General features: G+C 29.8%; 47 protein-coding genes (1 of these 47 running past the window's edge). 23 read left to right on the forward strand and 24 right to left on the reverse strand.

Going from position 1 to position 57,671, the window contains the following annotated elements:
• Nucleotides 1-204 precede the first annotated feature (204 nt).
• Complete coding sequence (locus tag AQ1689_RS02260) at nucleotides 205-870, forward strand: carboxypeptidase-like regulatory domain-containing protein (RefSeq protein ID WP_159459659.1); 666 nt, start codon at nucleotides 205-207, stop codon at nucleotides 868-870.
• A 12-nt stretch (nucleotides 871-882) separates the two neighbouring features.
• Nucleotides 883-1,887, forward strand: coding sequence for a transglutaminase domain-containing protein (locus tag AQ1689_RS02265; protein WP_101955052.1), 1,005 nt, complete (start codon nucleotides 883-885; stop codon nucleotides 1,885-1,887).
• A 216-nt stretch (nucleotides 1,888-2,103) separates the two neighbouring features.
• On the opposite strand, the gene AQ1689_RS02270 is transcribed toward AQ1689_RS02265, so the two are convergent.
• Genes AQ1689_RS02270 through AQ1689_RS02300 form a run of 7 tightly spaced genes read right to left on the reverse strand, consistent with a single transcriptional unit; the run spans nucleotide 2,104 to nucleotide 10,452 of the window.
• Entirely contained in the window at nucleotides 2,104-3,612 is a 1,509-nt protein-coding gene (locus AQ1689_RS02270; RefSeq protein WP_101955053.1) for a lipopolysaccharide biosynthesis protein, read from the reverse strand.
• A gap of 1 nt (nucleotide 3,613) precedes the next feature.
• Nucleotides 3,614-4,699 carry a non-hydrolyzing UDP-N-acetylglucosamine 2-epimerase gene (gene wecB, locus AQ1689_RS02275; protein WP_101955054.1) on the reverse strand — a complete coding sequence of 362 codons (1,086 nt, stop codon included), beginning with the start codon at nucleotides 4,697-4,699 and terminating at the stop codon, nucleotides 3,614-3,616.
• The gene (locus AQ1689_RS02280; protein WP_101955055.1) at nucleotides 4,696-5,976 is read right to left on the reverse strand and encodes a glycosyltransferase family 4 protein; all 1,281 of its coding nucleotides are present in this window, start codon (nucleotides 5,974-5,976) and stop codon (nucleotides 4,696-4,698) included. The genes wecB and AQ1689_RS02280 overlap by 4 nt, the downstream gene beginning before the upstream one ends.
• 1 nt (nucleotide 5,977) lies before the next feature.
• Nucleotides 5,978-7,165, reverse strand: coding sequence for a glycosyltransferase family 4 protein (locus AQ1689_RS02285; RefSeq protein ID WP_101955056.1), 1,188 nt, complete (start codon nucleotides 7,163-7,165; stop codon nucleotides 5,978-5,980).
• 4 nt (nucleotides 7,166-7,169) lie between these two features.
• Nucleotides 7,170-7,691 carry a methyltransferase gene (locus tag AQ1689_RS02290; protein ID WP_101955057.1) on the reverse strand — a complete coding sequence of 174 codons (522 nt, stop codon included), beginning with the start codon at nucleotides 7,689-7,691 and terminating at the stop codon, nucleotides 7,170-7,172.
• A 28-nt stretch (nucleotides 7,692-7,719) separates the two neighbouring features.
• A complete protein-coding gene (locus AQ1689_RS02295) occupies nucleotides 7,720-10,116 on the reverse strand; it encodes a YfhO family protein (protein ID WP_101955058.1) in 2,397 nt (798 codons plus the stop codon).
• 24 nt (nucleotides 10,117-10,140) lie between these two features.
• Entirely contained in the window at nucleotides 10,141-10,452 is a 312-nt protein-coding gene (locus AQ1689_RS02300; protein WP_101915104.1) for a DUF4834 family protein, read from the reverse strand.
• A 138-nt stretch (nucleotides 10,453-10,590) separates the two neighbouring features.
• Between AQ1689_RS02300 and AQ1689_RS02305 the strand changes: the two genes are divergently transcribed.
• The 5 genes from AQ1689_RS02305 to AQ1689_RS02325 all read left to right on the forward strand — a co-directional run bounded on the left by AQ1689_RS02305 (nucleotide 10,591) and on the right by AQ1689_RS02325 (nucleotide 15,948).
• Nucleotides 10,591-11,985, forward strand: coding sequence for a transporter (locus tag AQ1689_RS02305; protein ID WP_101955059.1), 1,395 nt, complete (start codon nucleotides 10,591-10,593; stop codon nucleotides 11,983-11,985).
• A gap of 18 nt (nucleotides 11,986-12,003) precedes the next feature.
• Nucleotides 12,004-13,122, forward strand: coding sequence for a GTP cyclohydrolase (locus tag AQ1689_RS02310; RefSeq protein ID WP_101955060.1), 1,119 nt, complete (start codon nucleotides 12,004-12,006; stop codon nucleotides 13,120-13,122).
• Between the two features lie 2 nt (nucleotides 13,123-13,124).
• The gene (locus AQ1689_RS02315; RefSeq protein ID WP_058885509.1) at nucleotides 13,125-13,835 is read left to right on the forward strand and encodes a 16S rRNA (uracil(1498)-N(3))-methyltransferase; all 711 of its coding nucleotides are present in this window, start codon (nucleotides 13,125-13,127) and stop codon (nucleotides 13,833-13,835) included.
• A gap of 342 nt (nucleotides 13,836-14,177) precedes the next feature.
• On the forward strand, nucleotides 14,178-15,062 hold the full coding sequence (locus AQ1689_RS02320) for a helix-turn-helix domain-containing protein (RefSeq protein ID WP_180947518.1): 885 nt from the start codon (nucleotides 14,178-14,180) through the stop codon (nucleotides 15,060-15,062).
• A 244-nt stretch (nucleotides 15,063-15,306) separates the two neighbouring features.
• Nucleotides 15,307-15,948: a DUF4159 domain-containing protein gene (locus AQ1689_RS02325; RefSeq protein WP_101955062.1), complete on the forward strand. Its 642-nt coding sequence runs from the start codon at nucleotides 15,307-15,309 to the stop codon at nucleotides 15,946-15,948.
• A 37-nt stretch (nucleotides 15,949-15,985) separates the two neighbouring features.
• Here AQ1689_RS02325 and AQ1689_RS02330 read toward each other — a convergent pair whose 3' ends face one another.
• From AQ1689_RS02330 to AQ1689_RS02340, 3 genes are all read right to left on the reverse strand, one after another.
• The gene (locus tag AQ1689_RS02330; RefSeq protein ID WP_101955063.1) at nucleotides 15,986-18,922 is read right to left on the reverse strand and encodes a glycoside hydrolase family 3 N-terminal domain-containing protein; all 2,937 of its coding nucleotides are present in this window, start codon (nucleotides 18,920-18,922) and stop codon (nucleotides 15,986-15,988) included.
• 104 nt (nucleotides 18,923-19,026) lie between these two features.
• On the reverse strand, nucleotides 19,027-19,512 hold the full coding sequence (locus tag AQ1689_RS02335; RefSeq protein ID WP_101955064.1) for an ABC transporter ATPase: 486 nt from the start codon (nucleotides 19,510-19,512) through the stop codon (nucleotides 19,027-19,029).
• An 88-nt stretch (nucleotides 19,513-19,600) separates the two neighbouring features.
• Nucleotides 19,601-20,428, reverse strand: a complete 828-nt coding sequence (locus AQ1689_RS02340; RefSeq protein ID WP_101915112.1) for a 3'-5' exonuclease — start codon at nucleotides 20,426-20,428, stop codon at nucleotides 19,601-19,603.
• A gap of 275 nt (nucleotides 20,429-20,703) precedes the next feature.
• Between AQ1689_RS02340 and AQ1689_RS02345 the strand changes: the two genes are divergently transcribed.
• Nucleotides 20,704-21,420 (forward strand): AAA family ATPase, encoded by a 717-nt coding sequence (locus AQ1689_RS02345; protein ID WP_101955065.1) that lies wholly within the window; start codon nucleotides 20,704-20,706, stop codon nucleotides 21,418-21,420.
• Nucleotides 21,421-21,567: 147 nt separating this feature from the next.
• Here the strand turns inward: AQ1689_RS02345 and AQ1689_RS02350 are convergent, their stop codons facing one another.
• Together AQ1689_RS02350 and AQ1689_RS02355 are read right to left on the reverse strand one after the other, a co-directional pair.
• On the reverse strand, nucleotides 21,568-21,927 hold the full coding sequence (locus tag AQ1689_RS02350) for a hypothetical protein (protein WP_101955066.1): 360 nt from the start codon (nucleotides 21,925-21,927) through the stop codon (nucleotides 21,568-21,570).
• A gap of 1 nt (nucleotide 21,928) precedes the next feature.
• Nucleotides 21,929-22,237 (reverse strand): hypothetical protein, encoded by a 309-nt coding sequence (locus tag AQ1689_RS02355; RefSeq protein ID WP_058885517.1) that lies wholly within the window; start codon nucleotides 22,235-22,237, stop codon nucleotides 21,929-21,931.
• A 130-nt stretch (nucleotides 22,238-22,367) separates the two neighbouring features.
• Here AQ1689_RS02355 and AQ1689_RS02360 point away from each other — a divergent pair, with 130 nt between their 5' ends.
• Nucleotides 22,368-22,817 (forward strand): DUF7738 domain-containing protein, encoded by a 450-nt coding sequence (locus AQ1689_RS02360; protein WP_101915116.1) that lies wholly within the window; start codon nucleotides 22,368-22,370, stop codon nucleotides 22,815-22,817.
• Nucleotides 22,818-22,828: 11 nt separating this feature from the next.
• On the opposite strand, the gene AQ1689_RS02365 is transcribed toward AQ1689_RS02360, so the two are convergent.
• From AQ1689_RS02365 to dnaK, 5 genes are all read right to left on the reverse strand, one after another.
• On the reverse strand, nucleotides 22,829-23,365 hold the full coding sequence (locus AQ1689_RS02365; protein WP_101955067.1) for a hypothetical protein: 537 nt from the start codon (nucleotides 23,363-23,365) through the stop codon (nucleotides 22,829-22,831).
• Nucleotides 23,366-23,472: 107 nt separating this feature from the next.
• Nucleotides 23,473-26,580, reverse strand: a complete 3,108-nt coding sequence (locus AQ1689_RS02370) for a type I restriction endonuclease subunit R (protein WP_101955068.1) — start codon at nucleotides 26,578-26,580, stop codon at nucleotides 23,473-23,475.
• Between the two features lie 21 nt (nucleotides 26,581-26,601).
• Nucleotides 26,602-27,771, reverse strand: a complete 1,170-nt coding sequence (locus tag AQ1689_RS02375) for a restriction endonuclease subunit S (RefSeq protein ID WP_101955069.1) — start codon at nucleotides 27,769-27,771, stop codon at nucleotides 26,602-26,604.
• Between the two features lie 3 nt (nucleotides 27,772-27,774).
• Nucleotides 27,775-29,325 (reverse strand): type I restriction-modification system subunit M, encoded by a 1,551-nt coding sequence (locus AQ1689_RS02380; protein ID WP_101955070.1) that lies wholly within the window; start codon nucleotides 29,323-29,325, stop codon nucleotides 27,775-27,777.
• Between the two features lie 257 nt (nucleotides 29,326-29,582).
• On the reverse strand, nucleotides 29,583-31,469 hold the full coding sequence (gene dnaK, locus AQ1689_RS02385; protein WP_101955071.1) for a molecular chaperone DnaK: 1,887 nt from the start codon (nucleotides 31,467-31,469) through the stop codon (nucleotides 29,583-29,585).
• Between the two features lie 389 nt (nucleotides 31,470-31,858).
• On the opposite strand from dnaK, the gene pyrE reads away from it, so the two are divergent.
• Both pyrE and AQ1689_RS02395 read left to right on the forward strand, forming a co-directional pair.
• Nucleotides 31,859-32,509 (forward strand): orotate phosphoribosyltransferase, encoded by a 651-nt coding sequence (gene pyrE, locus AQ1689_RS02390; protein WP_101914698.1) that lies wholly within the window; start codon nucleotides 31,859-31,861, stop codon nucleotides 32,507-32,509.
• Between the two features lie 17 nt (nucleotides 32,510-32,526).
• The gene (locus tag AQ1689_RS02395) at nucleotides 32,527-32,916 is read left to right on the forward strand and encodes a hypothetical protein (RefSeq protein ID WP_058885525.1); all 390 of its coding nucleotides are present in this window, start codon (nucleotides 32,527-32,529) and stop codon (nucleotides 32,914-32,916) included.
• 11 nt (nucleotides 32,917-32,927) lie between these two features.
• On the opposite strand, the gene AQ1689_RS02400 is transcribed toward AQ1689_RS02395, so the two are convergent.
• Nucleotides 32,928-33,665 carry a biotin--[acetyl-CoA-carboxylase] ligase gene (locus AQ1689_RS02400; protein WP_101955072.1) on the reverse strand — a complete coding sequence of 246 codons (738 nt, stop codon included), beginning with the start codon at nucleotides 33,663-33,665 and terminating at the stop codon, nucleotides 32,928-32,930.
• Nucleotides 33,666-33,751: 86 nt separating this feature from the next.
• Between AQ1689_RS02400 and rsfS the strand changes: the two genes are divergently transcribed.
• Genes rsfS through AQ1689_RS02430 form a run of 6 tightly spaced genes read left to right on the forward strand, consistent with a single transcriptional unit; the run spans nucleotide 33,752 to nucleotide 38,436 of the window.
• Nucleotides 33,752-34,120: a ribosome silencing factor gene (rsfS, locus tag AQ1689_RS02405; RefSeq protein WP_058885527.1), complete on the forward strand. Its 369-nt coding sequence runs from the start codon at nucleotides 33,752-33,754 to the stop codon at nucleotides 34,118-34,120.
• Nucleotides 34,121-34,147: 27 nt separating this feature from the next.
• Complete coding sequence (gene ftsH, locus AQ1689_RS02410) at nucleotides 34,148-36,076, forward strand: ATP-dependent zinc metalloprotease FtsH (RefSeq protein WP_101914700.1); 1,929 nt, start codon at nucleotides 34,148-34,150, stop codon at nucleotides 36,074-36,076.
• An 11-nt stretch (nucleotides 36,077-36,087) separates the two neighbouring features.
• Entirely contained in the window at nucleotides 36,088-36,678 is a 591-nt protein-coding gene (locus AQ1689_RS02415) for a hypothetical protein (RefSeq protein WP_058885529.1), read from the forward strand.
• Nucleotides 36,679-36,681: 3 nt separating this feature from the next.
• Nucleotides 36,682-37,500 carry a phosphatidate cytidylyltransferase gene (locus AQ1689_RS02420; RefSeq protein ID WP_101914701.1) on the forward strand — a complete coding sequence of 273 codons (819 nt, stop codon included), beginning with the start codon at nucleotides 36,682-36,684 and terminating at the stop codon, nucleotides 37,498-37,500.
• Between the two features lie 19 nt (nucleotides 37,501-37,519).
• Entirely contained in the window at nucleotides 37,520-37,789 is a 270-nt protein-coding gene (locus AQ1689_RS02425; RefSeq protein WP_101955073.1) for an acyl-CoA-binding protein, read from the forward strand.
• Between the two features lie 5 nt (nucleotides 37,790-37,794).
• Nucleotides 37,795-38,436 (forward strand): YceI family protein, encoded by a 642-nt coding sequence (locus tag AQ1689_RS02430; protein ID WP_058885532.1) that lies wholly within the window; start codon nucleotides 37,795-37,797, stop codon nucleotides 38,434-38,436.
• Between the two features lie 76 nt (nucleotides 38,437-38,512).
• On the opposite strand, the gene AQ1689_RS02435 is transcribed toward AQ1689_RS02430, so the two are convergent.
• The 3 genes from AQ1689_RS02435 to AQ1689_RS02445 all read right to left on the reverse strand — a co-directional run bounded on the left by AQ1689_RS02435 (nucleotide 38,513) and on the right by AQ1689_RS02445 (nucleotide 40,206).
• Nucleotides 38,513-38,719, reverse strand: a complete 207-nt coding sequence (locus AQ1689_RS02435) for a helix-turn-helix transcriptional regulator (RefSeq protein WP_101914703.1) — start codon at nucleotides 38,717-38,719, stop codon at nucleotides 38,513-38,515.
• 13 nt (nucleotides 38,720-38,732) lie between these two features.
• Nucleotides 38,733-39,173 (reverse strand): hypothetical protein, encoded by a 441-nt coding sequence (locus AQ1689_RS02440; protein ID WP_058885534.1) that lies wholly within the window; start codon nucleotides 39,171-39,173, stop codon nucleotides 38,733-38,735.
• Between the two features lie 229 nt (nucleotides 39,174-39,402).
• On the reverse strand, nucleotides 39,403-40,206 hold the full coding sequence (locus AQ1689_RS02445; protein WP_101914704.1) for a DUF1338 domain-containing protein: 804 nt from the start codon (nucleotides 40,204-40,206) through the stop codon (nucleotides 39,403-39,405).
• 155 nt (nucleotides 40,207-40,361) lie between these two features.
• On the opposite strand from AQ1689_RS02445, the gene AQ1689_RS02450 reads away from it, so the two are divergent.
• From AQ1689_RS02450 to AQ1689_RS02470, 5 genes are all read left to right on the forward strand, one after another.
• On the forward strand, nucleotides 40,362-40,820 hold the full coding sequence (locus AQ1689_RS02450) for an Lrp/AsnC family transcriptional regulator (protein ID WP_058885536.1): 459 nt from the start codon (nucleotides 40,362-40,364) through the stop codon (nucleotides 40,818-40,820).
• A gap of 22 nt (nucleotides 40,821-40,842) precedes the next feature.
• Nucleotides 40,843-43,767, forward strand: coding sequence for an FAD-binding and (Fe-S)-binding domain-containing protein (locus AQ1689_RS02455; protein ID WP_101955189.1), 2,925 nt, complete (start codon nucleotides 40,843-40,845; stop codon nucleotides 43,765-43,767).
• Between the two features lie 277 nt (nucleotides 43,768-44,044).
• A complete protein-coding gene (locus AQ1689_RS02460; RefSeq protein ID WP_101955074.1) occupies nucleotides 44,045-46,072 on the forward strand; it encodes a T9SS type A sorting domain-containing protein in 2,028 nt (675 codons plus the stop codon).
• A 126-nt stretch (nucleotides 46,073-46,198) separates the two neighbouring features.
• A complete protein-coding gene (locus AQ1689_RS02465; protein ID WP_101955075.1) occupies nucleotides 46,199-47,326 on the forward strand; it encodes a hypothetical protein in 1,128 nt (375 codons plus the stop codon).
• A 13-nt stretch (nucleotides 47,327-47,339) separates the two neighbouring features.
• On the forward strand, nucleotides 47,340-48,428 hold the full coding sequence (locus tag AQ1689_RS02470; protein ID WP_101955076.1) for a nucleotidyltransferase family protein: 1,089 nt from the start codon (nucleotides 47,340-47,342) through the stop codon (nucleotides 48,426-48,428).
• Here AQ1689_RS02470 and AQ1689_RS02475 read toward each other — a convergent pair.
• From AQ1689_RS02475 to AQ1689_RS02485, 3 genes are all read right to left on the reverse strand, one after another.
• Nucleotides 48,412-49,764, reverse strand: coding sequence for a UDP-N-acetylmuramate--L-alanine ligase (locus AQ1689_RS02475; protein WP_101955077.1), 1,353 nt, complete (start codon nucleotides 49,762-49,764; stop codon nucleotides 48,412-48,414). The two genes, AQ1689_RS02470 and AQ1689_RS02475, sit on opposite strands and share 17 nt — an antisense overlap.
• Before the next feature lie 168 nt (nucleotides 49,765-49,932).
• A complete protein-coding gene (locus tag AQ1689_RS02480) occupies nucleotides 49,933-51,084 on the reverse strand; it encodes an iron-containing alcohol dehydrogenase (RefSeq protein ID WP_101914710.1) in 1,152 nt (383 codons plus the stop codon).
• A gap of 116 nt (nucleotides 51,085-51,200) precedes the next feature.
• A complete protein-coding gene (locus tag AQ1689_RS02485) occupies nucleotides 51,201-52,037 on the reverse strand; it encodes a helix-turn-helix domain-containing protein (protein WP_101955190.1) in 837 nt (278 codons plus the stop codon).
• 175 nt (nucleotides 52,038-52,212) lie between these two features.
• Between AQ1689_RS02485 and AQ1689_RS02490 the strand changes: the two genes are divergently transcribed.
• Nucleotides 52,213-57,671, forward strand: partial view of an alpha-2-macroglobulin family protein gene (locus AQ1689_RS02490; protein WP_101955078.1) — the 5' portion only. The gene runs 751 nt beyond the window's last position; 5,459 of the gene's 6,210 nt are visible here — the first part of the coding sequence; the start codon lies at nucleotides 52,213-52,215; its stop codon lies beyond the right edge, outside the window.

Below are 57,671 nucleotides of genomic sequence, written 5' to 3' on the forward strand. Positions count from 1 at the left end.
GTCGAAACTATGAATTATTAATGGAATCTTCCGAAAATATAACCAAATTATCCGCCATAAAACTTTTATTGAATAAAATTTAAACAGGCTCTAAATAATATTTTTATTTTTAAAACCTTCTAAAAAAGAACGTTTACTTATTAATATTTTGATAATACGCTATTAATGTATAGCTTTGGTATAATTCAACTAAAAAAATGCATCATGAAAAATCAATTTAAGTTAGAAATTAACACACCCTGTTCAGAAAAATTTAATGAATTTAAACCTACAAAATTAGGTGGTTTTTGTAATTCTTGTGATAAAGAAGTAATTGATTTCACAAAAATGACAGCACAAGAAATTAGTTATTATTTTAATAATAATACATCAAAAAATACTTGCGGACAGTTTAATAAAAAACAATTAACTACTTATAACGAAAAACCTATCCGAAGAAAAAAATATGGTTTTTTAGCAACTTTAGGACTTGCTGTATTGTCTTTGTTTTCTTTTAATACAACTCAAGCACAAGAAGGAAATACGCCTATTGATAAAAATAATATCGACCTAAATAATCAAGAAAAAGATATTCTTGTAAAAGGAGTTGTTTCTGATGAATCAGGACCTTTTCCAGGTGTAAGTGTTCTTTTAAAAGGAACTACTTCTAGCACAGAAACAAATTTTGATGGTCACTTTACATTTCCGAAATCACTAAAAAAAGGAGATGTTTTAATTTTTAGTTTTATAGGTATGGAAAATAAAAAAGTAATAATTCAAAATAAAAAATCTGCTAAAAATATCGAATTAAAAATAAATATGAAAGAGGATTCATGTATGTTATTAGGTAAAGTCGCTGTTAAAAAAGTGTACCGTTCTAAAAAATCTTAAAAATAAATTAGAATGAAAAATAGTATCGGCTTGTTTTTTATTATTTACGTCAATTTAATAAATGCCCAAATATCAGATTTTAAAGATAGTAATTTTACTAAAGCCGATAATATTGCAAAACTAAATCGTAACGAAAACTTAAAAAACGTACCGCTACTCTGTTATAAATTAACACATAAACTAAGTACCGATGTTGAAAAATTTAGAGCTATTTATACATGGGTTGCTACAAATATTAAAGGAGATGCTAAAACGCATAATAAAGTAACTAGAATGCGTGAAAAGTTTAAAAATGATAGCGTCTCTTTATCTAATTGGAATACTACTTATAAAAAAATAGTATTTAAAAAATTGGTGAAACATAAAAAAACAATGTGTACTGGTTATGCCTACTTAATTAAAGAAATGGCTAGTATTGTAAATATTGAATCTAAAATTATTAATGGTTACGGCAGAACGGTATCTTCTAATATTGATACGCTAGAAAACATAAATCATTCTTGGAATTCTGTTAAACTAAACAATAAATGGTATTTATGTGACCCTACATGGTCTAGTGGGTATATCGATGAAAATGGCATTTTTATTACAGATTATAATACTGGTTATTTTTTAACAGACCCTGTATTATTCTCTAAAAATCATTCTCCTTTACAGCAAAAATGGTTGCTAAACACGACACAAACCGTTTCAAACTTTACAGAAGCTCCTTTAGTTTATGGTGAAATTTTTAAACATAAAATAGTACCATTATTTCCTAAAAGAATGAACATAATAACAAAAAAACAACAGGTTGTTCATTTCAGTTTAAAATCATTAAAAGACAATTCATCTAAAAAAATTACATTGGTTTATTTTTCAGGTGATGATTTACGGCAATTAAAAATATACGATCTTAAAAAAAATAACACGCTGCTTTCTTTTAAATACAAATTTAAAAGAAAGGGTAATTATGATATTCATTTAAAAATTGACACTAATATTATAGTTACCTATGTTGTAAAAGTTACTGATTAATACTTCAAAAAAATAGCATCAAAAATCTTGCTAATAAACAATAATTATCGATACTATTTTATTTATTTAGCATATTAGAATACCCTTGAAAGAACTCGATATAAACTTGAAAAACGTAAAACCCCTAGCCCCGATTGACGCTTTATTTGAGCTCTTTTTTTGATTTTTCTTCAAAAAAAAGCGAGTGCGGAAAGCGGGAAATTGCTTCAAAAAAAATTATATTTTAATAAATCTACGTACTAAATTATTTATCTGATCGGAAATTGAAAACTTAATCACTATAAATAAATACGCAGGAATAATTAAAATACTTTTTAAAATGATGTTAATTAACGGATCTATTCTAAAGTTTTTTACAGAGAATTCTGGCACTGAAAAATTCCAGAAATAAAAGGCTAAAAACACTCCTAAAATTATAAAAACCATTTGCAAGGTTTTTAAGGTATATGGAAACATATTCAATTTATGACGCACAAACCAAAGCTTAAAAGCATTAAAAATTAAAACCGTTAATAAAGTTGCCAAAGCTAAACCCTCTGTTCCCATTCCGATATCATTATAGAAAAATATATTCAAATAATACACCATAAATGCCATTCCAACGCCAATAGGCATCGTGATTCTATAAAATTTTGAATTTTGAATAATTGCACCATTATTTCCTAAAGACATCATAAATAATTTTGCTCCAGAAATTAATAAAACAACCAATCCGCCACCTACTGCATAGTTTTTATTCGGCATTATTTTAAATAATTCATCAACATTACAGTTCACCAATATAAAAAATAAACCTCCAACTAATAATAAATTAATAGCGCTTTTATGATATAAACTATTAGTTTCTTTATCATTATTTTCATTGATAGATTTTGAGGTTAATGGCTGTAAAATTTGCCCCATTGCCCTGCTTGGCGCTTCAATAAAACTACCAATAAATAAAGCAACTCCGTAATATGCGGCTGTTGCAAAACCATCTTTACCAGGTATCATTACTTTATCAATATCCAACACAATAGCCCCTGCACTACCAGCTAAAACAATGTAAAAAGTGTATCGTAAAACTTCTTTAAAATTGGCGGGTAAGCCAAAACTTAATTTAGGAGTGTATAATTTAAAAGCATAAATCAACATCAATAAAGTTCGTATTATATAGGCTAATGCCATATAATATAAAAATTCTTGTTTGGTTATAAAATCGAAATTTACAGCAAATAATAACAGCATAATGGCAACTCTGTTGTAAAGTTCTTTTAAAATATTACCAAAAACCGACTGCATTTGTACTTTTGCCCACGAATAAAAAACCTCAAAATAAGCACAACAAACAGCAATAATATAAATATAAATAGTATAATTTTCGATAATTAAATTACCTTCAACATTACTTTTTGCGATATAACTCATAATTAAATTATGAAAAATATCCCAACAAAAACCGATAGGTAACGCTATTAATAAAGGTAAAAAGAGTACGGAACTTAAAAAACTATCTTTTTCTTGTTTTGTTTTATAAGCTACAAAAAATTTGATAATTGTAAATTGAATTCCCAATGCCATAATAGGCATTAATAAATTAGACGCTGAAAACACATACATTGCCAAACCGTAATATTCAGCTTTCAAAAATCTTGAATATAAAACGATGGTATTTACCCCACCAATTAAAAATCCTAAATAGATAATTATGGTGTTTTTAATTGATTGCCTTAATACGATTCCCAATTTATGAATTTATTAATTTGATGATTGATTGATATATTTTTTCGCCAACATTATTACCGTATAATGCTTCTTTAAAACTCTTTTTAGTGTTCAAAAACTCCTGAAATGCCTTGTTTATTTTCTGCGGATTTGTTGCTGTAATTTTAGCATAACCATTGCTTACAAGCTCTGTCCATTCGGTTTCTTCTCTAGCAATAATGCAATATTTTTCATTAAAAAAGGCTTCTTTTTGAAGTCCGCCGCTATCGGTAACCACTAAAGCACAATTTTTTAAAAGCTCGAGCATATCAAAATAACCAACAGGATTTATAAATGTGATATTCGGTTTTAATCCGTATAAATCCAACATTTTTTTTGTCCGAGGATGCAACGGCATGACCACTTTTTTTGATTTATTGATTTCTTCTAATCCTAAAAAAACATTGGTCAATTTTTGTTTATCATCCGTATTTTCTTGACGATGAATCGTAGCTAATACAAACTCATTTTTTGTCAAGTTTAAATCGGCAATAACGGTTGATTTTTCTTCGGAAAAAGCGCCGTAAAACTCCACAGCATCTTTCATAATATCGCCATGTTGCTCAATTTTAATCGCTAAATTATCAAAACCTTCTTGCTTTAAATTATCCACAGCAACTTGTGTCGGACAACTTAATAAATCGGCAATTCTATCAGTTATAATTCGGTTTATTTCTTCGGGCATTTGCATATTATACGAACGTAATCCCGCCTCGACATGCACTACTTTTATATGTAATTTCTTTGCTGATAAAGCGCCTGCAACCGTAGAATTTGTATCGCCATAAACCACAATTGCATCGGGTTTTTCAGCGATTAAAATTTCTTCAATTTTCTCCAGCATTTGCCCTGTCATCGCACCATGATTTAAACCGTTGATGTTTAAATTATATTTTGGCTTGGGAATTTGCATTTCATCAAAAAAAACAGCGCTCATATTGGCATCAAAATGTTGCCCTGTATGCACAATTATTTCTTCAATTTCTTGATGATTTTTTATGACTCTGCTTAACACCGCACCTTTTACAAACTGAGGCCTGGCTCCTAATATAGTGACTATTTTTTTCAAGAATTTACTACTTGTTTAAGTATTACTGATAATTTTTTGGTTAACTCCTTTCGATGGTATTGTTCAATGTTTTTTGAAGAAACTTGCAAGCTATTTTCTTTGTAGCTTTTATACAAATTTAAAACTGATTTTTTAATTGCTTCTTTATCATCAAAATCAACAATAATTCCTGAATTGGTGTTTTTTAAGATTTCTGCTAAATCGCCATCTTCAGGACCGATTGCTAAGATAGGGCGTTTTGCTTGTAAATATTCAAAAATTTTACCTGTTATAATTCCTTTAGCACTAGGGACTTTATTTACAGCGAGTAATAAAACTTGTGAATTACGTTGATATTTTTGTACTTCTTTGTGTGGAACGTAATTTATTTTTTCAACATTTTTAAATTGATGTTTTTCTAAATCAGCAACTACATCATCCGATAATTTTCCGATTAATTTTATTTCTAAATCATTTTTAAAAGCGTTATTTTCTTCAGATAATTCAGCTAAAGCTTTCCATAAAATAGTCGGATTTCTATCTGAATTCATTAATCCGATATGTGTTATTGAAAATTTTTCATCTAAAATAACCTTGTTTTTTTCATTTTCTGATGAATCATATCCATTAGTAATCACATGAATATTTTTTGAAAATTTTTTATAATTTTCTTTCATAGTTTCACCAACTACGAGTGTTGCATCAGCATTTTCTAAAACTTTTTTTTCTAATTGATGATGTTTTTTAATGGCTTTTTTAGTTAATGGTAACTGATGAAAATAATCAATATCTGTCCACGGGTCACGAAAATCAGCAATCCATTTTATGTTTAATTTTTTCTTTAATTTTAAACCGATTAAATGCAAACTATGCGGAGGGCCCGTAGTAATAATGGCATCAATTTTATTTTCTGATAAATATTTTTCTAAATATTTTACTGATGGTTTAATCCAAAATTTACGAGCATCAGGAATAAAATAATTTGCTCTAATATATTGTAATATTCCCCCCAAAAAAGTTGGATTCGGATTTAAAAAACCTGCACTTGTTTTGGTTTCTTTCTTTTTAAATATCGATAAAAAATCATTTGGTTCATAAATTCCTTTTTTGATAACTTCTAAATTATCAGGAACATCACTTTTCAAAGATGCATCAATAATTGGGTATTTCGCTTCATCAACAGTATAAACAACAGGTTCGATATTAAAATCTCGCAAATATTTTACAAATTTCAACCAACGTTGTACTCCCGAACCTCCTGCGGGAATCCAATAATAAGTAATAATTAGTACTTTCAAATTATAAATTAGCGTATAAATTAATTAATTCTTCTGATGTTTTATCCCAAGTAAAACGATTGTTTACAAACTCTTTTCCGTTAATTGCTAACGTTGTTCTTAAAGAAGTATTATTATATAGTTCTAAAACTTTTGCTGTAAAATCGGCTACATTTTTGGCTTCATGTACCAAACCTGAATTTACACGTTTCACTAAATTTTCTTGAGCAGTTGCATTACTAACCAACAAAGGTATGCCTAAACTCATATATTGAAACAATTTATTTGCGTACGTTGTATCGTGATGAATATTTCTGTGTAATGGCGATAAACAAACGTCACTATCAATAATATATTTTTGAAAAGTACTTTCATTTTGCCATCCTTCAAAAATAACTACATTATTTAACGCTAACTGATTTACACTATTTTTAAGTTCTGAACTTACTTTTCCAACAATTACAAATCGTATATTTTTAATATTTTTTTGTAATTCTGGTAAACTTTCTATAACTGTTTTCAAACCTCTTCTTTCGCCTGTATCACCGATATATAATAAATTGAAAGTTGTATCTTTTTTAGCTGATATTTCAATATTCTGATAAAAAGATTTTCGAACCGTATTAGGAACAACCGCTATATTTTGAGCTTTTATTTGAGTTCTGCTTAAAATTTCTTGTTTAGCTTCTTCGGTTACAACAATCAGTTTTGATGCTTTATTGATTAATTCAGTTTCTTTACGTTGCCATTTTTTTACTGATATTAAAATATTCGCAGGAAACTTTTTTAAATGCGGATAAAACTTCATTATCTGCGGACGATTTTCATGTAAATCTAAAACCACTGGAAGTTGCTTTTTATTCGCTAAAAAAACAGCTTCAGCAACAACCATATCGTGGATATGAATAATTTCGATTTTATAAACGGCTAAAAAATCAGCAATTTTATTTTTCATCAAATAAGAATAAAACGGAATTGTATAGGCTAAAGCCGATAATTTATATTCTATTTTATTTGATGAATATCTGACTACTTCAATGCCACTTATAAGCTCATTTTTTTTTTGATTTCCGTAAGTTAAGCAAAACAAAAACACTTGATGTCCTTGTTTTAGTAACTCAATTGCTTCGTTTTCAACTCTAGGATCAGGCGGAAATGTTTTGTCTAAAATCATTCCTATCCTCTTCCCTATTTTGATGGCTTTTTTCATATTTTTACGACTGTTTTTCTGCGTAAACAGCGTAATATCTAGGCGTAAATTTTCTTAACAAAGGTCTAATTCCTATTTGATTTATAGGGCTTGTCCATTTATTAGTATCTAAAATTTTCCAGCCCGATTTTTCTAATAACCAATCGTATTGCCAATCTTCAAATTCATGATAATGTCTATCCCACATATCAGTTTTACTTCTGTATGCATCCACAAACCACAATTTTAAAGGTACAGTTGTTACAATTTTAGTAGTTTCAATAGCTCTTAAAACATTAAAAGGAGCTAGTAAATGTTCAAAAATCTCAAAAGCTGTTACAGCATCTACTTTATAATTTTTAACTATTTCTGGTAATAAATCTAAATCATCGCCTTCGGTATTATACACCGTATATCCGTTAGCTTCCATAATTTCAGAAAAAGGATTTCGAACACCTAAATCTAAAATAACTGCGGGTGCAGGCACATTTTTCTTTAAAAATTCTAGTGTATGATGATATCTTTTCTTTGGAAGTTTTTTATACATTTTTAATATTTAAACAACATTTTTAAGTTTACTTTTTATTTTTTTTCTTTCGGATAAAAAACCAACCCATCGGAATTAGTAATAATAAAGCGTATGAAAATAACGTAATTTTATTTCCTGTTTCTATTATTTTCGGTTCGTATTTAAAGATAATTTCATGGTTTCCTTTTGGTATTTCCATACCTCGAAGTACATAATTAACTTGATAATGTTGAGTTTTAACGCCATCTAAATAAGCATTCCAACCATCTTTATAATAAATTTCTGAAAATACAGCAAACTGATTTTCTTGCGTATCAGTTTTATAAACTAAGGTTGTAACATCATTTTTAATTAATGATATTGTAGCCGTTGAATCTCTTTTAAATTGATTCGCTTTCGTATAATTTTTAGCATTAATTACAGCTGATGTTTTAGTATTTAAACTATCTAAAACAACTATTTCTTCATCTGCCGATGTAACAATTTTTAAATTATTTACAAACCATGCATTTCCGTTTGCGTCCGTATTTTCTTGTAATTTATCATCACCAACAATAAAGTATTTTGCATTTAGCATATTTAATACTTCCATATTATTTTTTGAAATTTGATACTCAAATAATTCTTGATATCGCTTCATTTTGGCTGCATGATATCCTCCTATCGAATTATGAAAATACGATGTTCTTCCATCTTGCATAGGATTTACGCTAAAATTTGCTACACGATAATGGCTCTTATCTTTTAAAATTTCTTTATCAGTTTTGGTTGCTGTAAATGGTTTTAATACTTTTCTAGCCGTTTTAAAATCTTCTTTATTTACGTATTTAATATCAACAGAAACTAAATCGAAAATAATTAAAGCTCCTAAAATTAGTATAACAGGCACTTGTTTTAATTTTCCTTTCAGATAAAACCACAACAATACAGCTGATGCTAAAATCAATAAAAAAGAACGAACACTATCTTTAAATAACATGGCTTTTCTGTCAGTAATTAAGGCATCAATTAAAGTTGGTAATTCTTGATATTGCGCATCTCTTAATCCTTCAAAAGCAAATAAACTTGAACCAAAAAGTGCAAATAATAAAGTAATTCCTCCTAAAACATAAAAAGCATTTTTTAAAGCATTTTCTTTTTCTTCGGATGCTATTTTTGAACAAAATAAATCACGTAAAGCAATAATACCTAATAAAGGAACGCATAATTCTGCAATTACTTGAATTGATGAAACTGCTCTAAACTTATTATACAACGGAACATAATCAATAAAAAAGTTAGTGATTCCAGCAAAATTTTTCCCCCAACTTAATACTATTGAAAAAATAGTCGCTGATACTAACCAATATTTTAAACGTCCTTTTACCAAGAAAACACCTAAAAAGAACAAGAAAAATAAAATTGCTCCAATATATGCGGGTGCTTCTACAATTGGTTGTGTTCCCCAATAGGTTAAAACTTGTTTCGAATATTCTTTAGCAACATTTCTACCTGCATTTTTTTCTAAAGTTTGATAAAACTCAGAATTTTCGCCTAATTCTTCAACAGTTCCACCGCCCATAAAACGAGGAATTATCAAATTAAAAGTTTCCGCAATTCCGTAACTATATTCTGTGATATACGATTTATCTAAACCTGTTGATTTTTCTTTTGGAGAACCGTCTGGATTAATAGTTAATGCCGATTTTCCTCGAGTACTAAAATCGCCATATTGTTTCATCGATAATAATCGAGTTGAATTTACACCCAAACCAATCGACATCGCTGCAACTAAAACAACTGCTTGTTTTGCAAATACAGGCAAACTTTTAGTTTTAAATGCCTCAATAAATTCAACAATTCCTAAAATCAACAAACAAAAACCTAAATAATAGGTCATCTGCGGGTGATTTGTATAAACTTCTAACGCCATTGCTAAGGCAGTTAGCACAAATCCTAGTAAATATTTTTTCCTAAAAACATATAAAACTCCTGCAATTACCACGGGCATATAACCGATTGCATGGGCTTTTGCATTGTGTCCTGCTCCAAAAATAATAATTAAATAGGTAGAAAACCCAAAGGATAAACTTCCTAAAATGGCTAATTTCCAATCGACTTTTAAAGCCGTTAATAAGATAAAAAATCCGAAGAAATATAAAAACAAATAATCGGCCGGACGTGGTAAAAAACGAATCGCTTTATCAATATAACGTACAAAATCATTCGGATAATACGCGCTAACCTGATATGCTGGCATTCCGCTAAAGGCATTTCCTAGCCAATATGGTTCTTCTCCTTTATCAATTCGATACTCTTTTACTTCTTTTGACATCCCTATAAACTGAGTAATGTCATTCTGTTTTATTTGTTTACCGCTTAAAACTGGGTTAAAATACAACAACGATATAATTGCAAAAACAACAAGTGCAATTGCAAAGGGCATCATTTTTTTATAATTCATAATTACTCTAAAAGTATGTAAACGTTAATCTATTTCTTCAAAATCAACATATTCTCCTACTGAATTGTTGGTTTTATTTATGTTTTTTGAACTAGTTGCTGGGTTTTTATCAACCACAGTTTTTCCTATTTCAACATCGTTTTGTTGTTTATTCTGATGCTGATTTTGCTGATTATTAAACTGCTGTTCCGCTTTTTTCTGAACTTTATTTACTGCCTTTTTTAATAAGTAAGGACCAAATAATTTCATTAGAAATTTAGAAATATAATAAAACGCCAGAATGTATAGTATCATTTTAAAAAGACCTGCTATTCCTGCTTCATTGATGTGTGTCATATTCACTTTTTAATAAAAAATTAATCAAAAATAACAATTTGAAGCAAAACAAACCGTTAAGACTTTACAAAACTTATATTAAATAGTAATTTCTATTTTATGTATGTTTGTAGTAATTGTATAAATTGATGTTATAACATGATTAAGAAACTCCTTTTGCTTTTTATTTTTTGCTCTTGCCTAGCTGTAAACGCTCAGTATACAACGGTTATAAATTCCAATCGTCCAGGGTTTTCTGAAAGCCCTTATAGTGTTGGTTTAGGTATTTATCAATTTGAAACAGGAGTGTTTTTTAGAAAAGCAAAAGCAACGCCTACCTTTAGTAATCCAGAGGCCTTCGGATTGAATCTTTTATTTAGAACAAGTTTTTTTACTGAAAAATTAGAATTTAACGTAAACACAAGCCTTCAAAAAGATAAAATTACCTTTAAAAATGTCTTTGAATCATCTACTAATAAAACAGGATTAAGTGAGCTTACTTTGGCGGCTAAATATTTAGTGTACGCGCCTAAATATGATGATAAAAAAAAAGAAATTAGAAGTTGGAAAAAAAGACATTCTTTTGATTATAAAAGACTAATTCCGCATGTTGGTGTTTATGTAGGTGCTAATTTTGGAAGTGTTTTAATGGAACATCATCAAAAAGGAGGTATCAATGCAAAGGCAGGGATTTTACTTCAACATGAACTTTCAGACAAATTATACGTTATTACAAACGTTTTTTATAATTATATTGGTAGTGATTTTAAAGAAATGTCATACATCGTTACCGCTACTAAAAACTTAAACGATTATTGGTCTGCTTTTGCAGAAATACAAGGAACTTCTGATCAATACCAAGACAAAACAAATATTGGCGTTGGCGCAGCGTATTTATATAGTGAAAACTTACAATTTAACGCAACTCTTAGAGGAACTTTACAACAAAAAGAACTTGGAATGTATGCCGGTTTAGGAGCTTCTTACCGATTAAATAAACACCACGATAAATTTTTAGAAGTAGATGAGTTTGGAAATAAAATTGAAGAACAAGAGGAAGAAGGTTATGACGAAAACAAAGGCTTTTTTGGTCGTTTAATCGCTAAAGTTAAAGGATTATTCAAAAATAAAAACAAACAAACTATTACCGTTAAAAATGGTGAAAAAGAAGAAAAAATAACCATTGATAAACCTAGAAGAACTCGTTCTAAATCATTAATTGAAATGATAACGAAAGAGGATAAAAAAGAGAAGAAAAAAACAACAAAAGAAGCAAAGAAAGCAGCTAAAAAAGCGAAAAAGAAAGCGAAAAAAGAGCTTAAAAACATAGAGAAAGAGCGTTTAAAAGCTGAAAAAGACAGTAATAAAGAGGCGGAACGTAAAGAAAAAGAACGCTTAAAACTTGAAAAAAGCATTCAGAAAGAAGCCGAAAAAGAAGCTAAAAAGAAAGAAAAAGAGCGATTAAAACTCGAAAAGGAAATAAAAGAACTCGAAGAGGACTTAAAAGAAGAAGAAAAGGATAAAGAAAAGGATGAAGAAAAAGAGGACGATTAAAAATAGTACATTTGCTCTATGATTAAAATTAAAGAAGTATTTTCTAAGAAGGAAATGAAACAATTTGTAAAGTTTCCTTTTTCTCTTTATAAAGACAATAAAAACTGGGTTCCTCCTATTATTAATGACGAACTTGATAATTTTGACAAAGATAAAAACCCTGTTTTTGAATATGCAAAAGCACATTTTTTTATCGCCCTAGAAAACAATAAAATTGTAGGAAGAGTTGCAGCAATTATCAATACCTATGAAATTGAAAAACAAGGCATCAAAAAAATGCGTTTCGGTTGGTTTGACGCTATTGATAATATAAAAGTTACCCAAGCTTTGCTCAACAAGGTCAAAGAAGTTGGGCGAGATAATAACCTAGAATTTATTGAAGGACCGGTTGGTTTTAATAACTTAGATAAAACAGGTGTTTTAGTCGATGGTTTTGACCATATCGGAACGATGATTACTTGGTATAATCACCCGTATTATGCACATCATTTTGAGCAATTAGGCTTTCAAAAAGAAAAAGAATACTTAGAAAACAAATTCCTTTTCAAAAATGTAGATGAAGTAAAATATGGTAAAGCAAGCAGCTTAATTCAAAGAAGATACGGCTTAAAACCCTTAGATTTTACTTCCACAAAAAAAATAATGCCCTATGTTGATGAAATGTTTGAATTGTTTAGTAAATCATATTCAAAATTATCAACATACGTGCCTATTTCTGATGCACAAATAACCCATTTTAAAGAAAAATATATTAGTTTTATCAATCCTGAGTATATCAAATTCGTAGTTGATAAAAATGATAAATTAGTTGCCTTTGCCATTGTAATGCCCTCTTTTTCAGAAGCACTTCAAAAAGCTAACGGTAAACTTTTACCCTTCGGATTATTTCATTTATTAAATGCTCGTAAAAATTCAAAAGACGTTACTTTTTACTTAATCGGTGTGGCTCCTGAGTATCAAAACAAAGGTGTTATTGCTATTATTTTTAAACAATATTGTGAAACTTTTGCTAAAAAAGGCATTGTAAATTGCATTAGAACTCCCGAGTTAGAAGACAATACAGCAATTCATCAAATTTGGAAAGATTTTAATCCGACAACTCACAAAAGAAGAAGAACTTATAAACTTAATTTATAATAATGCAGTTATTTTTTAATCCTGATATTACCACAGAAACAACACAAATTACTTTTGACAAAGAAGAAAGTAGGCATATTGTACGTGTTTTAAGAAAAAAAGAAGGCGATATTTTACAAATAACCAACGGTGCTGGTTTTTTATTTTCGGTATCAATAACCATCGCTAATGATAAAAGATGTCTTACAACCGTTGTAAAATATGAAGAAAAACCAAACAATAGAGATTATTACCTACACGTTGCCATTGCGCCAACTAAAAATAACGATCGGTTAGAATGGTTTTTAGAAAAGGCCACCGAAATTGGTATTGATGAAATTACACCTATTATTTGTGATAATTCTGAAAGAAAAATCGTTAAAATTGATCGATTAAATAAAATTGTACAGGCGGCAATGAAGCAATCCTTACAATTTACCTTGCCTAAACTAAACGATCCTATTAAATTATCAGAATTTTTAAAAAAAGATGTTACTTCTAAATTATTTATAGCACACTGTGAAGAAAATATTGAAAAAAAATTATTAAAAAACATTGCTGATAAAAATGAAAACTACACAATTTTAATAGGGCCTGAAGGAGATTTCTCATCAAAAGAGATTGATTACGCTTTAAATCATAATTTTAAGCCGATTTCGCTAGGCGATAATAGGTTAAGAACCGAAACCGCTGGTTTAAATGTAGTACAAAGTATTGCTTTTATTCATCAGTAACTGTATATTTGATACCAAAAATTTATAGTGAATATTAAAGATATATTTGATCTCTTTTTAATTGTTAGCGCTTTACATGGTTTTGCGTTTAACATCATATTGCTTTGTTCTAAAAACGGAAGAGAAAAAAGTATGCGGTATTTAAATTTATTAATTTTTGTTATCTCTTTGAATAATATTCAATCCTGGGGATTAGAACGAAATTTAATACAGCATCAATTTTCCTTAAATTACCTGCAAATTCCTTGGCACTTTTTAGCGATGCCCTTTTTGTATATGTTTTTAATTCACTATTTAAAGATAGCTAAAAAATCGTACAATTTATTAAAAATAATACTCCCAATGTTTTTAATAATCGTAATCACGCAGGTTACCTTTATGTATAATTACAATATTCCTGATTCGCCTGAAAAATTAAACCGTATATACGAACAATACAGTTCATTTGAAGAGGGGCTTAGTTTATTGGTGTCATTAATTATTTTTGTTTATTCTTTTTTTGTACTTAATAGAAAAGAAAAAATTAAATCTAAAATTATTACTTTTGATAGCTTAAAATGGTTGCATACTTTTTTTAAACTAACTGCTATTGGCTATGTATTGTGGTTATTTGCGCTCGCTATTAAAATAAAATTAAACTTTACCAGTTTTATTTTTTCTTATTATCCGCTTAGGGTTTATACAACATTACTTATTTATTGGCTAGGCTACCAAGGACTAAGACAGGTGCGAATATCGAAAGAACGTAAGCAAATAAGAAGAACATTATTAATAGATTCAGATACCGATTTTAAGACAGACCTAAATACTGATTTTAAAACAGCTACTGATAAAAAACCAACGACTAATACAAGCCCAAACATAGAAAACACTATTCTTGACAAATACAAAGAACAGTTTTTAGAAATAGATACTTTTATTACTGATAATAAAAAATTTTTAGTTCCTAAATACACTTTGCAACATCTTTCAAAAGATACAAAACTAAGTTCTAGTACACTTTCTTTAATTATAAATAAAGTTTCTGGTAAATCTTTTACCGATTATTTGAATGAAAAAAAGGTAAAACAAGCGAAAGTACTTTTACTAGATCCTAATTATTCAAACTATACAATTACCTCGATTGGTTTAGAATCGGGCTTTAATTCAAAATCAACTTTTTTTACTGTTTTTAAAAAACAATCAGGATATACCCCTGTTCAGTTTAAAAAAGCATCGATTAATTAAAAAATAGTTAAAATTACGTAAAAATAGTTCGAAATCGTCCAAAATGGATGATTTCGAACCATACCTATATTTTTAAAGTTAAATTTGTAGCCCACAAGAAAAAAGTCTTGTAAACAACATATTTACGAAATTATTAAGTTCATTAATAATGAAAAAGAAGAGTATTCTATTAAAAACACCAATCGCTATATTGGTGTTTTTTATTGCCTAATTCTTTGTTTACTTTTGTGTAAAGATTTTTTAGATGAAAAACATATTATTTTTTATACTATTTATTAACTACAGTTTTATTAATGCCCAACAACTTGCTATTTTAAAATATAAAGGTGGTGGTGATTGGTATGCAAACCCAACGGCGTTACCTAACTTAATAAAATTTAGCAATACCAATGCCAATACTTTTATTGATAAAAAAATTAAGACCGTTACCCTTAATGATGATACTATTAATAATTACCCTATTGTTTTTATAACAGGGCATGGTAATATTTTTTTTTCTGAAGAAGAAATAATTATACTAAGAAACTACTTAACCGCTGGTGGATTTTTACATATATCGGACAATTATGGTTTAGATACCTACATCCGAAGAGAGATTAAAAAAGTGTTTCCGACACTTGATTTTCAAGAAATCCCTAACCAACACCCTATTTATCACCAAACATTTTCTTTTGATAAAGGACTGCCTAAAATTCATGAGCATAATAAAAAACCAGCGCAAGGGTTTGGGCTTTTTTACAAAGGTAGATTGGTTGCGTTTTATGACTACGAAACAGATTTAAGTGATGGTTGGGAGAATTATGAAATTCATAATAATCCTGAAAAAACAAGAATAAAAGCTTTAAAAATGGGTGCCAATATCATAGAATATGCCTTTAAACATTAATTTTAAGCATCAAAAATAGCCCTATTTTATAAAAAATTTACTCTACCATTAAAATAGCATCCTGAATATCTTTTTGAATTTTAGTTCGGATATTACTTTTAATTAACTTCCTATTTCTCATGGTAGGATATACCCTGTTTGATAAAAAAACATACACAACATCTGTTGCCGGATCAACCCAAGTATAGGTTCCTGTAAAACCGCTATGCCCAAAACTTTTATCAGAAACACAACCACAAGTTGCCTTTACTCGAGGGTTTAATTGTGGCTTATCAAAACCTAAGCCCCTACGTACTTTTCTGTTCTCATAATGACGTTTATTAAACTTATCAATAGTTTCTGATGCTAAATATTGGGTATCGCCATAATTTCCACCTTGTAAAAAAAGTTGCATTATTTTACCAATATCATTGGCATTTGAAAACAAACCTGCATGACCTCCTACCCCGCCAATCATGGCTGCTCCCATATCATGCACATAACCATGCACTAATTGATTTCGGTAATAATTATCGCGTTCTGTTGGTATAATATCCGATTTTTTAAACTTTTCAAGAGGCAAATAAGTTGTTCTATTGGCTCCTAATGGACTGTAAAAAAATTCTTCTACCAATTTATTTAAAGGTTGTTTGTATTTTAATTCTAAAATTTCTTTAAACATATAATATCCTAGATCACTATATTTATATCCTGGCTTTTTTCGTTGTTTTGCATCGACAATATGCTTATATATTGAATCTTTATAAGTGTTTTTTAAATACAGATTTTTAGCTACTTTAATATTAAAATCTGCTGTTCTTTTTTTTCGGTAATACTTTGCTGAATTTTTACCTGTTTCGCTGTCTTTTGTTTGCAAATAAAACGGAATCCAAGAACGTAAACGACCATAATGCGACAGTATTTCTTTTAGTAAAATAGTGTCTTTATTTGAATTTTTATACCGAGGTAAAACATCGCCTAAATTAGAATATAAACTTATTTTTTGTTCCTCTTCAGCCTTCATTATCATTGGTAAAGAAGCCAGTATTTTTGTTAAAGAAGCTACATCGTAAATATCTGAACTTTTTACGGGCATTCTTTTTAAAGAAGTATGATGCCCGAAGCTTTTATTATAAATTACTTTTCCATTTTTAGCTACAAATATTTGACCACCTGGCGCCATTCTTTTCATTAAAATAGTATCTATTCTTTTATCTATTATTGATAATTTTTCTGATGAAACCCCTGCTTCTTCAGGTATTGTGTATTGTAAAACATTAATTCCTTTTACAAAAACACCCGTACCTTCTTTAATATTTTCATTAATAGATACCGGTAATTTTCCTTTCAAATCAAAAGCACCAAACAATGCTTGTGCCGATAATTCTTGTGATAAAACACTGTTTTGATACGAAACTACAACGCCTTCTATATTTTCAAAAGAAGGTATTTTAAGTAAACTATACGGACTGGTAAATACCTCTAAAATAACTTTTTTATTTTTTGCTATTTCCTGTAACCAAACCATATTTTTATTTGAAAACTGATAGCCTTTCCAAGGGTTTTTATTCGATTTATGAAAACCAACAACAACTAAGTTATATTTTTGTAATTTCTGTAATAAAACAGTTATATTTTTTGCAGAAACCACCTCAACATTTGTATAATTTTTTAACATTGATACAAATGAATCTCCTTTAGCATCGCCTAAAGATACATAGGCTATTTTTTTATCTTTTAAATTTTTAATAGGTAAAACAGCCTCGTTATTTTTTACGACAGTAATGGCATTTTTTATCAATTTCCTGTGTAAAACCTCATCGTAAGGCGAATTTATATCTGAAGCAATATTTTCTGTATCAACAGATTTGTATTTATGTAAACCTACTAAATACTTTGCTTTTAATATTTTTTCAACTGATTTATGTAAACGTGCTTGGCTTAAATTTCCTGCTACTAAGGCGTCTTTTATCAAGCGTATTGTACCTGGAACATCTTGAGGAATCAGTAACATATCATTACCTGCTAAAATTGCAGCTATATTAATGTCGGCTGCTGTTGCATAATTCGCAGCTCCTTTCATGTTTAAACCATCAGTAATTACCAAACCTTTAAAACCAAGTTCTTCTTGTAGTAAAGTAGTCACCACTTTTTTTGATAATGAGGTTGGTAATTTTTCGTTCGGCTCTAATGCTGGAATACTTAAATGTGCCGTCATAACACTTGCCAGTCCTTGTCGAAACATTTTTTTATACGGATATAACTCTACCGAATCTAAACGAAATTTATCAAAATTAACCGTTGGCAATGTTAAATGCGAATCGGTAGCGGTATCGCCATGCCCAGGAAAATGTTTGGCATTTGCCAATACGCCAACGCTTTGCATTCCTTTGGTAAAAGCGATTGCTTTTCTAGTAACATTTTGTTTATTTTCACCAAAAGAACGGTTTCCAATAATCGGGTTTTTGGGGTTTGTATTAATATCTACTACGGGCGCAAAATTAATATGAATACCAAGTCTTTTACAATGCTGCCCTATTCTTTTACCTGTTGCTGTTAACAATTCATCATTATCAATAGCACCTAAAGTCATGTTCCAAGGAAATCGATAGGTGTTTTTTAAACGCATATCTAAGCCCCATTCACCATCAAAACCGATTAGCAATGGCACTTTTGATATTGCCTGATATTCATTATTTAAGCGGACTTGTTTTTCAGGAGTTCCTTGCATAAAAATTAAATTTCCGACATGATATTTACGAATCATGTTATTGATAAAATCTTGATGCTTTTTACCTTTATTCGAATAGGCTTGTATCATAAATAACTGCCCTATTTTTTGATCAATAGACATATTTTGTAAAATACTATCTACCCATTTTTTTTGATTTTCAACATTTTTAGCCACTAACGGATCCGTTGGTGCTTGTATTAATCGTTGAGCTGTTAGCGTTTGTACAAGTGCAATTGTTAGTAGTATCAGTATCTTTTTCATAATCTTTCTGCGTAGGTTTATTGACTTTAATTATCATGATCTATAATAATTAAAGTCAATTTCAAATCAATTTAAAAATCAATTGAGGAATTAAAATAGCTAAATTATACTAAAAATTGTTTGTGCCAGCTTTTATCAGCTGTTACCTCCCAATTTGTTTCAAAACCTTCTTTGGTATTTACCATATTGTTAAATACTACGGTTTGTGAGGTAATTTTTTTAGCCTTAGCTAACTGCTGAAATTCTGGTAATTTAACAATATTAATACGATCTTCATCTTTGAATGAAACATTCATTTTATCCATTAAATCAATCCTTAATTCTTTTTCTAACTCTTTGATAAAACGAACAGATGCATCAATAGAACAACCAGATACACTGTTTACACTTTCATCAACACCTAACACAAAAAATTGATTGTGCTTTAAGGTAAATGATCCTTTTAAATCAGCTCCATGACGGGTCCAACTATCGATAAAAAGGATTGCTTTTGCACAAATATATTCTACTTCTTCAATATTAAACTCTCTATCTGCCTGATACACCCAAACTCTTGAACTACTTGGTAAATTGTTATATTCTGTAAACATTTTTCTTGATTTTAATACCTTCTAAAACAGACATTATAATGATTATTAATCATACTTTATCTTAAATAAAAAGGCATACTTATTAAAACTATCTTAAATTAAATTTTTGTTGCAATGCTTGTAATTTTTCGGTGTCGCTCAGTGGTTTTTTTGGCACTACCATACGGGCTTTAATTTCACGCAATACTTTTTTGGTGTACAATGGAAAATCAGCATTTTGAATCCATGAATTATACCCTGGGTTTTCTTTAAAAACTTCTTCAACGGTGCGTCCTTTATATTTCCCGAAAGAAAAAATTTCTTGATCTTTATCGTTTATCAAAATAAAACCAGCAAAATCGGCACGTTTACCATGTGTTGAATATTCACTTAACGCATCCACAGTATTTTCAATATCGTCATATTTGTCTAACTGCGCTAATAAAATTTCGTAAGTCGCATTAGTATCAGCCTCTGCTCCATGTGCACCAACTAATTCTTGACCACAATAAAATTGATACCCAGCACTTAAAGTACGTTGTTCTTTTTTATGAAAAATTACTTGCACATCTACTGCCTTACGGTCAGTCATATCAAAATCAATGCCAGCACGCATTAATTCTTCGGCTAAGACAGGAATATCAAACCTATTTGAATTAAAACCTGCCAAATCACATCCTTCAATCATTTGGTTAATACCTACAGATAACGCTTTAAAAGTAGGCTCATTTGCTACTTTTTCATTGGTAATTCCATGAATTTCTGTTGATGCTTCGGGTATTGGCATTTCAGGATTTACCAACCATGTTTTACTTTCTTTGTTTCCATTTGGAAACACTTTTAAGATGGCTATTTCTACCACTCTATCTTTTGCAATATTGATTCCGGTGGTTTCTAAATCAAAAAATATAATTGGTTTTGTTAAGTTTAATTCCATTTGTTTTTGGGAAATTATTCGTTATTTAACGGTGCTATTTTATCGTTTATCTACGTAAAAACGTATTGTAATTTATAGTGTTTTATCTTACTTAATTACAGGCTAAAAATACAAAAATTATGCTTTTAGCATTCATTTTTTTACAGAGAATCATCAATTTTTATAATCGGCAATTTAATTTGTTTTTCAGCTAGTTTTTTCGGTGGATAAAACCGCATTTTTTTAAGTTAATTTGATTTTGATAAATTAATATTTACCTTTACCAAAAAGTAAAAATGACCTACCATAAAACAACTTTAAAAGCTAAAAAAGAAGTCTTATCGCTCGATGAACTTCATTTAAGTAAAAAAGTAAAAAATAGCATACATCAATTAATTGAGGAGTTTAGCTATATGGAGGCGCTTGATAAATATAATATTCCTGTTGATAATAAAATAATTTTACACGGGCATACAGGTTGCGGAAAAACAGCTACGGCAAATGCCATTGGTAAGGCGTTAAATAAAAAAGTAATTACCCTTAATTTAGGTGGTTTTGTATCGTCTAAACTAGGAGAAACAGGTAAAAATATTTCTGAAATATTTAGGGAAGCCTCTTATGAAGATGCCATTTTATTTATCGATGAATTTGATTTTATCGGTAAAATGAGAGATTACGACGCAAAAGATTCTGGCGAAATGAAACGCTTGGTAAACACTTTAATTCAGCAAATTGATAATTTAGCCGATACCGCCATGCTTATTGCCGCAACAAATCATATTGCTATTATTGACAGTGCTTTATTAAGACGGTTTCAGTTAAAACTAAAATACAAATTGCCTAAAAATAAAAAAATTGACGCCTATTACGATGCTATTTTAGCGCAATTCCCTACAAATATAAACACAATAAAACGAAGCTATAATATATCATACGCCGAGGTAAAAGATATTGTTTATCAGCAAGTAAAAAACAATATTATTCAATTTGAAAAACAAAAAAAAGATTCTTAGCGCCTGTTTAAAAATTAAATAAAGACTAAATTCTCGTCATGCTGAATTTATTTCAGCATCGCATCAACAGGAGAACTATGGCAAATCAGGATGCGAACGGGAACTGAATTCAGGTTGACGGATGTGATTCCTTCTTTTTCTGTCATATTATTTTTTATCTCCAATTTTCTGAAGGATAAAAAAGATAAAACCGCCTATAAAATATAAAAGAACATCTATGCGATCGGCGGTATATCTTTGGTAAAATTTCGGCAATATATATTCGTACAAAAAAGCGTAAAAACTACAGCTATACAAAATAATCCAAAGTGGAATTTGATAGTTTTTGTTGTTTTTACTCCATCTTAAAACGACCAAACTAATGGTTAATACTATTGGCATAATTAAAAAATCATTCACATAAAATTGAACAATTTGAGGAAGTTTAAAGCTCATTTTTTGAGCAACATAAATTGCTGTTCCTAAAAAAAATGAAAAGACAGCGTAGATATAGCTAATTTTTTTCATGTTAACCAGCCGCAAGCATTGCTATAAACCAAGCCAGTCCTGCACCTATAATACTCACTAATAAAAAAGCCGAATACAAAACCCAACCGAGTATTTTATATAAAAAAAAAGGATGCTTTTTTAAACGTTCTGCCAAGTTCGGATTCGCTATTTTTTGTTTCGCTTCTGCTACCTGTATTTTTTTTAAGGCTTCTTTTTTTAAGGCACGCTTTTTTTTATCAGAAATTAAGGTATTACAGTTTTCGCAATACTCTTTATCGGTATTAAACAACCCACATTTTGGGCATTTAATATTTCTTGTAACACTCATTTTTTTTATTTAATACGGTTAAAATATTTTCTTTGATTAGATGCCACACAAACTTACTTAAAAGTTAAATTTTATTCTTTAAATTCGCCATTTACTTCTTAAAAAATATTTGCTAAACTAAAAACAGCCTATGAAATTTAACTTTTTTAAAAAGAAAAAAGCTGAAAAAATAATTATTAAATGTGATATTGATTTTATTACCATCAATGAAACACCTATTACTTTTCCTACAAATTACACCACTTTAGTTGCTATTTTAGGCAAGCCCGAAAGAGAGCTACAAACAACAAATCACTATCTTTTTTGGGATATTCACGGCATTTATTGTAGCTACACCAACAGCAATCATATTTTGTCTATAAATGCCTATCAATACACTAATAACAATATTAAAACTAAGAATATTTATACGACTAAAAAATTATTTAAAGGCGAGTTATATTTAAACAATCAGCCTATTACTTATAGTGAATTTAGTAAAATTCCCTTAGGAAAAGTTGCCATTCATAGGCTTGGAACAGACAATGATTTTCGATTAGGTTTTAATTTAGGGGTTAATAAAATTTATGCAAAAAAATAATTTTTAAAATTTTAAAGTGCTTTTAACTCCCTTTTTAATTCTTGAATTGTTTTAGTGCTTGTTATTAATTTATTGATCATTATCTTTCTTAAAACATCAATATCTTGCTCAAAATAAGCCGCCCATTTATATTCTTTAAATAAAGTTTGTATTTGTTTTAAACGCTGATGTGCAAATTCAGAAGTCATTAAAAAGTAATCACTTTTATCTTGGGTTTTTAAACGCTGAATATTAGCTTGTTTACTTGTATAATTTACCTGTAAATAATACACTTTATCGGAATTATTTAACGAATAAAAATCGTTCCAAGTAGCAAAACCTACATAATAATCTTGACTTTTATACACTTCTATTCCTTGAATTTTCCAACGACAATTTGCCACTCTTCCCCAATGATTTGAGTATCGATACACGCCGTTATCGGCATAAAAATACAAACTGCCTGATTTACTTTTATAATGTGCTGATTTATCATCAAAAAAAGTCATTTCTTTTGATTCAAATTCGCAATAAGTATGTTTAAAAAAATTAAATTTATGATATTTCATTTGTCAAAAATAAGTAAAGAGTTTCGATTTTTATAAAAACAGAAACAAAAAAACGCAATCAAATTAATGATTGCGTTTTTAGTATAAAACATACTTAAAAGTTTAATTTAAAGCGGACCTCCTACACCTTTAAACTTCTCAATAAAAGAAGCTATCTTTTGAAAAACACTTTGCTTTTTAGTTAGATATTGTGGATTTAACGGACTCATTTTAGGTAAAATAGCATTTAATTCTGTACCATTTTCACTTGCATATTCACGTTTTAAAGAAGATTTTATATAACGTTTAGCCGCATCTTTATTAAGATTTTCATCTTCTATTAAAGTTGTTACTTCTGCTTTTTGTTTTTTCTGTGCATAACTAAAGAAAGCGTCTATAATAGATGCTTTTTCTTTAATCTCATCTAAGTCAGTTTCATTAATAAAATCTACTACTAAACCTTCTTTTGCTCTATTACCAATACTTGCTCTAATTACACGCCTTATTTCTTCTACTAATTCTGATTTATCTTTAATTTTCTTATTACTATCGAATATTAATTCTAAAATATAATCTAAGTTTATTTCTTGTGATTTTAATAAATCTACTTCAAAAACTACATCATCCCAATCAATGCCTGATTCTTCTGCTTCATTTCCTTGTTTTTCTCGTCTTAACCAATCACGAATATCATTATAAGTAGAGCGATAATCTTGAATGATTCTTTCTGCTGGAACTTCAATGGTTTGCATACTTAGAATATCGTCATCTGTTAAAAAGTTAGCCTCTTTAAATTCTTCTATTGCCTTTTCATCTGTTTTATCTATGTTTTGAAGTTCTTTTAAATTATTAAACTCATCATAGTTTTGCAATATGTTTTCTACTCGTAAATATTCACCAAATAGTTTTGAAAATTCTTTTTTATCCTTTTCTGTTTCTATTTCATCAGGGTTTGGAAATTTTTCATTTAATTCTTCTACTACCTCAACATAACCACGACGTGCTTTACCTGTTGCTATATCTGTAAAACCTTCTAAGTATTCTTTATAACTTTTTTCAAGCACTACATTTTTAGTACTACTATCACCAAAAAGCGTAATAGCATCAATCGTTGCTTTTTCTAAATCTCTAAATGTTACAATGTTTCCAAAGGTTTTTGTTGCATTATAAATACGGTTGGTTCGTGAAAAAGCTTGCATTAATCCGTGATAACGTAAATTTTTATCTACAAATAAAGTGTTTAATGTAGGCGCATCAAAACCTGTTAAAAACATCCCTACTACAATTAGTAAATCTACTTCTTTGTTTTTTACTCGTTTTGCCAAATCACGGTAATAGTCTTGAAAGCCTTTGCTATCAATACCATAATTCATTTTAAATGCTACGTTATAATCATCAATAGCTTTTGATAAAAACTCTTTAGCACTTACATCCATTGCGGTAGGCTCAAAGGTTTCATCTTCTATTTCTCCTATAGCTCCTTGTGCTTCATTTGCTGCAAAAGAAAAAATAGTTGCAATTTTTAAAGGCTTATCATTATCTTTTTGAAGCTTGTTTAATTCTTCATAATAACATTTTGCTGCATCGACACTACTTACTGCAAACATGGCATTAAAACCGTTGTTAGTCCCTTTTGTACGGTGTGTTTTTTGTCTGAAATGTTTTAAAACGTATTGCGAAATCTCTTTAATACGAACTGGATGCAATAAAGCTTTTTTATTTTCTGCTCCTGTTAACTTTTTTAAATCTTGTTCTGATTCTATGCCTTTAAACTTTGGGCGAACATCATTATAATCTACTTTAAATTTTAATACTTTTTCATCTCTAATAGCATCGGTAATAACGTAAGAATGTAGCTCCCTACCAAATACGCTTGCTGTAGTTTCTGAACCTAAAGCGTTTTCTGGAAATATTGGCGTTCCTGTAAAACCAAACTGATAGTATTTTTTAAACTTCTTTTTTAAATTCTTTTGTGCTTCTCCAAATTGTGAGCGATGTGCTTCATCAAAAATAAAAACTACTTGCTTTTGATAAATAGCCAAGTCCTTTTCACCTTTCATTAAGTTATTAAGCTTCTGAATGGTGGTTACAATAATCTTATTATCGGTTTTATCTATATTTCTTTTTAATCCTGCTGTACTCTCTGAACCGTTTACACTATCTGGCGAAAAACGTTGATATTCTTTCATCGTTTGAAAATCCAAATCTTTTCTATCTACCACAAAAAACACCTTATCTATAAAATCTAGTTTTGTTGCTAAACGTGCTGCCTTAAAACTTGTTAATGTTTTTCCTGACCCTGTGGTGTGCCATATAAAACCACCGCTTTCTGTGGTTGCCCAATTTTTAGTATTAAAAGAACTTTCTATTTTCCATAAAATACGTTCTGTTGCTGCTATTTGATACGGTCGCATTACCAATAACACATTACTTACATCAAAAACAGCATAGGTAAGCAATACGTTTAATAATGTGCGTTTATCAAAAAAAGTAGTTGTAAAGTCTTTTAAATCTTTAATTAATGAATTATCGGACTTTGCCCAATTCATCGTAAAATCGAAACTATTTTTAGTACGCTCTACTGTATTTGCAAAATATCGACTGTCTGTACCGTTAGATATTACAAATATTTGTAGGTATTTGAATAATGAGTTTTCTGTATTAAAACTCTCTTTGGTATAGCGATGTACTTGATTAAATGCTTCACGAATAGCTACTCCACGTTTTTTTAATTCTACCTGTACTAAAGGCAAACCGTTTACTAAAATGGTAACATCATAGCGATTGGCATTTGTTCCTTTTTGCTCAAATTGAGAAATAACCTGTAGTTTATTACGTACTACATTTTTTTTATCTACTAAATAAATATTTTGAATATGCCCATCATCAAAAACAAAATCATAAATATAATTATCGTGTAATTTTCTTGTTTTATCTACTAAATTATCACTTGGTTTGTCTAAATATTCGGCTACAAAACGCTCCCATTCTTTGTCTGTAAATTGCATATTGTTTAAATTTTGCAATTGCACACGCACATTGGCAAGCATGGTTTTTTGACTCCTAATCTTTGGAAGATACTCATAACCCTGATTTTTTAAATCTTGTATGAGTTCTTTCTCTAAATCTGCCTCTGTTTGATAACTTAATGGAGTTTCATTTAATTCTGAAAATTTTTGGTATTTATCTAAAACAATAAAATTGTTTGATTCTGCAATGGTTTTATATTCTAGCATTTTTCTTTTTCTTTAGATATTTTATTTAGGAAAACTTAGCAATTTTTCTCTATAATATTCATACTGTTTTTTACGTAGGTCTATTTCTTTTGGTAATCCTTCGCTTATAGAAGTGGTAAGCGTATCGAATTTATCTAAGATAGTTACGATGCGTTCTTGTTCTTCAATAGAAGGATTTGGAATTTTTATAGTATTAAGATTCCTTTTATTTAGTTTAGGTTGAGCTGCACCCGAAATATAAGGCGTTAAATCTATACTATTTAAATAATATTCTACAAATCTACGTTCAGCATATGTATTAAATTTTAATACATGAGCGTGATTATTAACCCAATTTTTACCACTAATACTAAATGCAATGGGAGTTTTTCTTGCTGTTAAATTTGCACCATCCTCCGATATTAGTAAAAAATCTCCGTCAAAAATATAACCCTTAACATAATCTACAATGCCAGATGCTCCATAATAAGGAATATCTCCAGATTCTCTTAATCCACTTGCAATTGGTTTTCTCTTTGAATTAAGATTTTCTGCTAAATTTTCAAGATTTTCAAACTTATTATTCTCAAAAGTCAATAATTGTTCACGATAATAGCTGTACTGTTTTTTACGTGCTGTAAGTTCTGTGGTAAGTTCTGTGGTAAGTTCTGTAAAGCTATCTAAAATACGAACTATTTCTTTTTGGATTTTTAGGGGTGGAATTGGGATTAAGAGTTTTTTAAATCTTTTTTTAGACACATTAAAACGTGTAACACCACTTGCTGTTTTAGATATTTCTTTACGCATAAAGTGGCTTCTAAATAGATATTTTGAAAATTCTGGTAATAATTCTATATCTGAATTAAATCTAAGTCCAAAAGAAAAACTATTCAAATATACTTTTACATCTGATTTATTAGTAACAGCACAAGACATCCCTGCTTCATTCGCTATTTCTGAAGAACCCGTGAAAAGAATATCACCATATTTTACTTCATATTGATTCTCGCCTGATGCAACTTTTACTTCATCAAGTTTATTAAAATCAACTTCGATATTATAAAATATGTTTTTATATGATACATATTTTGCATTTCCTTCTGAAAAATCCTCTTTACTTTTACCTTTTAAACCTCCATAAATTTCACAAACTTCACTTAAAGCTTTCCATTCCACTTCAACGCCTTCCAATAATTTTTCTAACTTGCTCATATCTTAATTTTCTATTTCAGCAACAATATTATCAATATCAGCACGTAGTTTGTCTATTTTTTTAACTGTGGTGGCTACTTCTTTGTTAAGTTCTTCAATGTTAATTTTTTCACGTGTATCTTTCGCTTCCACATAAGAGCTAACAGAAAGGTTGTAATCGTTTTCGGCTATTTTAGTATTGTCTATGGTAGTGGTTATGTGTGCAACTTCTTGTTTTTTATCGAACATTTGCATAATGTGTTCAATATGTTCATCTTTTAAAACATTGTTATTGGTTTCTTTTTTAAAGAAATCTTCACCCGTAGCATCTATAAATTGGGTTTTGGTATCGGTTTTACTTTTAGAAAGCACTAAAATAGTAACCGCTATAGTTGTACCATAAAACAGGTTAGGCGCTAAAGCGATGATAGTTTCAACATAATTATTATCAACTAAATACTTTCTAATTTTTTGTTCAGCACCACCACGATAAAAAATACCTGGGAAACATACTAATGCTGCTCTACCTTTACTAGATAAATAACTTAAAGAATGTAATACAAAGGCAAAATCTGCTTTCGATTTTGGCGCTAAGACACCAGCAGGCGCAAAACGGTCATCGTTAATTAATGTAGGGTCATCGCTACCTTTCCATTTAATAGAATACGGCGGATTAGATACAATGGCATCAAAAGGTTTATCATCTCCTAACTCAGGATTCATTAAAGTATTACCAAGCACTATGTTAAACTTATCGTAGTTTACGTTGTGTAAAAACATATTCATACGCGCTAAATTGTAGGTAGTATGGTTTATTTCTTGCCCATAAAAACCATCTTCTATAATATGATTATCGAAGTGTTTTTTTGCTTGTAAAAGTAACGAGCCAGAACCCGCAGCAGGGTCGTAAATTTTATTTACTTTTTCTTGCTTGTGCATGGCAAGTTGGGCAATTAATTGCGATACGTTTGTTGGTGTAAAAAATTCACCTCCAGACTTACCAGCATTTGCCGCATATTTATGAATTAGAAATTCATAGGCATCACCAAAAAAGTCAATTTGACTATCTTTAAAATCTCCTTCAAGTTTTAAACCTTCTACACCTTTTAAAACTGCTGCTAAACGACTATTTTTATTACCTACCGTGTTACCTAGTCGGTTACTGGTGGTATCAAAATCTGCGAACAAGCCTTTTATATCTTCTTCTGAAGGATAGCCATTTGCAGAACTTTCAATAGCTGTGAATATTGCCGCTAAATCTGTATTTAGGTTTTCGTTATCGTTAGCATTTTCAACTAAATTGACAAAAAGTTGACTAGGATATATAAAATAACCTTTAGTTTTAATCGCATCTTCTTTTATTTCAGGAGTAATTATATCATCTGATAATTTTGCATAATTGATACTTTGATCACCAGCCTCAATATATTCTGTAAAATTTTCGCTTATAAAGCGATAAAAAAGTGTTCCTAATACGAAGTGTTTAAAATCCCATCCATCTACAGAACCACGAACGTCATTAGCTATTTTCCAGATTTGACCTTGTAATTCTGCTCTTTGATTGTTACTTGTCATTTTATTTTTTTATCTTTTTTTTATTAATACTATTCTAAAATAGCCATTAATCAATAATTAAAGTATCGGTTTTATTACCCTAGTGTTTTAGGTGTATTTCTATTGAATTTAATAAGGGTAAATATATCTAAAAACACCCCTTTATCCTACTTTAAAGCTATGTTGTTTGTGGTATAGCGTAAAAACGAAAAAACGCAATCAAATTAATGATTGCGTTTTAATATATATAAAGTATAAAATATACTTAAAAGTTAAAATTACTTAACTTCTTCGAATTCTACATCTTCTACATTATCAGCTTGATCATCAGCTTTTGGCTGTGCCGCTTGCTGAGCTCCTGCACCTTTATCAGCATACATCTCTTCAGAAGCAGCTTTCCATGCGTCATTAACAATAGTTAAAGCACCTTCAATTCTTGCAACATCTCCAGCTTCGTGAGCAGCTTTTAATTCAACTAAACCAGCTTCGATTGGCGCTTTTTTATCCGCAGATAATTTTTCACCAAATTCTTTTAATTGCTTTTCAGTTTGAAAAATCATAGAATCAGCTTCGTTGATTTTTTCAGCAGTTTCTTTTGCTTTCGCATCAGCATCAGCATTTGCTTCAGCATCCGCTTTCATTTTCTTGATTTCATCTTCAGATAATCCAGAAGAAGCTTCAATTTTAATGTCCTGAGTTTTACCAGTAGCTTTATCAGAAGCAGAAACTTTGATAATTCCGTTTGCATCAATATCGAAAGTTACTTCAATTTGAGGAACACCTCTTTGTGCTGGTGGAATATCAGTTAATAAGAAACGACCGATAGTATTGTTATCAGCAGCCATTGCTCTTTCACCTTGTAATACGTGAATATCTACAGAAGGCTGGTTATCAGCAGCAGTAGAAAATACTTGAGATTTCTTTGTAGGAATCGTAGTATTTGCATCAATTAACTTCGTAAATACGTTACCCATAGTTTCAATTCCTAAAGATAAAGGCGTAACATCTAATAATAATACGTCTTTTACATCTCCAGATAAAACTCCACCTTGAATAGCAGCTCCTAAAGAAACAACTTCATCAGGATTTACTCCTTTACTTGGTGATTTTTTAAAGAAATTCTGAACAGCTTCCTGAATAGCAGGAATACGAGTAGAACCACCTACTAATACAACTTCGTCAATTTCGTCGATCGTTAAATCAGCATTTTTTAAAGCAGTAGCACAAGGCTCAATAGTTCTTTTGATTAAATCATCAATTAAAGCTTCAAATTTAGCTCTAGTTAACGTTCTAACTAAATGCTTAGGTCCTGAAGCAGTAGCAGTAATATAAGGTAAGTTAATTTCTGATGAAGTTGTGCTAGATAATTCAATCTTCGCTTTTTCAGCAGCTTCTTTTAAACGTTGTAAAGACATTGGATCTTTACGTAAATCCATTGACTCTTCCGCTTGAAATTCTTCAGCTAACCAGTTGATAATTCTTTCATCAACATCATCTCCACCTAAATGCGTATCACCATCAGTAGCTAATACTTCGAAAACACCGTCTCCTAATTCTAAGATAGAAACATCATGTGTTCCACCACCAAAATCAAAAACAACTATTTTTTTATCGTCATGAGATTTATCTAAACCATACGCTAAAGCAGCTGCAGTTGGTTCGTTAATAATTCTTCTAACTGTTAAACCTGCAATTTCACCAGCTTCTTTAGTTGCTTGACGTTGTGCATCGTTAAAATATGCTGGTACAGTAATTACTGCTTCAGAAACATCAGTTCCTAAGTAGTCCTCAGCTGTTTTTTTCATTTTCTGTAAAACCATTGCAGAAATTTCTTGTGGCGTATATAAACGACCATCAATATCTACACGTGGAGTATCATTATCACCTTTTACAACGCTATAAGGTACTCTTGCAGCTTCTTTTGAAGAATCAGAGAACTTATTACCCATAAAACGTTTAATAGAATAAACTGTTTTTGTAGGGTTCGTTACCGCTTGTCTTTTTGCTGGATCACCAACTTTACGCTCTCCACCTTCAATAAATGCTACGATAGATGGCGTAGTTCTTTTTCCTTCTGCATTAGGGATAACAACTGGCTCATTTCCTTCCATTACAGAAACACATGAATTTGTGGTTCCTAAATCAATTCCTATAATTTTACTCATAATACTATGTCTTAAATTTTAATTCAATTTTACAAGTTGTAATAGTCAAACTGTGTGCCAACAGGTAATTACTTTTGTTTTGGCATAAAAATAGCTGTTTTTTTTTACCAAAGATGACAAAATGACACTATTTCTTTTTTTTTGAAGCTACTTCCCGCTTTCCGCACTCGCTCTTTTTTTGAAAAAAATCAAAAAAAGGAGCTCAAACAATTGCTTCAATCGGGGCTAAAAATTTGTGCACTCTATTTTATAAGAGTACTAAGCGAGTACTACTAAGTTTCTTTAATAATTGTATTTTTGCAAACAAAACCACTAAAATCAGCATCGTTTTAACCGAAATTGTACTAATTATTGGTTTATCATTAACAAAAACTTTATACATTTGCGTTATGGACTTCAACAAAGACACAGCAAAAAAAACAGCAGCGCATCTGCTACAAATTAAAGCAATTAAACTAAGCCCTCAAGAACCATTTACTTGGGCTTCAGGTTGGAAATCTCCAATTTATTGTGACAACAGAGTTACCTTATCTTATGTACCTGTTAGAAACTTCTTAAAAGAAGAAATTGCAAAATTAGTCATTGCAAAACACGGTAAACCAGATGTCATTGCAGGTGTAGCCACCGGAGCAATTGCAATTGGAATGTTAGTCGCGCAAGAATTAGGTGTTCCTTTTATATATGTACGTCCTGAAGCTAAAAAGCACGGGCGTAAAAACCAAATAGAAGGTCATTTAGAAAGCGGGCAAAATGTAGTGGTTATTGAAGATTTAATCAGCACAGGAACCAGTAGTTTAAATGCCGTAAAAGCCTTGAAAGAAGCAAACGCAACTGTAAAAGGAATGATTGCTATTTTTTCTTACGGATTTCAAATTGCTTCCGATAATTTCAAAAAAGATAATATTGAACTTACCACACTAAGCAATTACGAACATTTACTTGAACAAGCTCTTGACAGCAAATACATTACTAGTCAAGAACTAAGAATGTTAGAACAATGGCGAATTGCCCCTAGCGAGTGGAAACAAAACGAAAAATAAGACTAAAATAATCAACAATGAATATTGCAGGAAACAACGTAATTGTACAAAAATCAACCAAAGAAATTTTTAATTTTTTATTAAAATTAGAAAACTTTGAACAATTAATGCCAGAAAACACTCAAAAATTTGAAGTAGATGGCGATAGTTTTATTTTCGGTTTAAAAGGCATGCCAGAAATAAGATTGGTAATCAAAGAAAAAACCGAATTTTCAAACATTACTTTAGGAGCAGCAAGTAGCAAATTACCATTTACCTTATCTTCTGATATTTGTGAAATTTCTGAAAATGAAAGTGAGGTTGTTTTAAATTTTAATGGTGATTTTAATCCAATGATGGCAATGATGGTAAAAAAACCATTAACCAAATTTATTGATACCTTAACTGAAAATATTTCAAAATTATAAACTAAAATTAATTAGGCAAACGAAACTTCTTTAATGCCAAATTCTTGAATTGTTTCGTTTTCTAATTCAATTTGGAGTTTTCCAATATCGGAAACACCAATAATTTTACCCATAAATAAAATGTTCTGACTTGTTTTAAACATGCTCGGAACATTTTTTTTATACAACACACTTAAATATTCTTTTTCTAAAGACACATATTGTTTTTTATTTAAACGCACTAATTTTTCTTTTAAGCTTAATAGCAAATTATTTAACAACAAATCGAGGTCAATATCCTGCTCTTTTTTTAAAATTCTTTTAACAGAAGAAGCGTTTGGAAGCGCCTCTGAAAAAATATTTTGATTCACATTAAGCCCTATTCCTATAACTGAGGCACTAATATTTTTTATATTTAAGGTATTTTCAATTAAAATTCCGGCAATTTTTTTGTTTTCTGACAGAATGTCGTTAGGCCATTTAATAGCCAATCGAGGTAATTTTAAAGAACTAAGTACTTCATAAACACCTAAGGAAATACTATAATTCAAATACTTAAAATCAGCAATACAAAGTGCTTCAGGCTTCCAAAAAACACTAAAAGTCAGGTTCTTACCTTTTTCTGAGTTCCAATTCGCATTCATTTGCCCCCTACCTAAAGTTTGGTTTTTAGCCACCACAACAGTAAAATTATCTAGCGGAACTTTTGCTGACATATCCTTTAAAAAAGAATTGGTAGAATCAATGGCATCAAGTTTGATTATTTTCATATAAGCTTTGCGAATAAAACAAGTATTAATATTAGGCAAATTACTCGCAAAAATATAATAACTTTGCTAAAAATATAATTTTTTTGATGACTAAAAAACAAGCAAGCACAGACGATTTAATTGCTGTGATTATAAAAGGGATTGAAGAGGTAAAAGGAGAAGACATCCAATTACTAGATTTACGAGAAATAGAAAACACTGTTTGCGATTATTTTATAATCTGCTCAGGAAACTCAAACACACAAGTAAGTGCCATTTCTAACTCGGTACAAAAAATGGTAAGCAAAGAACTTAAAGATAAGGCTTGGCATATTGAAGGACAAGGAAATTCGGAATGGGTTTTAATGGACTACGTACACGTTGTTGTGCATGTTTTTCAAAAAGAAATCCGTAGTTATTACGATATTGAAAGTCTTTGGGGTGATGCTAAAATCACGGAAATTAACACACTATAGTTCCTACTAATTTAGACACATTGTTTTATGAGTGATAAGAAAAAAAGTGCTCCAAAATTTACGTTTAATTCGTTTTGGATATACATTCCAATATTGGTAATCCTATTAGGGTTAAGTTTTTTTAATTCCAGTAATTTAGGATCTCGTAATATTTCAAAAAACGAGTTCAATAAAATTTTACTAGAAAATGATATTGAAAAAATTGTTGTTGAAAACAATAATGTAGCCCAAATTTTTTTAAAGAGTGATGCTGAAAAAAAAGAGGCACATAAAAAAATAACGGACTCTCCTTTATACAGAAAAGGAGCACCTTTATACACTTATAATTTTGGTGATTTACAAAATTTCGAAAACGAAATCAAAAAAGAGAAAGCGCAAAACAATCTTGATTTTGATCGAAAAAATGTAGAACCAACAAGCTTAGTCACAAGCATTATTGAATTTTTACCTTTTATTATATTAATAGGTATTTGGATTTTCTTTATGAAAAGAATGTCTGGTGGTGCTGGCGGCGGCGGCGGTGGTGGTCAAATTTTTAACATTGGTAAATCAAAAGCAAAACTTTTTGATCAAGACACTAAAGTTAAAACAACTTTTAAAGATGTAGCTGGTTTAGAAGGTGCAAAAGAAGAAATTCAAGAAATTGTAGATTTCTTAAAAACACCTGAAAAATACACTAAATTAGGTGGTAAAATACCTAAAGGAGCCTTATTGGTAGGACCTCCTGGAACAGGAAAAACATTATTAGCAAAAGCCGTAGCTGGTGAAGCTGGTGTTCCTTTCTTTTCATTATCAGGATCTGATTTTGTTGAAATGTTTGTAGGTGTAGGTGCTTCTCGTGTTAGAGATTTATTTAAAAAAGCACAAGAAAAATCGCCTTCAATTATATTTATTGATGAAATTGATGCCATTGGTCGTGCAAGAGGTAAAAACAATATGACAGGCGGAAATGATGAACGTGAAAACACGTTAAATCAACTTTTAACAGAAATGGATGGTTTTGGAACCGATACAAATGTTATTGTATTAGCTGCTACAAACCGTGCCGATGTGTTAGATAGTGCTTTAATGCGTGCGGGTCGTTTTGACCGTCAAATTTATGTTGATTTACCAGATTTACACGAACGTAGAGAAATTTTTGATGTACACATAAAACCATTAAAATTAGCTGAAAATACTGATTTAGAACTTTTAGCACAACAAACACCTGGTTTTTCTGGTGCTGATATAGCTAATCTTTGTAATGAAGCTGCCTTAATTGCAGCAAGAAACAACAAAGAAGCAATTGAACAACAAGATTTTTTAGATGCTGTTGATAGAATTGTTGGCGGTTTAGAAAAGAAAAATAAGGTAATTACCCCAAAAGAAAAGGAAGTAATTGCTTTTCATGAAGCTGGTCATGCAACAGTAAGTTGGATGTTAGAACACGCCGCACCGTTAGTAAAAGTTACTATCGTTCCTCGTGGTCAATCATTAGGGGCTGCTTGGTATCTTCCAGAGGATAGGAAAATTATTCAAACAGAACAAATGCTCGATGAAATGTGTGCTACCATGGGTGGTAGAGCTGCCGAAAGGTTAATTTTTAATAAAATTTCAACAGGAGCTTTAAGTGATTTAGAAAAAGTAACCAAACAAGCACGTGCAATGGTTACGGTATATGGTTTAAATGAAAAAGTAGGTAATGTTACTTATTATGACTCATCAGGAAATGACGGTTTCGTAAAACCTTATAGTGACGATACTGCTAAAGTTATTGATGAAGAAATTTCTAAAATAATTGAAGGTCAATATCAAAGAGCTATTGATTTATTAACCAAACACGAAGATAAACTTAGTCAACTTGCCGCATTATTACTTGAAAAAGAAGTGATGTTTAAAGTTGATTTAGAAAAAATATTTGGTGAAAGACCTTTTGAAAAAAAAGAAATAAAAACAACCCCAGTAATTGAAGAATAGTTTTTATTTCAATGAACTTTTTAAAAAGATTATATAAATCCTATAAAAAATCATCTAACGATAAATTAATTAACGAACAGGAAGTTAATTTATCATTAGATGATTCCTTTGTGCATAATTTTATCAGCAAAGGTGGTAAATTTTTATACTGTACTTCTATTGATGAAGTATCGGTTAATTTAATTCAAATTTTACAAGAAAATAACTGGAAACAGCTTACCTGTTCTGATTTTGATCTACTAAAAATTACTAAAAAAACAGGTACTTATACCCAAGAAAAACCTTCTAAAGAAATTCCTTTTTTTACTTCCTGTGAACACTTAATTGCCAATAATGGTGATATTTTATTTTCCTCAAATCAATTAGGAAGTGAAAAATTACCTTCTCACTCTGAAAACTTTATTGTCTATGCTACAACAAGTCAGTTAGTAAAAAATATGAGCGAAGGTTTAACAGGTATAAAAACACATTTTAGTGGAAACATTCCTACCAATATTTGTTCAACAACAAATTATAAAATAGAAGTTGAAGATGGTAGTTTTTTAAGTTATGGTAATAGTAACTCAAAAAACTTATATTTACTTCTCTTTGAAGACTTATAAACTATGCGCAACCTAATAACTAGAAGTATTTCAGGACTTGTTTATGCTATTATTTTCATAGCAGCAATCCTTTTTTCAACGGAATCTCATGTAGGATTAACTTATATTGGATTAATTGCTATTTTTTCAGCTATCTGTGTTTTTGAATTTTCAAGAATATTACAGCTAAAAAATATAGTACCCTATGTGCTTTTGCTGGCTATTATTTATGTTGCTACTATTAAAATACCGCTTTATATTGGTGGTTTTTTAATCGGATTTTCATTAGTTGGCTTAGTAGGATTACTTTATTATTTACTTACTACAAAACCAATAAAAACGACTACTACCCTACAAAAAATATTTTTACATAGTATCTATTTAATACTACCATTTTATTTTTTAATAAAGCTACCATTTATTCAAGGTAATTATCATCCAAATATTATAATTTATATCATTTTATTAATTTGGACAAACGATAGTTTTGCCTTTTTAGTTGGTAAAAATTTTGGAAAACACAAACTCTTTGAAGCAGTATCTCCTAAAAAAACAATTGAAGGTTTTATTGGTGGTGTATTATTTGCTGTTTTAGGGGCTGTTTTAATTGGAAAATTCGGAGAATATCCTAGCTCTTTTTCAATATTAAATTGGATATTTATAGCCATTATTGTTGCTGTATTTGGTTCTTTAGGCGATTTAGTCGAATCTAAATTTAAAAGGCAAGCAAACATTAAAGACAGCGGTACAATTATGCCTGGTCATGGAGGTTTATTAGACAGGCTTGATAGCTTGTTTTTCCTTGCGCCGTTCGTTTACTTATACATACATTATATACTGTAATTATACCCGATTATTTTTTATGCTAAATACTTTAGACATACAATTTAAAGAAGCTTACGAAAAAGCTTCTAGCATTAAAGAAAAGCTACCTCCCGATACTATGCTTAGGCTTTACAGTTACTACAAACAAGCTGTAAAAGGAGATCTGTTTCCCCTTAATGAAAATGACAATGACAATGACAATTTAAGAAATGGCTTTAAATTTAATGCCTGGATACAATTAAGAGGCATGAATGAAAATCAAGCAAAACAAGAATACATCAACTTAATCAATTCAATTATAAAATAATTATCATGAAAAAAATCATTTATTCTTTATTCGTATTTATTGCTGTTAGTAGCTTAATTTCTTGTAATTCGACTGCTAAAAAGGAAACAACGACTAAAAAGGAAGTAATAAAAAAAGAAGTAATTGCCGAAAAATTTGCTTTTGTATTACAAGATGCAAATAATGCTATTAATTGGACAGCTTACAAAACAACAAAAAAAGCACCTGTAAATGGTATTTTCAAAAAAGTTACAATAACTGCTAATGGAAAAGGAAATACTGTTAAAGAAGCAATTAATAATGCCGAATTTTCAATACCTGTAAGTAGCGTTTTTACAAAAGAATCAAGTAGAGATTTTAAAATTAAGAAATTTTTCTTTGGTATTATGGACAACACTAAATTACTTTCTGGTAAATTAGTTTTAGAAAACGATACCACTGGTTATGCTGATATTACCATGAATGGTGTTACTAAAAAACTTGCGTTTACCTATACAATTAACGGAAAAGTTTTTAGCCTAACAGGAAATTTAAAAATTACAAATTGGAATGCAGCAAAAGCATTAGCCTCTTTAAATGAAGCTTGTAAAGACTTACATAAAGGAGATGACGGTGTTTCTAAAACCTGGGATGATGTAGCAATAAACATCACTTCTACTTTTAAATAATACTGAAATTTTTAGTTTATTTTACAAAAGCCTTAGATAAAATCTAAGGCTTTTTTTGCTGAAAAATAATTTTATCTTAAACCCAATCAGATTCTTCTAAGGCAAAGATTACACCTACTTCAACCTCAAAAACATGAGCTAATTTTAATGCTAAAACTGTTGACGGAACGTACTTCCCTAACTCTAAAGCATTTATTGTTTGCCTACTAACCTTAGCTAATTTAGCCAACTCCGCTTGAGTAATATTTTTTTTAGCTCTTTCAACTTTTATAGTATTCTTCATAATTAGCTGACTTTTAAAGTTTATAAATTTTCCAATTAAATCTTATTATAAAAAATAATAAAACCGTAAACATATTAAAAATCATAACCCATAAAAAGGAAAGATCATAAATAAATAAAAAAGAAAATAAAAGAATACCATAGTTAACATATACTGCCCAAACTAACGACTCTAATCTTATTTTCGAAATATATTCATCTTCTATATTCTCTCTAGAAAAAGCAACAAGTAAAGAACTGATAATAATTAGAACTCCTAAAATTTCATTTAAAATATTATTTTTAACCATTCCAAATTTATTATTTTCATCTATAAAAATAGCAGGAACTTTAAAAGTTAAACAATTTGGTTCATACTCGTAAATTAAGGTAACCAAGCCAATAATCAGAGAACTAACAAGTAAAATCCATCCTGTTTTTTTAAATTTATAAGGAAATAAATAATCTAATTTCATAATAATTATCATTTAAAGTTTATCAAATGTAAAATAAACATTACAATTAGACAAACAAACTTTACATCTAATTAAATAATCAGATTATCTGTCATACTGAATTCAATTATTAAAAAAACTTTAATCATCAAACAAAAAAAAACCGTATATCAAGCTATTACAGCTCGATGCACGACTTTTTTTAACATATAAAAAAGCGATTAAAATAACACTTCTAAATAAAGGGGGATTACAATTTCATATCGGTACTTTCAAAAATTTTATCGGCTGAACCTGCAATAAAACCAGAATATAATTCACCGTTTTCCATGGCATGACGGAAAGCAAACTCATAATAACAAGACGTAATTTCTTTGGTAACTTCTTTAAAAGCTACAGGAATTCTATCAGCTAAAACACTCGATTGCTCTAAAAATACCGCTGGAGTTCCTTTAATTTCGCCACCAGAAGTATTCATTTTAAAACCTTTCTCTTTTAAAAATTCGTTTACTTCTTGTAACGATTTAAAAGTATCTAATTTATTTACATCCACGGTAAAGTGATTTGAACAAAATCCGTTTACATATAACCATGCCGCATATTCTGTTTCTGCTTGTAATTTTTCATAAACTTCAAAAGAAGGCTGTTCCCATAAACGACCTTTAAAAACTAACTCGGCAGGGTTTAAATCTTCTTCAGATAATCCATCGATTAAACGTTTTACAGTTGCTTGTAATTCCGCAGAAAACTCTTTTGTTTTTAACTGACTAATAAATACACGTGGTGCATTTTTATCGGTGGTATGCTCGTAATGTTTTGCATATAATTTTTTTGCTTCAAAAGTATAATCGCCACACTCCTTATAACCAGCGGCTAAAAATGGTGCTGCTAATACTTCAATATTAACACGCTCATCATCAAAAGTTCTAAAAGCAACGTGATCATTATAAATCTCATTACCTTTTGCTTTAAATAAATCATTGATTTTTTGTGCAGAAGGAGTACGTTCTGAGTATTCTTTCCATAATTTGTCAAATATTTGTGCTGTTGTCATGTTTTGATAATTTTTACTACAAATTAAATCATATTCCTTTTAATAAAAGCTTAAAATGATTAATTTTACACCTTAACAAGTTATTTTATGGTAAAATAATAAAATTATCAGCTTTAAAAAACCAAAATAACATTCTCTCAATCAAAAAACAGAAAATGAATAATCAATTTGATTATATCGATAAACAAATACTACTAAAATTACGTTCCGATGCTCGAAAAGCTTATTCGCAAATAGCTGAAGAACTAAATGTTTCGAATTCTTTAATTCATCAGCGGATAAAAAAACTCACTACCGAAGGGGTTATAAAAAATGCTGAATTTATTTTAGAAGAAAATAAATTAGGCTATAAAACCAAATCATACACTGGTATTCGCTTGCGAGAAGCTCGTTTTGCAAAAGAGGTTATGAAAGCTTTAGAAAAAATTCCTGAAATTACCGAATGTAATTTTGTGTCGGGTAATTATGCTATTTTTATCTTAATTTATGCCAAAGACAATGAACATTTGCAAAAAATACTATACGATAACGTACATTTAATAAACGGCGTTGCAGGAACCGACACTTTTATTTGCTTTGATACCTGCTTTAAAAGAAATATTCCTATTGAGTAATTAAAAGAAAAAAATGACAGCGATGACAGATAAAAAACTATTATTAAATTTAGATAAAAGCTTAAAAGGAACCTTATTTTTTGATGATTTACATAAAACCTTATATGCTACGGATGCCTCTGTATATCGAAAAATTCCATTAGCGGTTGCTTATCCGAAGGATTCAGAAGATATTAAAATACTAATTAATTTTGCTACCAAAAATAACGTTACATTAATTCCTAGAACTGCAGGAACTTCATTAGCAGGGCAATGTGTTGGTGATGGAATTGTGGTAGATGTTTCGAAACATTTTACCAATATATTGGCTTTTAATGAAAAAAATAAAACAATTACCGTACAACCTGGAATTATTCGTGATGATTTAAATCGATTTTTAAAACCCTACGGATTATTTTTTGGCCCGAATACTTCTACGTCTAATCGCTGTATGATTGGTGGAATGGTTGGGAATAATTCGTCAGGAAGCACCTCAATTCGCTACGGAGTTACTCGCGATAAAGTAATTGCTATACAAGGAATTTTAGCCGATAGTAGCGATGTTTTTTTCTCAGAAATTACCTCGCAAGAGTTTCATCAGAAAAAAATAAATCAAACTTTAGAAGGAAGTATTTATAAAACAATTTACAACGAACTTTCTCAAGAAGCCATTCAGCAAGAAATTATAAATGAATTTCCAAAGCCAGAAATCCACAGAAGAAATACAGGATATGCGGTGGATGAATTTTTAAAATCCGATTTATTTGGCGGAAAACAAACCACTATAAATCCTGCTAAATTTTTATCAGGAAGCGAAGGAACGTTGGTTTTTTCTACAGAAATCACCATACAATTAGACAGCCTAGCTCCTACTTTTAGTATTATGGTCTGCCCACATTTTACAAGTATCAACCAAAGTTTAAAAGCTACGGTTACCGCAATGAAACACAAATTGTATGCCTGTGAATTGATGGACAAAGTTATTTTAGATTGTACCAAAAACAACCGAGAACAAGCTAAAAACAGGTTCTTTTTACAAGGCGACCCTGAGGCAGTTTTAATGTTAGAGGTTTCTTCGGATACTTTAGAAGATGCAGAAATTCAAGCTGATAAATTAATTGAAGATTTAAAAGCGAATAATTTTGGACATCATTATCCGAAAGTTTATGGCGATGATATTGCAAAAGTACACCACTTACGAAAAGCAGGTTTAGGTTTATTAGGAAATATTGTTGGCGATATGAAAGCCGTTGCTTGTATTGAAGATACCGCCGTTGCTTTAGAAGATTTGCCAGAATATATTGAAGAATTCACTCAAATTATGGATAAATATCAGCAAGATGCCGTTTATTATGCGCATGCTGGTGCTGGAGAATTACATTTACGCCCTATTTTAAACTTAAAGAAAAAAGAAGATGTTGTTTTATTTAGAAAAATAACCACCGAAACGGCTGAACTAGTAAAAAAATATAAAGGTTCGTTTAGTGGAGAACACGGTGACGGAATTGTTCGTGCCGAATTTATTCCGTTAATGATTGGTAATGCAAATTATGACTTATTAAGAAGGATAAAAAAAGCCTTTGATCCGCAGAATGTTTTTAATCAAGGAAAAATTACCGATGCTTTTGCAATGGATAAAAATTTACGCTATGAAATTGACAGAAAAGAACCTGTTATAAAAACATTGCAAGATTTTTCGCAAAGTGAAGGAATTTTAAAATTAGCGGAAAAATGTAATGGTTCAGGAGATTGTAGAAAATCGCCAGAAGCAGGCGGAACTTTATGTCCGAGTTATAGAGCCACTAGAAACGAGAAAGAAACTACGCGTGCAAGAGCAAATATGTTGCGAGAAGTTTTAACAAATAATACGGCTGAAAATAAATTCGATTCTAAAGAATTAAAGCAAGTTTTAGATTTATGTTTAAGTTGTAAAGCTTGTGCTACAGAATGCCCAAGTAATGTAGATATCGCTTCGATGAAAGCCGAATTTTTATATCAATATCAAGAAACAAACGGTTATTCTTTTAGGAGTACTTTATTTGCCAACAATGCAAAATATAATAAATTAGGAAGTAAAATTCCTACTATTACAAACTTCTTTACAAATACAATTATCGCTAAAAAAATAATGGGTGTTGCTACTCAGCGAACTGTTCCGAAGTTAGCAAAACAAACCGTAAATGCTTGGCTTAAAAATAGAAATACAGCCTCAATAAATAAAAATAAATCAGGCGAAAAACCTCAAAAAACAATCTATTTATTTAACGATGAATTCACTAATTTTTATGATGCTGAAATTGGTAAAGACACTGTTGTTTTATTAGAAAAATTAGGCTACGAAGTTAAAAACATTCTACATGAAGAAAGCGGAAGAAGTCATATTTCTAAAGGGTTTTTAAACCAAGCAAAAACGCTCGCTAATAAAAATGTAGCTATTTTTAAAGATTTAATATCCGAAGAAACGCCATTAATAGGAATAGAACCTTCGGCAATTTTAACGTTTAGAGATGAATATATTCGTTTAGCTGATGATAAAATATCTGCTAAAAAAATCGCTAAAAATGTGTTTACTTTTGAAGAGTTTTTAGCTGCTGAACATCAAAAAGAAAATATAGATACAGCGTTATTTACAAAAGAAACTAAAACGCTTAAAATTCATGGACATTGTCATCAAAAAGCATTGTCATCAACCCATGCTAGTTTTTCAATTTTAAATATTCCTGAAAACTATAAAGTTACTATTTTAAATACAGGTTGTTGTGGAATGGCGGGTTCTTTTGGGTATGAAAAAGAACATTATAAAGTAAGTATGCAGGTTGGCGAAGACACCTTATTTCCTAAAATTAGAAACTGTGCTACAGATACCGAAATTGTAGCGGCGGGTACAAGTTGTCGTCATCAAATTTTTGACGGTACAAAACGTATTGCCAAACATCCTGTTAGTATTTTAAAAGAAGCTTTGATTTAAAAACAGCAACAAAACGCTAAGAAAAACAAGTCAATATCAATTATTTTTAATATTTAAGCGGCTGTTTAAATTTCATCTGAAAAAAATATAGTGGCAAAAAATGGCGGCAATGGGTTTTAACTCCTTGTCATGCTATTTTGATGTTACAACAATTTTTGGAATAAAATTTAAACAGGCTTTAAATATTTCTTCATATTATTGAATAATAAAGCCTCAATTGTTTCGGGGTTTTATTATTTTTAAAAAAATATTTTCCACTTAAATAATCGCTATAAAAATGAAATCATTCTTCTTTCATGCCCTAAACCTATTGCTTTGTTTCTTTATTTTCAATAATACCACAATCGTAGCTAATACAATAGATACTACGATTATTGAAAATTGTTTCAAATCAAATGCTAGTAATGCCTATGCAAATTTTGAATTATTTATCAATACAGGTACTGCAAAAAAGTCAACAAGAGTATTTTACATAGCAGGCAAAACTACTGATTTTGATAATGGATATGATTCTAAAATATTTAGCGGTGTTGCTGTTAAACTTGCATTATACACAAAATTTGTTTCAAGTAAAAAAGATAGAAAATTATCCATTCAAACAGTACCGAATGAGTACGAAAAAATGGTAATACCTGTAGGTTTAATAATTGGCGCAAATAAAGAAATTACTTTTTCTGTAGTTTCTAAAAACTTCCCTGAAAACCTTAATATTTATTTAGAAGATCGTTTAAATAACACCTTTATCAACTTATCTAAACAAACATATACCTACAAAACTACTGCTACTACAAGTGGCGTTGGTCAATTTTTTATACACACTTCTACTAACTTACCTTCGCCTCCAAATACAGCATTATGGACCGGTATTACAAATACCGATTGGCATACTTTTTCTAATTGGTTTTCAAATACCGTACCTACAACAACTGCTGATGTTATCATTCCTTCGGATGCAACTAATTATCCAACAGCGAATTCGGCGGTAACATTTAACTCATTGCTTATAAATTATGGCGCATCTTTTATCCCTAAAAAAACTGCAATAGGTATTGTAACTTATAAAAGAGCGATTGCTACTACAAATTGGCATTTAATTGCCGCACCTGTAACTGGAGAAAATACTAAAAACCTTATTGAAAAGCAGGTTTTTGCAACAGGTTCAGGTAATAATATTGGTATCGGAACTTTTATTAATAACGGAAATATTCCTTGGAATTATGCTACAGCAACGACTGCTAATCAAATAATATCAGGAGCAGGGATTGCAGTAAAACTAAAAAAACCAGGAGAACTTTCAATTACAGGAACAGCAAATACCAATACTATTAATTATCCTATAACAACTGGATCAAGAAATAATTTTAACTTTATCGGAAACCCATTTACGGCGTATCTAAATTCGGAAAAATTCGCGCTTCAAAATACAAACGTATTGAATGCGCAAACAATTTGGCTATGGAATGGAACGCAATATGTAACCTACAACGCTAATAATCCTATCGAAATTTCTCCAGGACAAGGTTTTTTCGTAGAAGCTAATTCAAATGCAACTATTAATTTTGATATATCAAACCAGAGTCATCAAACATCCGATACTTTTAAAAGACCAACTTCTAAAACATCTTTTGAATTATTTGTAGCAAATGAAACGGTTAAAAAATCAACAAAAGTTTTTTATATCGCCAATAAAAATACAGGTTTTGATAATGGTTATGATTCTAAAATATTTGGAGGAATAAAATCGGCAGGTTTTGATGTATTTACAGAGTTAGTTGCTGAAAATAAAGGTGATAAATTAGCCATACAAACCTTACCTAACACAAATATGGAAGCAATGATTATACCGCTTGGAATTATTGCTAAAGCGGGTGAAAAAGTAATTTTTTCTGTCAATACTCAAAATTTTTCTTCGGATGTAAAAATATATTTAGAAGATAGAATAGCCAATACATTTACCAATATTTCGCAAAAAAATTACAAAGTTACATTAGAAAAAGAAGCAAAAGGTACAGGACAATTTTATATTCATACAAACTCTAAAAACTTAGCAGAAGCTCCTACTAAAGAAATTTCACAAAATGTAACTATTTATAAATCGATAAATAATAGTATAACCATTTCAGGTTTACAAACTCAAAATGCTTCCTTAGATATGTACTCTATTTTAGGGCAGAAAATTATCAGTACTTCATTTAAATCAACTGGAATTCATGTTATTGAATTGCCTAAAATAGCAAAAGGAGTTTATATTATTAAGCTTAATTCTGATTTAGGAAAGCTTCATAAAAAAATTATTTTAGACTAAACGACCCTACTAACAACACAAAAATAAAGGCGCTAAATAAAACTGTTAATTGCTGTTTCATATTTTTTTCATATTATTGAATAATAAAACCTCGATTGTTTCGAGGTTTTAGTATTTTTATAACCTATGATTTTAAAAAAACAAGTAGAAGGTAAAACCATTTTATGGCTTCAAAAGAAAAATCAATATATCGTTGTTGAACCTGTTGTTGCGCAAATAATAACGCTTTTAAATAATAGTGTTTCAAACAAAGAAATTGCTCGTATTTTAGCAGATGAAATAAGTGTTCCTGAACAAGAACTAATTGATTTTATTCAAGAAATAGCCAACAATATACTTTCTGAAAAGAAAGACGATAACAACCTTAAAAATAATATTATTTTAGATGTTCCTCAAAAATTTGAGTATCATTATTACTACAAAATGAATACTATTATTATTAAAGTAAGCTATTTGTCAGATTATGAAAAATATTTAGTGCATCCAAAATTTGCACATTTAGAAATAGAAAAACCTTCAGAAACACTTAATGAAACGCATCATTATCGTGTTTATAGCAATGAAAAACACATTTCTTTTTCTATAGATAATAACATTATTGATACTTGGGTGTTAAACGAAGTTCATTATTTTCAAGGGAAATTTTCTATGAAAATTGTAGAACACATCCACCGAAAAGAAGAAGCGGAATGGCTAGGAGTTTTCCATGCATCAGCAATAAGTAACGGTAAAGAATCTATGCTTTTTTTAGGCGATTCTGGCAACGGAAAAAGCACCTCTTTAGCCTTATTACAAGCCAAAGATTTTACCTGTTTAGCCGACGATTTTGTACCGATTGATGCCGAAAAAAAACATATTTATAGTTTTCCTTCGGCAATTTCTATCAAAAAAAATAGCTTACCTACCTTACTTCCTATGTATCCTGAATTGGAAACTTCGGCGGAATATAATTTTGAACGATTGCGTAAAATTGTGCGCTATTTAGTGCCAAATAACACCGATTATCAGCAACATTTACCTTGTAAAGCCTTGATTTTTATCAAATATGAAAAAGATAGTGATTTACAGGTTGATAAAATTTCTAAATTAAAAGCTTTTGAACAATTAGTACCTGATTCTTGGTTGTCGCCGATTGCTGAAAATGCCGATAAATTTATGGATTGGTTTGAAAAACTGCCCTGTTATCAACTTACCTATTCTGATAATAAAAAAATGATTGACACGGTTCATACAATTTTTAATGATAAATTATAAGACGCTATAAAAAATGAATTATAAAGAAACCTTATTTTTTATCGGGAAATGCTTAACGATTACCCACGAAAAAGACAATCGTATTTTAGTAGAAAAACAATTAAAAACAGGTACTGTAAATTGGGATAATATAGTTAGAATAACAACAGCACATTATGTATTTCCAGCTTTATACTGTAATTTAAAACGTGCTGATTTTCTGCATTATTTACCTGAAGATTTAGTGGAATATATGGTGCATATTACAGATTTAAATCGTGAACGAAATCAGCAAATAATTAAAGAAGCCAAAGAAATAAACACACTGTTATTAGCACATAATATTACGCCTATTTTCTTAAAAGGAACAGGGAATTTATTAGATGGTTTATACCAAGATATTGCCGAACGAATGGTTGGTGATATTGACTTATTAGTTGATAAAAAAGATTGTATTCCTGCATTTAAAATTCTTCAAGAAAATGGTTATACGAATAAAGTATCTGAATTATTTAACGACCACAGGCATTTACCTCGAATAACACATCCAAAGAAAATTGCAGCTGTTGAAATTCATAAAGAAATGTTACGTGAAGAAAAATCTGATTTTTTTAATTATGAATCAATAAAAAATTCATTAAAAATCAATAATAATGTAAGTGTTTTATCTTTCAAAAATCAAATCAAATTAACTGTTTTTTCGAAACTGATTAATGACGATGCTTTTATGATAAAAAACATCAGTTTAAGAGGAGCTTATGATGTTTTTTTACTTGGAAATAAACTTCAAACAAAAATAATTATTGAAGACACTCACTTATCAAGTGAATTAAATGCTGGTTTAATTTTATACACAACACTACTCGCCTGCCCTAAAAATATTTCTTTTATCGCTTCAGAAGAAAATAAAAAATTTCTAAATAAAGCAATAAAAGCACTTGATATTAACAGAACAAATAGCTTCAAAAGAAAAATAACGCTTTTATATTTACGGCTAAAAACAAGATTAACCATTTTAATAAAAGCGCTTTTTAGTAAATCTTATTTTTTATTTGTATTCAGTAAAATCACCGACATAAATTGGATTAAAGAAAAAATTGGAATCTCTAAATCAACTCCTTAACCGCTTCAAAATCTAAACCGCCGTAATTTCCTGAACTCATTAATAGTAAAGCGGTGTTTTCTAAATTTTGATTAAATAAAAATTCTTTGAAATCGGTAGGGTTTGTATAAATAATTAAATCATCACGCTCAAAAGCAGTTGCTATTTGTTGCTCAGTAACGGCTTCTAATTGTTTAATTTTTACCGCATCTGGTGAATAAAATACAACGGCTTTATCTGCTTTAGCTAATGCGCCTTTGTACTCTTTTAAAAATTCTGCATTTAAGCTAGAATACGTGTGTAATTCTAAACAGGCTAAAACACTACGTTCTTTATATTGATTTTTTACCGCCCTGGTAGTTGCTTTTACTTTACTTGGGCTGTGAGCAAAATCTTTAAAAATTACCGAACTTTTATTTTCCGCAATTTTTTCTAAACGTTTACTTGCTCCTTTAAAACTAGCAATTGCTTCATAAAATTCATCTTCATCAATTCCCATATGCTGACAAATCCACTTTGCTCCTGCTATATTTTGTAAATTATGTTCTCCAAAAATTTCTAAAGGCAAATCACCGTCAGGAGAATCTAAATACGTAATTCCATTATCAATAAAATATTCAGGGGTTTTATACGGATAAATTTTAATAGCATTTGTTGAGTTTTCAACGATATCTTTTACAACCGTATCTTGCTCATTATACACCATCATTCCGCCATTTATTAGCGAATCTGTAAAAATTTTAAACTGCTCATTATAGTTTTCAATAGTTGGAAATACATTAATATGATCCCAAGCAATTCCGCTTAACAACGCAATATTTGGTTTGTATAAATGGAATTTTGGACGCATATCTATCGGCGAACTTAAATATTCATCACCTTCTAAAACAATAAATTCATTTTCTTGAGTTAAATGCACCATGGTTTCAAAGCCATCTAACTGCGCTCCTACCATATAATCAACCTCTCTTTCATGATAATTCATCACATGTAAAATCATCGAAGTAATGGTTGTTTTTCCGTGAGAACCACCAATAACGACACGCGTTTTATCTTTAGATTGCTCATATAAAAATTCAGGATATGAATATATTTTAACACCTAATTCTTGTGCTTTTAACAATTCTGGATTGTCTTTTTTAGCGTGCATTCCTAAAATTATAGCCTCTAAATCAGTGGTTATCTTTTCAGAGAACCAACCAAATTCGTTCGGTAATAATCCGTGTTTTTCTAAACGATTTTTAGATGGATTATGAATTGTATCATCACTTCCTGTTACGATGTCTCCTTTTTGATGTAGGGCAATTGCTAAATTATGCATTGCACTTCCGCCGATAGCTATAAAATGTACTCTCATTTAAATATTCTAAATTTTATGTAAAGATAATAAACTATAAAAATGCTTTCCTATGGTTTTTATAAAAAATTAATGGTAAAGATATTTTTCTTCGGATAAAATAAAAAACCTAAAAAAAGGCTTCCAAAATTGGAAGCCTTTTTTCTCTAAAAACTAAAAATACTATTATTATACCGTAGCAGCTACACCATTATAACATGCTTGATAAATGGCTTTAATTTCTTCGAATTTTGGTTTTCTTGGGTTAAAAAGCGTACAAGGATCTTTCATTGCATTTTCAGTTAATGTATCCAATTTAGCTTCCCAATCTTCTTTTGAAATTCCGTATTCTTTTAAAGAACCAACAACTCCAGCAGTTTCACGTAAAGTTGAAATATCTTGTGCAAAATCTTCTGCAGTAGATTTCCCTAACATTTTAGCTAAAATTTCGTATTTATCGGTTACTTTTGAGTTGAAACGAACAACATTAGGCATTAAAATAGCATTCGCACATCCATGAGGAATACCAAAAGTACCACCTAATTGATGCGACATTGAATGTACAATTCCTAACCAAACATTGGTAAACGCCATACCTCCCATACAAGAAGCATCATGCATTATTTGACGTGCTTCTAAATTTTGTGGCTCCTCAAGAACGGTCGGTAATGTTTTAAATACTAAATCAATAGCTTCTTTTGCTAAAGCGTCATTATACCTGTCGGCAATATTTGAAGCAAAAGCCTCTACCCCATGACTTAACACGTCTAAACCTGTATTTGCAGTAACATGTTTTGGCATACTTACACAAAGCTCACCATCAATAATTGCAACATCTGGTGTTAATTCGTGCGATACAATTGGGTATTTTGTTCCTTTTTCTCTATCGGTAATTACTGAAAGCCCTGTAACCTCAGTTCCTGTACCACTTGTTGAAGGTATTGCTACAAAAATTGCTTTATTACGCAAAGGTTTTACAGCAAAAGGAGCCGCTAATTCTTCTAGTTTTGAATCTGGATATTCATAATAAATCCACATTGCTTTGGCTGCATCAATAGCCGAACATCCTCCTAAACCGATAATAATATCTGGTTGTTCTTGTGTGAAAAAAGCCGCACCTTTAAGTACTGTATCAATTGATGGATCTGGCTCTACTCCTTCAAATATTGAAGATTCTATTGAAGCTTCTGAAAGAAATTTTTGAGTTCTTTCTAAAGAACCATTTTTCTTTACAGAACTACCACCGATAACGATAACGGCTTTGTTTCCTTTTAAGTTTTTTATGTTTTCAAGACTTCCTAGTCCGTGATGTATTTCTTTTGGTACAATAAATTTTGCCATCGTAATGTTGTTTTATAATTATGATGCAAAACTACTGCGACGCTTTCAAAAAAGAATTACGAATACAGTTCAACTACTTATGAAAAAAGTCCAAGTTTGTTTTGTCGAGTTTTTATCTAATAAATATCTCTAGGGTTTACACCAAATTTATTCTTAAAGGCAATACTAAAATTAGATAAATTGTTATACCCATACTCTAAATAAATATCAGAAGCTTTTAAACTACCGTTTTCTAAGGCTTCTTTTGCTTTTTGCAAGCGCTTGTCCTGCAACCATTTTCCTGGTGTTACGTTGTATTCTGAGGTGAAATGACGTTTAAAGGTAGATAAACTCATATTGCATAAAAAGGCGATTTCTTCTAATTTTAAGTTAGAATACACATTATTTTCTACCGTTTTTTTAAACGATGAACTTTCTTTAGCTATTAAAGAATGTAAATAAATTTCAAACTCAGTACCATATTTACTTAATAAATAGAGCATTATCTCCTCAAATTTAACCGAAAGAATTTTATCTTTAAAAGGAGTTTTTGTTAAGCTAATACTTGTTAGCGAATTTAAATACCAAGTAATATACGCATCATTTTCAATAACAAAATAAGAAATCTCTTCAGGTTTAATTTTAGTTAATGTTGCATGTTTTTCTAAAAAACACTTTAATTTATCTTCAGAAAAAAAAAGAAGTTTACAATAATAAATATCTTCATTATCTAATAATTCTGTCCACAAACAATTCCCATTTTTTATAAGTAACGACTGCTCTTTATTTACAGAAACAGCGGTATCGGCAAAATGAACCTGTTTTTTACCTACTTGCAAAAAACTAAACATATTCATGCTTAAATTTACCTTACTTTTAATAACATCATTTGTCATTTTAAAATCATAAACAAATAATTCGGGTTTTGTAATTGTAGCATCTAAATATGCTTCGGGAATGTTTTCTATTGCCATTTTCATCAAAATAAAGGACAAATATATTATTATATTTAAAAAATATCATCAATAAATTATGTAGTATTGTAAGTAATTTTATTCAACAATGTATCACTAAATAAAAGAACAAGTAATTGGCTCGATTTTTGAAAACACACAGCTATACTTTTTAACATATCAAAAAACATCCGTTATGAAAAAAATTAAAACACTGCTATTTATGATAACCATTTTTTCCGGTGCATTAAATGCGCAAGAAAATTACAACGGTCTTTGGGAAGATGTTGCCAAATTTGAACAACAAAACTTACCAAAATCAGCTTTAAAAGTTGTAGAAACTATCTACGCTAAAGCGGATGTTGCTAAAAACTCATCACAAATTATTAAAGCACTTTTTTATAAAAGTAAGTTTTCGTTGACTTTAGAAGAAGATGCCCAACTAAAAATTATCAATCAATTTAAAATACATATTAATAAAAGCTCTTTTCCTACCAAAAATGTATTAGAAAATGTATTGGCAAATTTATATTGGCAATATTTCAATCAAAATAAATGGAAGTTTTATAACAGAACAAAAACAAGTGAAAAAGTTGATACTATCGATTTTAGAACTTGGGATTTAGATACACTTTTTGCTGAAATTCATACCTATTATCAGAAATCATTAGAAAACGAATTACTATTACAACAAACCGATATTCATGAATTTTCAGATATTTTATACCTTGTTGAAGGTTCAAAAGAATATCGCCCTAGCCTATTTGATTTTTTAGCACATAACGCGCTTGATTTTTATAAAACATCAGAAACAAATATTACAAAACCAAATTATCAGTTTAAAATTGATAATTCTGAATTAATAGGAACTGCAAAAAAATTCACTAAACTAAATTTAGTTACAAAAGATGCAACATCACTTCAATTTAATGCGTTAAAAATTTATCAAGAATTAATTAATTTTCATCTAAAAAACAAAAATTTAAAAGCCTTAGCTACCGTAGATTTAGAGCGTTTAAATTTTGTAAATAATTATGCGGTTTTTAATGATAAACAAGATTTATTTTTACAAACATTAAAATCATCCGAAGAAAAACAGCAAAAAAATGCTACTTCAGGATTGTATAGTCATCAAATTGCAGAAGTTTACAGACAACAAGCAAACAGCTATCAATTCAATAAAAAAGATAACAAAAAACAGGATAAGAAAGCAGATTTTCGTTTTAAAAATAAAGAAGCATTAGTTATTTGTGATGCCGTAATTGCGAAATTCCCAAACAGTGTTGCATCTCAAAAATGTAAAGCTTTAAAAGGACAAATAACAAACAAATCACTGTCACTTTTATCAGAAAAATTCAGCCCTATAAATACCGCTTCTCGCTTATTAGTTACCTATAATAATATTGATAAACTTTATTTTACCGCTTATAAAATTGACAAAAATAAAATAAACGCATTAAATAATCTTTATAAGGAAGAAGAGCGTATCAATTTTATTAAAAAACTGACTAAAGTAACTTCTTGGAATGCTAAATTAAGAAATGAATTCGATTATAAACAGCACACCACAGAAGTAATTGTTCCGAAACTTGCGCAAGATAATTATTTAATTGTAGCGCATGAAAACAGCGTTTTAAATACCGATACTTTATACGCTACCGCAAATATTCAAGTAAGTAATTTGGTGTTAATTGAAAATACGGATAACAATACAACAACCTATCAAGTTGTAAATAGAAATACAGGAAAACCTATTGAAAATGCCGAATTATTATTACAAAATAATGAACGTAGAGGCGAAAAAAAATTACATCAAAAATTAATTACAGATAAAAATGGTTTTGCAACTTATATAAGTAATGATAGATATTATAATGTATCAATAACGGTTACATCGAAAAATGATACCGCTATTTTTGGCGATTACTATTTATATAAACATCAAAAAAACAGGGTAAGAAAAAACAAAGAAAGTATTACAATAAAACCATTTATTTTTACTGATAGAAGTATTTATCGACCAGGGCAAACGGTTTATTTTAAAACGATTTTAATTCAAAAGAAAGGAGAAAAAAACACCTCTTTTTCAGATTCATATATTGAAGTAATATTAAATGATGTAAACGGACAAAAAGTAAAAACCTTAGATTTAAAACTAAATGAATTTGGTTCGGCATCTGGTGAAATTATAGTGCCAAATACAGGCTTAACAGGTGAATATAATTTTTCTATTCGTAAAAGTTCAAAAGAAAAAAACAGTCTTATAAACGGTATTCCTTTTTACTTTGAACGAGAAAATAATATCAATATTATTTTAGTTGAACAATACAAACGTCCAAAATTTGAAACCGATTTTAAACCCGTTACTCAAACTTTTAAAGTAAATGATATTATTACCGTAAACGGATTTGCAAAAGCTTTTTCTGGCGCAAATGTTACCGATGCCAAAGTGGTATATCGTGTACATAGAAAAGTGCAGTATCCGAGTTGGTGGTATTGGCGTGGTGCTAATTATTCGGTAGAAGCTCAAGAAATTACACACGGAGAAAGCATTACAGATGCATCAGGTAATTTTTCAATTCAGTTTAAAGCAATTCCTGATTTAAGCACAAACAAAGAAAGTTTACCTGTTTTTAATTACGAAATTACCGCAGATATTACCGATGTAAACGGCGAAACACGAAGCACAACCACGATTGTAAATGTTGGATATCATGCTTTATTGGCTTCGTTACAAATTAATTCGACCATAAATAAGGAAGCTAATAAAGACGAAAAACAGCAGGAAATAACTATTACAACCAACAATTTAAACGGGCAGTTTACACCTAGCAGAGGAACTGTAAAAATTTACAAGCTTCAAGCTCCTAAAAATCCGTTGCGTAAAAGACCTTGGAATACGCCTGATTATCAAGATATTTCTGAAAATGAATTCAATAAATTATTTCCGCATGATGCCTATTCTAAAGAAGAAATAAACAAAACTACTTGGAAAAAAGGTGCGCTTGTTTTTGAAGAATCTTTTGATACACAAAAATCAACTGCACTTATTTTAAAGCGCCTTAAAAATTGGACTTCAGGAGCATATATCGCTGTTTTAAATACGACAGATAAATTTAATCAAAAAGTAACCGATAAAGCACATTTTAATATTACGAGTACATCCGAAGAAAAAGTAGCTGATAATCAATTATTTTTTATCAAAACAGATAAAAAAATGTATACTATTGATGAAACTGTTTGTGTACAAGTTGGCTCGGCATCAAAAAATATGACCGTAATTATTGAAGTTGAAAAAGATTATAAAACGATTGATACTAAATTTATTCACCTAAATAATGAGATAAAAACAATTGAAATCCCTGTTCATAAAGAGGATATTAAAGGTTTTGCTATCAAATATTATTTTGTAAATTATAATTCTTTTGATACTGGATTGTTAAATATTTCAGTAGAAAATGAACAAGAAAATATCCGTATTGAAACAAATACTTTTAGAGATAAATTACAACCTGGAACTACCGAAAAATGGAGTTTCACTATTAAAAATGATAAGAAAAATAAAGTAACTGCGGAAGTTTTAGCAAGTATGTATGATGCTTCTTTAGATGAATTTAAATCTCATAATTGGTCATTTAACCCAATAAGAACAGCTACTTATTATTCTCGTGGAAATTCGGCAAGTGCGTATCATAGTTTTGGAAATGAGCATTTTCGAGTTTTTAATAGACCCTATTCAAATAGTTATTCGAATCAACAATATGATAAACTAAAATGGTTTGGATTCAGATTTGGTGAAAATTATCGTCGTAGAACGATGATGATGAGCAAAAGTAGTAGTCGAGGAATGAACATGGATATTTCTGAAAGTGAATCTACTGAAGAAGAAGTTGAAGAAACTGTTATTGAATCAACTGAAACAGATGAAAGTGAACTAACAGAAGTTGAAGATAGTTCTTTTTCTAAAAACAACTCTGATGTAAATGACAAACCAAAAAACACCTCTTTAAAAGGCATTAAAATCCGTAAAAATTTACAAGAAACGGCTTTCTTTTATCCGCATTTAACTACAGATAAAAAAGGAAATATCACCTTTAGCTTTACAACTCCTGAGGCGTTAACTAAATGGAAATTGCAATTATTAGCACATACAAAAGAAGCTTTATCGGCGACTAAAACACTTACAACCGTAACTCAAAAAGAGTTAATGATTACACCAAATGCGCCACGATTTTTAAGAGAAGGTGATAACATAACTTTGAGTGCTAAAATTTCGAATTTATCCGAAGAAAAACTAGCAGGAATTTCTCAATTAATTTTAACGGATGCCATTACTGGGAAAGAAATTAATCTGTTAGATAACTCAACAAAAAATCAAAATTTCAGTGTAAATTCAAAAGGAAATACTAGCGTTTCTTGGAATTTAGCTATTCCTGATAATATTCAAGCCGTGCAATATAAAATTGTTGCAAAGGCTGGTGATTTTTCTGATGGTGAACAAAATGTGTTGCCTGTTTTATCGAACAGAATGTTGGTTACCGAAACCTTGCCGATGTGGGTGCGTTCGAATCAAACAAAAACTTTTACGCTTGATAAATTGAAAAACAATACTTCTACGAGTTTAAAACATCATAAATTAACTTTAGAAATAACTTCAAATCCTGCGTGGTATGCGGTGCAAGCTTTGCCATATTTAATGGAATATCCGTATGAATGTAGCGAGCAAACTTTTGCACGTTATTACGCAAATACCTTGGCTAGTTTTATAGCAAATTCAAATCCGAAGATTCAAGAAGTTTTTAAGCAATGGAAATCGAGCGATGCCTTGTTATCAAATCTTGAGAAAAATCAAGAGTTAAAATCATTGATAATTCAAGAAACGCCTTGGCTTCGTGATGCACAATCGGAAACCGAACAAAAGAAACGTATTGCTTTATTATTCGATTTGAATAAAATGAAAAATGAGCAAGAAAAGGCTATCAATAAGCTTCAAAATATGCAAATGAGTAACGGAGGTTTTCCATGGTTTAAAGGAGGAGACTACGCAAATACTTATATTACACAGCATATCGCCAGCGGATTTGGACACTTAAAAAAATTAGGCGTATCTAATTTTGATACTAAAACAACACAAGTTTTAGAAAAATCAGTTCGTTTTTTAGATAGAAAAATAGCAATTCAATATGCTGATTTATTAAAAGAAGCGGCAAGAATAAAAGCCAAAAAAGGACAAAGTGCATCAGAAGAATATCTAAAGAAAAATCATTTAAGTTATGCGACTATTCAATATTTATATATGCGTAGTTTTTATCCTGAAATAAATGTTGCTTCTAAAACCAAAACAGCAATTTCTTATTATAAAAAGCAATCTGCTACTTTTTGGAAAACATACAATTTATACGCACAAGGGCAAATATCTTTAATTCAATTTAGAAATGCTAAAAATGGCAAAAATAATAGTAAAATTCTTGCCTCTAAAATTTTAAAATCATTAAAAGAAAATAGTATTACTTCGGATGAATTAGGAATGTATTGGAAAAACAATGTTGCAGGATATTACAGTTATCAAGCACCAATTGAAACGCAATCTTTATTAATTGAAGCTTTTTCTGAAATTGAAAATGACACAAAAACAGTTGATAACTTAAAAATATG

This window comes from Tenacibaculum finnmarkense, from assembly GCF_900239185.1.
Taxonomy (GTDB): Bacteria; Bacteroidota; Bacteroidia; order Flavobacteriales; family Flavobacteriaceae; genus Polaribacter; species Polaribacter finnmarkensis.

What these genes read in the sequence shown, in the direction of transcription:
- AQ1689_RS02365 (WP_101955067.1), bottom strand. Translation starts at nt 23,365, where the DNA reads ATGAAATATCATAAATTTAATTTTTTTAAACATACTTATTGCGAATTT.
- ftsH (WP_101914700.1), top strand. Translation starts at nt 34,148, where the DNA reads ATGAGTGATAAGAAAAAAAGTGCTCCAAAATTTACGTTTAATTCGTTT.
- AQ1689_RS02450 (WP_058885536.1), top strand. Translation starts at nt 40,362, where the DNA reads ATGAATAATCAATTTGATTATATCGATAAACAAATACTACTAAAATTA.
- AQ1689_RS02285 (WP_101955056.1), bottom strand. Translation starts at nt 7,165, where the DNA reads ATGAAAAAAGCCATCAAAATAGGGAAGAGGATAGGAATGATTTTAGAC.
- AQ1689_RS02345 (WP_101955065.1), top strand. Translation starts at nt 20,704, where the DNA reads ATGACCTACCATAAAACAACTTTAAAAGCTAAAAAAGAAGTCTTATCG.
- AQ1689_RS02460 (WP_101955074.1), top strand. Translation starts at nt 44,045, where the DNA reads ATGAAATCATTCTTCTTTCATGCCCTAAACCTATTGCTTTGTTTCTTT.
- AQ1689_RS02395 (WP_058885525.1), top strand. Translation starts at nt 32,527, where the DNA reads ATGAATATTGCAGGAAACAACGTAATTGTACAAAAATCAACCAAAGAA.
- AQ1689_RS02480 (WP_101914710.1), bottom strand. Translation starts at nt 51,084, where the DNA reads ATGGCAAAATTTATTGTACCAAAAGAAATACATCACGGACTAGGAAGT.
- AQ1689_RS02475 (WP_101955077.1), bottom strand. Translation starts at nt 49,764, where the DNA reads ATGAGAGTACATTTTATAGCTATCGGCGGAAGTGCAATGCATAATTTA.
- AQ1689_RS02325 (WP_101955062.1), top strand. Translation starts at nt 15,307, where the DNA reads ATGAAAAACATATTATTTTTTATACTATTTATTAACTACAGTTTTATT.
- AQ1689_RS02465 (WP_101955075.1), top strand. Translation starts at nt 46,199, where the DNA reads ATGATTTTAAAAAAACAAGTAGAAGGTAAAACCATTTTATGGCTTCAA.
- AQ1689_RS02420 (WP_101914701.1), top strand. Translation starts at nt 36,682, where the DNA reads ATGCGCAACCTAATAACTAGAAGTATTTCAGGACTTGTTTATGCTATT.
- AQ1689_RS02415 (WP_058885529.1), top strand. Translation starts at nt 36,088, where the DNA reads ATGAACTTTTTAAAAAGATTATATAAATCCTATAAAAAATCATCTAAC.
- AQ1689_RS02350 (WP_101955066.1), bottom strand. Translation starts at nt 21,927, where the DNA reads ATGAAAAAAATTAGCTATATCTACGCTGTCTTTTCATTTTTTTTAGGA.
- rsfS (WP_058885527.1), top strand. Translation starts at nt 33,752, where the DNA reads ATGACTAAAAAACAAGCAAGCACAGACGATTTAATTGCTGTGATTATA.
- AQ1689_RS02355 (WP_058885517.1), bottom strand. Translation starts at nt 22,237, where the DNA reads ATGAGTGTTACAAGAAATATTAAATGCCCAAAATGTGGGTTGTTTAAT.
- AQ1689_RS02430 (WP_058885532.1), top strand. Translation starts at nt 37,795, where the DNA reads ATGAAAAAAATCATTTATTCTTTATTCGTATTTATTGCTGTTAGTAGC.
- AQ1689_RS02265 (WP_101955052.1), top strand. Translation starts at nt 883, where the DNA reads ATGAAAAATAGTATCGGCTTGTTTTTTATTATTTACGTCAATTTAATA.
- AQ1689_RS02335 (WP_101955064.1), bottom strand. Translation starts at nt 19,512, where the DNA reads ATGTTTACAGAATATAACAATTTACCAAGTAGTTCAAGAGTTTGGGTG.
- AQ1689_RS02435 (WP_101914703.1), bottom strand. Translation starts at nt 38,719, where the DNA reads ATGAAGAATACTATAAAAGTTGAAAGAGCTAAAAAAAATATTACTCAA.
- AQ1689_RS02370 (WP_101955068.1), bottom strand. Translation starts at nt 26,580, where the DNA reads ATGCTAGAATATAAAACCATTGCAGAATCAAACAATTTTATTGTTTTA.
- AQ1689_RS02380 (WP_101955070.1), bottom strand. Translation starts at nt 29,325, where the DNA reads ATGACAAGTAACAATCAAAGAGCAGAATTACAAGGTCAAATCTGGAAA.
- pyrE (WP_101914698.1), top strand. Translation starts at nt 31,859, where the DNA reads ATGGACTTCAACAAAGACACAGCAAAAAAAACAGCAGCGCATCTGCTA.
- AQ1689_RS02320 (WP_180947518.1), top strand. Translation starts at nt 14,178, where the DNA reads ATGTTTTTAATAATCGTAATCACGCAGGTTACCTTTATGTATAATTAC.
- AQ1689_RS02360 (WP_101915116.1), top strand. Translation starts at nt 22,368, where the DNA reads ATGAAATTTAACTTTTTTAAAAAGAAAAAAGCTGAAAAAATAATTATT.
- AQ1689_RS02485 (WP_101955190.1), bottom strand. Translation starts at nt 52,037, where the DNA reads ATGGCAATAGAAAACATTCCCGAAGCATATTTAGATGCTACAATTACA.
- AQ1689_RS02305 (WP_101955059.1), top strand. Translation starts at nt 10,591, where the DNA reads ATGATTAAGAAACTCCTTTTGCTTTTTATTTTTTGCTCTTGCCTAGCT.
- AQ1689_RS02425 (WP_101955073.1), top strand. Translation starts at nt 37,520, where the DNA reads ATGCTAAATACTTTAGACATACAATTTAAAGAAGCTTACGAAAAAGCT.
- AQ1689_RS02375 (WP_101955069.1), bottom strand. Translation starts at nt 27,771, where the DNA reads ATGAGCAAGTTAGAAAAATTATTGGAAGGCGTTGAAGTGGAATGGAAA.
- AQ1689_RS02300 (WP_101915104.1), bottom strand. Translation starts at nt 10,452, where the DNA reads ATGACACACATCAATGAAGCAGGAATAGCAGGTCTTTTTAAAATGATA.
- AQ1689_RS02340 (WP_101915112.1), bottom strand. Translation starts at nt 20,428, where the DNA reads ATGGAATTAAACTTAACAAAACCAATTATATTTTTTGATTTAGAAACC.
- AQ1689_RS02290 (WP_101955057.1), bottom strand. Translation starts at nt 7,691, where the DNA reads ATGTATAAAAAACTTCCAAAGAAAAGATATCATCATACACTAGAATTT.
- AQ1689_RS02295 (WP_101955058.1), bottom strand. Translation starts at nt 10,116, where the DNA reads ATGAATTATAAAAAAATGATGCCCTTTGCAATTGCACTTGTTGTTTTT.
- AQ1689_RS02470 (WP_101955076.1), top strand. Translation starts at nt 47,340, where the DNA reads ATGAATTATAAAGAAACCTTATTTTTTATCGGGAAATGCTTAACGATT.
- AQ1689_RS02315 (WP_058885509.1), top strand. Translation starts at nt 13,125, where the DNA reads ATGCAGTTATTTTTTAATCCTGATATTACCACAGAAACAACACAAATT.
- AQ1689_RS02445 (WP_101914704.1), bottom strand. Translation starts at nt 40,206, where the DNA reads ATGACAACAGCACAAATATTTGACAAATTATGGAAAGAATACTCAGAA.
- AQ1689_RS02400 (WP_101955072.1), bottom strand. Translation starts at nt 33,665, where the DNA reads ATGAAAATAATCAAACTTGATGCCATTGATTCTACCAATTCTTTTTTA.
- AQ1689_RS02455 (WP_101955189.1), top strand. Translation starts at nt 40,843, where the DNA reads ATGACAGATAAAAAACTATTATTAAATTTAGATAAAAGCTTAAAAGGA.
- AQ1689_RS02330 (WP_101955063.1), bottom strand. Translation starts at nt 18,922, where the DNA reads ATGAAAAAGATACTGATACTACTAACAATTGCACTTGTACAAACGCTA.
- dnaK (WP_101955071.1), bottom strand. Translation starts at nt 31,469, where the DNA reads ATGAGTAAAATTATAGGAATTGATTTAGGAACCACAAATTCATGTGTT.
- AQ1689_RS02260 (WP_159459659.1), top strand. Translation starts at nt 205, where the DNA reads ATGAAAAATCAATTTAAGTTAGAAATTAACACACCCTGTTCAGAAAAA.
- AQ1689_RS02440 (WP_058885534.1), bottom strand. Translation starts at nt 39,173, where the DNA reads ATGAAATTAGATTATTTATTTCCTTATAAATTTAAAAAAACAGGATGG.
- AQ1689_RS02310 (WP_101955060.1), top strand. Translation starts at nt 12,004, where the DNA reads ATGATTAAAATTAAAGAAGTATTTTCTAAGAAGGAAATGAAACAATTT.